Annotated in this window: 41 protein-coding genes and 2 tRNA genes (1 of these 43 running past the window's edge); 26 read left to right on the forward strand and 17 right to left on the reverse strand. The window is 69.7% G+C overall.

From position 1 onward, the window contains the following. The 3 genes in view from IPL40_04845 to IPL40_04855 are tightly spaced (at most 57 nt apart) and all read left to right on the forward strand, a layout consistent with a single transcriptional unit that may run on beyond the window. Positions 1 to 1,087, forward strand: the 3' portion of a protein-coding gene (locus IPL40_04845) for a phosphoglucosamine mutase (protein ID MBK8480484.1). The gene continues 266 nt to the left of window position 1, outside the view; 1,087 of the gene's 1,353 nt are visible here — the last part of the coding sequence; its start codon lies off the left edge, out of view; it ends in the stop codon at positions 1,085 to 1,087. Between the two features lie 24 nt (positions 1,088 to 1,111). Then, positions 1,112 to 1,492 (forward strand): holo-ACP synthase, encoded by a 381-nt coding sequence (locus tag IPL40_04850; protein ID MBK8480485.1) that lies wholly within the window; start codon positions 1,112 to 1,114, stop codon positions 1,490 to 1,492. Between the two features lie 57 nt (positions 1,493 to 1,549). Beyond that, positions 1,550 to 1,843 (forward strand): hypothetical protein, encoded by a 294-nt coding sequence (locus IPL40_04855; protein ID MBK8480486.1) that lies wholly within the window; start codon positions 1,550 to 1,552, stop codon positions 1,841 to 1,843. 14 nt (positions 1,844 to 1,857) lie between these two features. Here the strand turns inward: IPL40_04855 and IPL40_04860 are convergent, their stop codons facing one another. Next, positions 1,858 to 3,789, reverse strand: a complete 1,932-nt coding sequence (locus IPL40_04860; protein MBK8480487.1) for an AgmX/PglI C-terminal domain-containing protein — start codon at positions 3,787 to 3,789, stop codon at positions 1,858 to 1,860. Positions 3,790 to 4,421: 632 nt separating this feature from the next. Here IPL40_04860 and IPL40_04865 point away from each other — a divergent pair. From IPL40_04865 to rnc, 3 genes are all read left to right on the forward strand, one after another. Further along, positions 4,422 to 4,682 (forward strand): hypothetical protein, encoded by a 261-nt coding sequence (locus IPL40_04865; protein MBK8480488.1) that lies wholly within the window; start codon positions 4,422 to 4,424, stop codon positions 4,680 to 4,682. A 67-nt stretch (positions 4,683 to 4,749) separates the two neighbouring features. After that, positions 4,750 to 6,876, forward strand: coding sequence for an HDIG domain-containing protein (locus IPL40_04870; GenBank protein ID MBK8480489.1), 2,127 nt, complete (start codon positions 4,750 to 4,752; stop codon positions 6,874 to 6,876). Positions 6,877 to 6,945: 69 nt separating this feature from the next. Next, positions 6,946 to 7,758 (forward strand): ribonuclease III, encoded by an 813-nt coding sequence (rnc, locus tag IPL40_04875; protein MBK8480490.1) that lies wholly within the window; start codon positions 6,946 to 6,948, stop codon positions 7,756 to 7,758. A gap of 7 nt (positions 7,759 to 7,765) precedes the next feature. On the opposite strand, the gene IPL40_04880 is transcribed toward rnc, so the two are convergent. The 3 genes from IPL40_04880 to IPL40_04890 all read right to left on the reverse strand — a co-directional run bounded on the left by IPL40_04880 (position 7,766) and on the right by IPL40_04890 (position 12,871). Further along, positions 7,766 to 10,666, reverse strand: coding sequence for a tetratricopeptide repeat protein (locus IPL40_04880; GenBank protein ID MBK8480491.1), 2,901 nt, complete (start codon positions 10,664 to 10,666; stop codon positions 7,766 to 7,768). Positions 10,667 to 10,847: 181 nt separating this feature from the next. Next, a complete protein-coding gene (locus tag IPL40_04885) occupies positions 10,848 to 12,020 on the reverse strand; it encodes a glycosyltransferase family 2 protein (protein MBK8480492.1) in 1,173 nt (390 codons plus the stop codon). Positions 12,021 to 12,079: 59 nt separating this feature from the next. Further along, positions 12,080 to 12,871 (reverse strand): hypothetical protein, encoded by a 792-nt coding sequence (locus IPL40_04890; GenBank protein ID MBK8480493.1) that lies wholly within the window; start codon positions 12,869 to 12,871, stop codon positions 12,080 to 12,082. Positions 12,872 to 13,118: 247 nt separating this feature from the next. Between IPL40_04890 and IPL40_04895 the strand changes: the two genes are divergently transcribed. Then, entirely contained in the window at positions 13,119 to 14,672 is a 1,554-nt protein-coding gene (locus IPL40_04895; GenBank protein MBK8480494.1) for a hypothetical protein, read from the forward strand. Between the two features lie 512 nt (positions 14,673 to 15,184). Here the strand turns inward: IPL40_04895 and dmeF are convergent. After that, positions 15,185 to 16,174 (reverse strand): CDF family Co(II)/Ni(II) efflux transporter DmeF, encoded by a 990-nt coding sequence (gene dmeF, locus IPL40_04900; GenBank protein MBK8480495.1) that lies wholly within the window; start codon positions 16,172 to 16,174, stop codon positions 15,185 to 15,187. A gap of 33 nt (positions 16,175 to 16,207) precedes the next feature. Further along, a complete protein-coding gene (locus IPL40_04905; GenBank protein MBK8480496.1) occupies positions 16,208 to 17,503 on the reverse strand; it encodes a chloride channel protein in 1,296 nt (431 codons plus the stop codon). Positions 17,504 to 17,634: 131 nt separating this feature from the next. Between IPL40_04905 and IPL40_04910 the strand changes: the two genes are divergently transcribed. After that, the gene (locus IPL40_04910) at positions 17,635 to 18,048 is read left to right on the forward strand and encodes an OsmC family peroxiredoxin (protein MBK8480497.1); all 414 of its coding nucleotides are present in this window, start codon (positions 17,635 to 17,637) and stop codon (positions 18,046 to 18,048) included. Positions 18,049 to 18,132: 84 nt separating this feature from the next. Here IPL40_04910 and IPL40_04915 read toward each other — a convergent pair whose 3' ends face one another. Continuing rightward, complete coding sequence (locus IPL40_04915) at positions 18,133 to 19,353, reverse strand: cation:proton antiporter (GenBank protein ID MBK8480498.1); 1,221 nt, start codon at positions 19,351 to 19,353, stop codon at positions 18,133 to 18,135. A gap of 445 nt (positions 19,354 to 19,798) precedes the next feature. On the opposite strand from IPL40_04915, the gene IPL40_04920 reads away from it, so the two are divergent. Next, on the forward strand, positions 19,799 to 21,385 hold the full coding sequence (locus tag IPL40_04920) for a cation:proton antiporter (protein MBK8480499.1): 1,587 nt from the start codon (positions 19,799 to 19,801) through the stop codon (positions 21,383 to 21,385). A gap of 38 nt (positions 21,386 to 21,423) precedes the next feature. Here IPL40_04920 and otsB read toward each other — a convergent pair whose 3' ends face one another. Further along, the gene (gene otsB / locus IPL40_04925) at positions 21,424 to 22,185 is read right to left on the reverse strand and encodes a trehalose-phosphatase (protein ID MBK8480500.1); all 762 of its coding nucleotides are present in this window, start codon (positions 22,183 to 22,185) and stop codon (positions 21,424 to 21,426) included. Further along, the gene (locus tag IPL40_04930; GenBank protein ID MBK8480501.1) at positions 22,182 to 24,416 is read right to left on the reverse strand and encodes a trehalose-6-phosphate synthase; all 2,235 of its coding nucleotides are present in this window, start codon (positions 24,414 to 24,416) and stop codon (positions 22,182 to 22,184) included. Before IPL40_04930 ends, otsB begins: the two co-directional genes overlap by 4 nt. 359 nt (positions 24,417 to 24,775) lie before the next feature. On the opposite strand from IPL40_04930, the gene IPL40_04935 reads away from it, so the two are divergent. From IPL40_04935 to IPL40_04965, 7 genes are all read left to right on the forward strand, one after another. Beyond that, the gene (locus IPL40_04935) at positions 24,776 to 26,545 is read left to right on the forward strand and encodes a glycoside hydrolase family 15 protein (GenBank protein MBK8480502.1); all 1,770 of its coding nucleotides are present in this window, start codon (positions 24,776 to 24,778) and stop codon (positions 26,543 to 26,545) included. After that, a complete protein-coding gene (nhaA, locus tag IPL40_04940; protein ID MBK8480503.1) occupies positions 26,542 to 27,966 on the forward strand; it encodes a Na+/H+ antiporter NhaA in 1,425 nt (474 codons plus the stop codon). The genes IPL40_04935 and nhaA overlap by 4 nt, the downstream gene beginning before the upstream one ends. Positions 27,967 to 28,128: 162 nt before the next feature. Beyond that, the gene (locus IPL40_04945; protein MBK8480504.1) at positions 28,129 to 30,306 is read left to right on the forward strand and encodes a universal stress protein; all 2,178 of its coding nucleotides are present in this window, start codon (positions 28,129 to 28,131) and stop codon (positions 30,304 to 30,306) included. Beyond that, positions 30,303 to 31,202 carry a mechanosensitive ion channel gene (locus IPL40_04950; GenBank protein ID MBK8480505.1) on the forward strand — a complete coding sequence of 300 codons (900 nt, stop codon included), beginning with the start codon at positions 30,303 to 30,305 and terminating at the stop codon, positions 31,200 to 31,202. Before IPL40_04945 ends, IPL40_04950 begins: the two co-directional genes overlap by 4 nt. A 58-nt stretch (positions 31,203 to 31,260) precedes the next feature. Next, positions 31,261 to 33,159 carry a hypothetical protein gene (locus IPL40_04955; GenBank protein MBK8480506.1) on the forward strand — a complete coding sequence of 633 codons (1,899 nt, stop codon included), beginning with the start codon at positions 31,261 to 31,263 and terminating at the stop codon, positions 33,157 to 33,159. 76 nt (positions 33,160 to 33,235) lie between these two features. Further along, a complete protein-coding gene (locus IPL40_04960; protein ID MBK8480507.1) occupies positions 33,236 to 34,972 on the forward strand; it encodes a serine/threonine protein kinase in 1,737 nt (578 codons plus the stop codon). Positions 34,973 to 35,071: 99 nt separating this feature from the next. Then, positions 35,072 to 36,625: a protein kinase gene (locus tag IPL40_04965; GenBank protein ID MBK8480508.1), complete on the forward strand. Its 1,554-nt coding sequence runs from the start codon at positions 35,072 to 35,074 to the stop codon at positions 36,623 to 36,625. Between the two features lie 54 nt (positions 36,626 to 36,679). On the opposite strand, the gene IPL40_04970 is transcribed toward IPL40_04965, so the two are convergent. The 7 genes from IPL40_04970 to IPL40_05000 all read right to left on the reverse strand — a co-directional run bounded on the left by IPL40_04970 (position 36,680) and on the right by IPL40_05000 (position 46,875). Then, entirely contained in the window at positions 36,680 to 38,767 is a 2,088-nt protein-coding gene (locus tag IPL40_04970) for a DEAD/DEAH box helicase (protein MBK8480509.1), read from the reverse strand. A gap of 19 nt (positions 38,768 to 38,786) precedes the next feature. Continuing rightward, the gene (locus tag IPL40_04975) at positions 38,787 to 39,428 is read right to left on the reverse strand and encodes a hypothetical protein (GenBank protein ID MBK8480510.1); all 642 of its coding nucleotides are present in this window, start codon (positions 39,426 to 39,428) and stop codon (positions 38,787 to 38,789) included. A gap of 219 nt (positions 39,429 to 39,647) precedes the next feature. Beyond that, positions 39,648 to 41,561 (reverse strand): carboxypeptidase regulatory-like domain-containing protein, encoded by a 1,914-nt coding sequence (locus IPL40_04980; protein MBK8480511.1) that lies wholly within the window; start codon positions 41,559 to 41,561, stop codon positions 39,648 to 39,650. A gap of 32 nt (positions 41,562 to 41,593) precedes the next feature. After that, a complete protein-coding gene (locus IPL40_04985) occupies positions 41,594 to 42,250 on the reverse strand; it encodes a hypothetical protein (protein MBK8480512.1) in 657 nt (218 codons plus the stop codon). 44 nt (positions 42,251 to 42,294) lie between these two features. Beyond that, the gene (locus IPL40_04990) at positions 42,295 to 44,079 is read right to left on the reverse strand and encodes a sigma 54-interacting transcriptional regulator (protein ID MBK8480513.1); all 1,785 of its coding nucleotides are present in this window, start codon (positions 44,077 to 44,079) and stop codon (positions 42,295 to 42,297) included. A gap of 13 nt (positions 44,080 to 44,092) precedes the next feature. Beyond that, positions 44,093 to 45,022 carry a hypothetical protein gene (locus IPL40_04995; protein MBK8480514.1) on the reverse strand — a complete coding sequence of 310 codons (930 nt, stop codon included), beginning with the start codon at positions 45,020 to 45,022 and terminating at the stop codon, positions 44,093 to 44,095. Beyond that, entirely contained in the window at positions 45,019 to 46,875 is a 1,857-nt protein-coding gene (locus IPL40_05000) for a protein kinase (GenBank protein ID MBK8480515.1), read from the reverse strand. Before IPL40_05000 ends, IPL40_04995 begins: the two co-directional genes overlap by 4 nt. 108 nt (positions 46,876 to 46,983) lie before the next feature. On the opposite strand from IPL40_05000, the gene IPL40_05005 reads away from it, so the two are divergent. From IPL40_05005 to IPL40_05050, 10 genes are all read left to right on the forward strand, one after another. After that, positions 46,984 to 47,058: transfer RNA gene (locus IPL40_05005), tRNA-Val, on the forward strand. Between the two features lie 149 nt (positions 47,059 to 47,207). Beyond that, positions 47,208 to 49,061: a threonine--tRNA ligase gene (gene thrS, locus IPL40_05010; protein ID MBK8480516.1), complete on the forward strand. Its 1,854-nt coding sequence runs from the start codon at positions 47,208 to 47,210 to the stop codon at positions 49,059 to 49,061. Positions 49,062 to 49,081: 20 nt separating this feature from the next. Further along, positions 49,082 to 49,288, forward strand: coding sequence for a 50S ribosomal protein L35 (gene rpmI / locus IPL40_05015; protein MBK8480517.1), 207 nt, complete (start codon positions 49,082 to 49,084; stop codon positions 49,286 to 49,288). Between the two features lie 14 nt (positions 49,289 to 49,302). Next, positions 49,303 to 49,656 carry a 50S ribosomal protein L20 gene (gene rplT / locus IPL40_05020; GenBank protein MBK8480518.1) on the forward strand — a complete coding sequence of 118 codons (354 nt, stop codon included), beginning with the start codon at positions 49,303 to 49,305 and terminating at the stop codon, positions 49,654 to 49,656. Positions 49,657 to 49,995: 339 nt separating this feature from the next. Continuing rightward, positions 49,996 to 50,274, forward strand: a complete 279-nt coding sequence (locus tag IPL40_05025; GenBank protein ID MBK8480519.1) for an integration host factor subunit alpha — start codon at positions 49,996 to 49,998, stop codon at positions 50,272 to 50,274. Positions 50,275 to 50,425: 151 nt separating this feature from the next. Beyond that, positions 50,426 to 50,746 carry a MerR family transcriptional regulator gene (locus IPL40_05030; protein ID MBK8480520.1) on the forward strand — a complete coding sequence of 107 codons (321 nt, stop codon included), beginning with the start codon at positions 50,426 to 50,428 and terminating at the stop codon, positions 50,744 to 50,746. 55 nt (positions 50,747 to 50,801) lie between these two features. Beyond that, positions 50,802 to 50,876 (forward strand) — tRNA-Pro (locus tag IPL40_05035). 68 nt (positions 50,877 to 50,944) lie between these two features. Then, positions 50,945 to 51,829: a 5'/3'-nucleotidase SurE gene (gene surE / locus IPL40_05040; protein MBK8480521.1), complete on the forward strand. Its 885-nt coding sequence runs from the start codon at positions 50,945 to 50,947 to the stop codon at positions 51,827 to 51,829. Positions 51,830 to 51,833: 4 nt separating this feature from the next. Continuing rightward, positions 51,834 to 52,520, forward strand: coding sequence for a protein-L-isoaspartate(D-aspartate) O-methyltransferase (locus IPL40_05045; protein MBK8480522.1), 687 nt, complete (start codon positions 51,834 to 51,836; stop codon positions 52,518 to 52,520). Positions 52,521 to 52,660: 140 nt separating this feature from the next. Next, the gene (locus tag IPL40_05050; protein MBK8480523.1) at positions 52,661 to 53,230 is read left to right on the forward strand and encodes a peptidoglycan DD-metalloendopeptidase family protein; all 570 of its coding nucleotides are present in this window, start codon (positions 52,661 to 52,663) and stop codon (positions 53,228 to 53,230) included. A gap of 50 nt (positions 53,231 to 53,280) precedes the next feature. On the opposite strand, the gene IPL40_05055 is transcribed toward IPL40_05050, so the two are convergent. After that, positions 53,281 to 57,285: a hypothetical protein gene (locus IPL40_05055; GenBank protein MBK8480524.1), complete on the reverse strand. Its 4,005-nt coding sequence runs from the start codon at positions 57,283 to 57,285 to the stop codon at positions 53,281 to 53,283. Positions 57,286 to 57,671 lie beyond the last annotated feature (386 nt).

Genomic DNA, 57,671 nt, shown 5'->3' on the forward strand with positions numbered 1-57,671 from the left:
CATGCGCGCCGAGGCCGGGGTGGTGATCAGCGCCAGCCACAATCCCTACCAGGACAACGGCATCAAGATCTTCGCGGCCGACGGCTTCAAGCTGCCGGATGCCCGCGAGTTGGAGATCGAGCAGCTGCTCGCCTCCGGGGCGCTCGACCAGCATCGCGTCCCCGCCCACAAGGTGGGCCGCGTGACGCGCATCCCGGGCGTCGACGGGCGCTACATCGCCTTCCTCAAGCACACCTTCCCCCCGGATCTGACCCTCGACGGAATCAAGATCGTCGTCGATTGCGCCAACGGCGCCGCCTACAACTTGGCCCCGATTGTCTTCGAGGAGCTGGGCGCCGAGGTGGTGGCGCTCGGCGTGCGACCCAACGGCCGCAACATCAACGATGGCTGCGGCGCGCTCCATCCGGGCCAGGTCCAGCGCGCGGTGATCGAGCAGGGTGCGCAGCTCGGCGTCGCGCTCGACGGTGACGCCGACCGAGTCATCGTCGTCGACGAACACGGGGAGATCGTCGACGGGGATGCGATCATGGCCCTGATCGCCCGGCGCATGCTGGCCGCGGACACGCTGGCGCAGCGAACGCTCGTGGTCACGGTGATGAGCAACCTTGGCCTCGAGCGCTGTATCCGCGGCCTGGGCGGAGAGGTGCGACGGACGGCGGTCGGCGACCGCTACGTCGTCGACGAAATGCGCCGCGGTGGCTTCAACCTTGGCGGCGAGCAGTCGGGTCACCTGGTCTTTCTCGATCACGCGACCACGGGCGACGGGACGCTGGCGGCGTTGCAGGTGCTCGCGTCGATGCTGCGCGAGGGCAAGCCCGTCTCAGAGCTGGCACGCGTCATGACGCGCTATCCCCAGGTGCTGGTCAACGTCGAGGTCGCGCAACGGCGGGCGCTCGAGGAGCTCGACGCGCTCAACCGCGCGATTGCCGCGGCGGAGGCGCGCCTGGCGGGCGAAGGGCGGGTCTTGGTGCGCTACTCGGGCACCGAGCACAAGGCGCGGGTGATGGTCGAGGGCCCCGATGAAGCCGTCATCCGGGCGCTGGCCGAAGAGCTGGCCGCGCTGTTGCAAGAGGCCTGCGCCAGCTAGTAGCCGCGGTAGGAGCGATCGGCGATGGTGATCGGCATCGGGCTCGATCTGGTGACGGTCTCGCGCTTTGCGCGAATGATCGAGCGCTATGGCGAACGACTGCTCGGGCGCCTGTTCACCGCGGGCGAGCGTGCGTACTGCGCCAAGTACGCGCAGCCGGCGCAGCACTACGCCGCGCGCTTCGCGGCGAAAGAGGCGCTGCTCAAGGCCCTCGGCGTCCCCCACGGGCTGAGCTGGCACGAGCTGGAGGTCGTCTCTGCCGCCTCGCGCGCGCCGCAGATCCACCTGAGCGGCAGGGCGGCCGAGGCTGCACGGCAGCTCGGTATCACTCGCCTGCTGGTCACCTTGACTCACGAACGCGACCTCGCGGCTGCCATGATCGTGGCCGAGGGCGGCGCCGATTGAAGTGCGCGGCAGACCAGCTGGTCGCTCGGCGACTGCCGACGCAAGGGGGTTGATGCGATGGATAAGGACACCTTCACGGAGCTGTTGCGCGAGGCCGGCGCCGCGCGATCAAAGGACAACAGCTTCCGCCTCGAGGGACGCCAAGGCGCGACCCTGATGCTCGGCGGCGATGGCACCTTGCTGACCATCGACCGGGTCAGCCGGCTGCTGCTCAAGGCTGGCTTCATCGTCGCTGAATGCGAGCGGGGCGAGCGCTACTTCCTCGACTTGGCCCGTGTCTTCGCCCTGCGCCTCGAGCCCCCGAGCGAGGCCACCGGCTTCCGCGGCGAGACGGCGGAGGCCGCAGGCTAGCGGCTCCGACGGGCCTAGTACTCCAAGGACATCTTGAAGCTGGCGTGGGTGACGCCGCCGTCATAGGGCGGGAAGCGCACGCGCCCGAGCTGCTGCGCGATGCAGTCGTGGAAGACACCGCTGCTCTGCTCGTTGACCTTGACGTAGCTCACCTCGCCGGACCCTCGCACGCCGAAGGCGATCGCCACCTGCCGCAGCCGCGGATCGCTGCGCGCCTGCGCGATGATGCAGGGCACCAGTTGCTGCTGGTGCTGACGGATGGCGCTCTGAATCTGCTGCTGCGAGAGGAGCTGATCGCCACCGCTCTTCGAAGCATCGCCGAGGTAGGTAACCTCGTGCTCCGGGTCCTTGGCTGCCGACGGGGCGTCGGCAGCGCGACGCGGTCGGACGCGCAGCAGGCGCCGCCGGGCGGCCTGGTTCGCCGGCTCCGCGCTCCAGGAGAACTTGATGCTGTCGATGTTCGGCCCGGAGCGCTGCTCGCGATCGCGGTAGACCTTGACGATCCGCTCCTTCGTCACGGGGTGGCGCAAGCGCAGGTAGATCACGCCGCCGATCACGGCCGTCAGGACCAGGCTCAGCGCGACCACCACGATGACCGTGGCGTGCCGGCGCTTATCGCGTTGATGCGTCTCTGCCAGCGTCCGCTGCGCGGTCTCCTCGTGCTGGTGGCGATCGAGCACGCGGATAAATTGCTCGAAGGCTGGCTGTCGCCGGAGCGGGCCACGCGTACCGGTCTCCTGGTCGATCGCCAGATCGTCGGCCGAGAACTCCCCGCGATAGAGGCGCTGGCGCAGATCGGCAGCGGTGAAAGGACCGAAGTCAAGCCGGTTGCGGTGGACGACCCAGCGTTCGACCGGATCAGCCCCCGCGGCGTCCGCCAGCAGCTCCTCGAGCGGCCGTTCCTCCACCACTGGCGCGCGCGCTTGCGGCGCCGAGTGGCGGCGCACGATCGCTCGTGCGGCCGCGGGAGCGGCAGGCCCAGCGGCAGGCGAACGGGACGGGGACGGGGCATGGGCCGTGAACGGGCCGGCCGTCGCCGTGTTGCTGCGTGCCGCGCTCGGGGTGGTGAAGGTTACGCCAGCGGCGGCGCTGATCGTCGCCGGTGCGGGCGTGAGCGCGTGCTGACCGCTGAGCTCCGCCCGCTGCAGCGCCGCGTAGAGGTCGCTCTTGACGGCCTCGAGCGTCGCGTAACGCGCGCGTGGGTCGGCAGCCGTGCAGCGCGCGACGATCGCCCCGATGCCCTCCGGCAGACCTGCGCTGCGCTCGGCGGCCGGGACATCGGAGAGCGGGTCGATCGCCAGGAGCTCGCGCAGCAGCAACCCAATCACGTGGATATCGGCGGCCGCGCCAGCGTGTCGGGGGTCGCGCAACAGCTCCGGTGCAGCAAAGAGGCAATCGCCGAGGCGGTCGAAGGCGCGTGCGCCGGCGGCGGCCCAGATCGGCACCATCCCGAGGTCGGCGAGCTTGACGCGGCCGGTGGGCGCGACGAGCAGCGCGCCAGGACCCGGCAGCCCATGGATCAGGGACGCCCCGCCGAGGTCGTGCGCCGCCTGAAGCGCACTGCAGGCGTGCGCGACAATGTTGTAGGTGGTCTTGAGCCCGAGTGTGCGGCCGCTGAGGCGCTGACGCGCGACCAACTCGCGCACGCTGATGCCCTCGACGTGCTCGCCGACCACGAAATGAAGCCCACCCTCCTTGCCGATCCCGATCACGCGGGCGACGTTCTTATGGACCAGGGTGCAGGCGAGATTGATCTGCGAGCGAAGCTGCTCGATCAGCCTGTTGCTCTTCGCCACCTCGGCGGCGATCAGACGCAGCGCGACCGGCTGCTGCGTCTGCTGATCGAGGGCCCGGTAGAGCGCACCAAGGCCGCCCTCGCCCAGCAGTTGTTCAACCCTGAAACGCGCGCCGACGACGGTCTCTGGCACGAGCAGATCAGTAGACATGGTCTTGGTTCACGACCCTCGCTGCTTTTCCGGCGCGGGCGTCGTCGGCAGAGACGCAGGCGCCCGCACGCGAGCGCTTGCGCTCTGCTGCGAGAGAATGCCCTTCTGCGACCCGCAAACGCGCGCTAGGCCGCGTTTGCATGAATAAATGCCCAAGCTGAACCTCGCGTTGCCCCGTCCCCCAGCGCCGCGGCATGCTACCGAAACGGCTCCGAGCGCGCAATGTACTGCCGGCCGCAAATTCGCTTGGCATCGGCGCGCGCGTCGCCGTAGCATCCGCCGCATGCGTCGATACCGAGCCGGGCTGAGGAGCCTGATCGTGCTGGTTGTTCTCGGCCTTGCCGCGTGTCGCTCGAAACAGAGCGCCGAGGCCGATCGGCCCACCGCGCGGATGAGTCCAGAGGCTAATCCGGCGACCGCTGCCGCCTCCGTGCCGCGTCCGGCGGCGGAGGAGGGCTCCCCACCGGCAGCGGGTGATATCGAGGACCGGTCAGCGGCCAGCGACGACCCAATCGCAGCCGCGCGCGGGCGAGACGGCGCCGTTGGCGACGCCGCACCAGCGCGGCCGGACGGCGGCACAGGTTCCGACGGCGGCCTGCCGGCGCAGGTGCTCGCGCGCCGCGCGCTGAACGATGAGCTCGATCGCCTGCTCCAACGGGGTTACCGAGCGCCTGACGGCCTGTTTTGGCCCGGGGCGATCGGTCAAGGCCGAGGCCAAGTTGCGACTTCGCGTGCATCGCAGCGGCTACGTGATGGAACCCGAGGTCGCCGGCGCGGACGACGCGCTGCGGGCCTGTCTCGTTGGCGTCGTTTCCGGTTTGCGCGTGACGCAGCCGCTCAGCGATTCCGTCACGCTCGAGCGAACCCTGCGCGTGCAACGCCGCCGCCGGTGAGCAAGCCTCGGCCACAGCGATTCCCTTGCCAGCGGCGCTGCGCCAAGCCACGCCGCGAGCCCCTCTGATGCCGCTCGGCGCGCTGCGCCGCCTGATGCGCGGCGGTCTGCGCTGGTGGCTCCTGCCGCTGGTCACGACGGGCGCGCTGCTCGCGGTCGAGCGCGTCGCCGAGCGCGTCTTCGACCAGGGCCGACCAGCGAAGGGCGCCACGGCGCGCTTCACCCTCCGCGCCGAGGCCGATGCCGTCCTCGATCTGCATGAGACCCACGCGGCCGAGGCGATCGAGGCCCAGCAAAGCTACCTGCCGATCTATGAGCAGGACGACGAGGTGCTCGGCGCCGCCAAGGAGCAGATCCTCAATGCCGTGCTGGAGCGGCCCGTAGCCGCCTGGAGTTGGCCGAACGCTACGGGCACCGAGCCCGAGTCGTGGTATTTGCCCGCCGCGGACGGCGGGACCTCCGCAGGGCAGGGCGATGCGCGGGTGGATGGCGGTGCGCTGGAGCGCGCACCGCAGTCAGTCGCGTTGGAGCACCGAGCAGAACTCGAAGCGCTCGTCGGCGGCTGCTTCGAGCTGCTGGCGCCCCTCTACGCCGCGGGCGTCGTCGCCGATACCGAGTTCCCCCGTGAGAAGACGGAGGTGCGGCGCTTCCTGAGCGGCAGCTACACCTTGCGCCCGGTGGCGCAGCTCCATCGCTTCTCGGCCCTGCGCGAGAAACTCGAGCGCGGGGCGAAGCAGTTTTTCTTCAAGACCGATCCGCGCGTGCGCTCGGAGGTCATCGACTACCTCTTGCAGCGCCTGCCGGCCAACCTGTCGTACTCGCGCGAGAATGACAGGTTCATCGCCGATATTTCCCAGGTGACCGGTCTCAAGATGGTGTTGATTCGACGCGGCTCCGTGCTCGCGGCGCGCGGTGAGGTCGTGGACACCCGCGCGTTTTATGCGCTGCGCGCGACGACGGCGGCCCTCGCTGGGCTGCCCTGGATGCAGCGACACCTCGGGCGCTTTGGTCTGGTGGCGGCGCTGCTGCTGGTCTTCAGCGCCGCGGCCCGAACGCTCTGTCCGACGGTCTTCGTCAGCTCGAAGCCGCTAGCCTTGATCTACGGCGCGATAGTTCTGCTCGTGGCGGGCGGGAAGGTCGTCCTGGCGCTCTGGCCCGTCGGCGTCGGGGTGCTACCGCTGGCGAGCAGCGCCCTGGTCATCGCCGTCGTCTATGGCCGCGCGCCGGCCGTACTGGCGGCGATTGCCACGGCGACCTGCATGGCCTTCGTCTTCTACTTCGATCTCGGGGCCATCGTCATCGGCGCCAGCGGTGGGGTCGTCGCCGCCCTGGTGGTCCGCCAGCGCCGCGGCGCCGCCGTGGCCGCGGCGGGGGTCCTCGTCGGTCTGGCACAGGCCTTCGCCAGCGAGGCCGCACGTGCCGCCGAGGGCCGGCCCCAGACCTACGCAGAACTCTGGTCGTCGGCGCAATGCCTCGCCGGTGGTCTGCTCGCCGGAGGCGTCGCGCTGCTCGCGCTGCCCTTCATCCAGCGTTGGGTCGGGCAGGCGTCGCGTGGCGCGCTCGCAGTGCTCGGCGATTTCGATCATGCGCTGATGCGCTTGCTGCGCGAGCGCCTGCCCCAGGTGTTCTCGCATAGCGTGCGTGTCGTCAACCTCGCGGATCGCGCGGCAGAGGCGCTCGGCGCCGACCGCGCGCTGACACGTGTTGGGGCCCTGATGCACGACTTGGGGAAGCTCGAAGACGGAGCCCAGGAGCTCGGGAGCGAGTCAGCGCTGGCGACACAGGCCGCGCGGCGGCAGGCGCACGTTGACGCTGGCCTGACGCTCGCGGCGGCACACGGCCTGCCTACCGAGGTCAGGGAGGTGATCGCCGAACACCACGGCACCCTGCCGATGACCGAGCTGACCGGCCGCCCGCCGGGACTGGCCCCAGCGCCGGGCCCACGCGGCGAGCTGCCGCGCTATCGTGGTCCACTGCCGCGCTCGCTCGAGTCCGCGATCGTCATGATCGCCAATCGCGTCGAGCACGCAACGCAAGGGGTCGCGTCGGCCGCGGCGTCCGCTGCGCTCGTCGATCAGGTGATCCTCGAGCTGCAAGCCGAGCTGCAGTTCGTCGACTGCGCGGTGACGCAGCGGCAACTGATCACGCTCAAGCGCGCGATCATCCGCTACCTCGAGACGACCCGCGAACGATGACCGCTGCCGATCAGACGTTTACCGTCGAGCGCTGCGGCGGCGCCCCCGACGACGACGCAGCGCTCGACGGTGCCGAGCAGCGCGCCAGCTCCGGCAGCAGACGAGGCGCCCGCACGCGCTGCGGCGGACGTGCCGACGGCCGAGTACGAAGCGCTGATCGCGGCGATCGGCTATGACTTCGTCTGTCTCGAGCGCCTGCGGCGAGCGCTGACGCATCGCTCGCGGACCAACGAAGAAGACGCCCCGGGGGGGGGCGCGGCTCCGCTGCCCAACAACGAGCGCCTCGAGTTTCTCGGCGACGCCGTCGTCGACCTCGTGGTCAGCCACGCCTTGATGGGCCTGCTGCCCGAGGCTCGCGAGGGCGAGCTCTCGCGCCTACGCGCGACGGTCGTCAATGAGGGCGGCTTGGCCGAGGCGGCGCAGCAGGCGCAGCTCGGCGCGTTCCTGCGCCTTGGGCGGGGGGAGGAGCAGACGGGCGGGCGGCAGAAGGCGTCGATTTTGGCCGATGCGATGGAAGCGGTGATTGGTGCCGTCTTCCTTGACGGCGGCCTTCCCGCGGCGGAGCAGGTGATCGCTCGCCTCTTGGGGGAGCAGATCCTCGCGGCGGCGGCGGGGAACACCAGCGCGGACTACAAGACGCGGCTGCAGGAATGGACGCAGGCGCGGCAGCGCGAGGTTCCTCGCTATGACGTTATCAACGCGTGGGGACCTGACCACGACAAGGTCTTCGAGGTCGCCGTCAGCGTCGCCGGCCGCGAGCTGGCGCAGGCCGCCGGGACGAGCAAGAAGGAAGCGCAGCAGCGAGCCGCTGAACTGGCCCTCAGCCGATTGGCCGCCGAGGAGGTCACCGACGGCCCTCGGGCGTCGGCGCCGAAGCTCTAGCCCGCCGCTAGACCGGAAGCTCGCGCAGCGTTCGCTCGAGTCCCTCGGCATCGGCGAGGCCAAGCTGCTGCGCGAGCTGAAGCGCCTCCTGCAGGTCCTGGCGACCGCGCGCCCACGCTTCGCGCTCGATGCGGTAGGCGCCCAGCCGCTGCAGCGTTCGCGCTAGCTCGGCCTGGCAGCCAAGCCTGCGCTGGAGATCGACGGCGAGCTGCAGGTGGCCTTCGGCCCCCGATCCGGCCTCTGCCGTCGCCGAGGCATCAAAGAGCGTCGCCCCGTGAATCGTGCCGAGCACACCATGGATGCGTCCGACGAGCGGTTCGAGACGCGCCTCGCGCGCGCGTGCGAGCGCCTGCTCGGCGGTCCGCTGAGCCCGCTCGCGCTCTCCATCCTCCAGCTCGACGAGCGCCTGGCAGCGCAGCAGCTCGACCAAAGCCATGCGCTCGCCGATGCGCTCGGCCAGGGGTCGCGCGGCGTCGAGGCGTTGACGTACCTCGGCCAACCGGCCATCCCGCAACGAGAGGTCGGCCAGCCGCAGGAAGAGGTGGAGCTGCAGTGAGAGCGCCCCGATGCGCTCGGCGTCCGCCAGCGCCTCCTCCCAATGCTCTCGTGCCTGGCGTTGGCGACCAGCCTCGAGGGCCAGCTCGCCGAGGCTGATCAACGAGACAACCAAACCCTCCTGGTCGCCCACCGCGCGGCGCAACGCCAGCGCCTCATCGCAGCAGGCCGCGGCCTCGGCAAAGAGCCCGCGCTCGCGCTCGATCGTGCCGATCGTGGTCAGCGACCCGGCGATCGCCACGCGGTCACCGAGCTGCCGGCGCAGCTCCAGCGCCTTGGCAGCGTGGTCGAGGGCCTGATCGTATTGCCCCAAGAGCGTGCAGGTCTGCGCGAGCTCATCGAGTCCCGAGGCGACGCCGTGACGATTGCCTGCGGCGCGGGACATCTCCAATCCGCGCGCGAGGTACTCCAGCGCCAGCTCGAGGTCGCCACGCTGTCGCCAGAGGCGCCCGATCTGGTTGAAGGCGATCGCCGCCTGCGGGCGACTGGCGACGGTCCAGGCCAATCGCACCATACGCTCGAAGGCGTCTTGCGCGGCGCGTAGCTCGCCGCGTGCCTGACAGATCGTCCCCAACGCATACCAGAGGGCTAGCCGCTGCCCGAGGTCAGCCGAGCCGAGGCAGCCCAACGCCCGCTGGTAGAGGCGAATGGCCTTCTCATTGTCGAAGCGGGCACGCGCTGCTTCGGCCGCCTTCCCGTAGCGCGCGGCCGCACCGCGCGGGTCCCCGGCGCGTTCGAGCTGCTGCCCGATTTGCTCCTGTCGCTGCTCCTGCTGGCCCTCAGGACGGAGCTCGATCCAGCGCGCGGCCAAGGCATGGTAGCCCTGCAGCGTAGCGGCAACAGGGGTGCTGTCGCGCAACAGGTCATAGGCCAGCTCGCCGATCGGCGCATAGGCGAAGCGATATTCGCGCTCACCTCCGATCGAGCTCAAGGCCGCCTCGACGATCAAGCCGCGATCGCTGAGCGTATTGAGCGCGCGCGCGACCTCAACCACCTGACGCTCGCCCTCGCCAGCGATCCGCGTCAGCGGTGGCCCATCGGCATCATCGCTCGCGATCACGGCGGCCCGCCGCAGGGCGACCAACGCGTCGGCCCAGAAGGCCTCGCCGAGCGCTGAGGCCTGGCAGAGGAGCTCGCGTTCGCCGCGCGGCAAGGCGCGCAGCCGCGCGCGCAGGAGGTCGTCATGCGTCTCGGGCAGCCGTCCGCGCTCGATGGCCGCAGGATCCAACTCCCAGCGACCCTCGTCGCCGCGGAGCACGCCGGTCTCCAGCAGCAGGCGCGCAAAATCATTGAGCGCGCGCGGGCTCCCGCGCAGCCGCTGCCGGGCGATCGCCAGCACCGGCTCTGGAAGGCGATCGCTGCGGACCAGCGCAGAGAACATCGCGACCGCCTCATCGGGTAAGAGCGGCGCGACGTCGATCCGTTGGTGCTCGAGCTCGCCGCGCCCCCAGTGCGGATGGCGCTCGAAGAGCGTCGGGCGCGCCGTCGTCAGGATCAGCACCGGTTGGTCGTGCAGCCCGTGCACGAGGTAGTGGATCAGATTGACGGTGTCGACACGGACGTTCTCCATGCCGTCGAAGCAGAGCAGCAAGGGGCCTTCCTGCGCGTGCCGTTCGAGGAAGCGGCGCACGGCGATGTAGCAACGCACGTCGAGTTGGCCTGGGACATGGCGCAGGGCCTCGACGACGGGACTGTCGGGAAAGGTCACCCCCATCAGGTGCGCCAGCAGGTGCGTCACCTCGCCGGCCTGCGGCTGGTCACCGAGCAGCTCGTTGACCGTGCGACCGATCTTGCTGCGCACGTCGTAGGCCGGCTCCGCATGACCGATGCCGAAGCGCTCGGCCAACGCGCCAGCAACCGCCTCGTAGCGCGGGCCGCTGCTGTCGGCACTGGCGCCCCAGAGCACCCGCGCCTCGGGAATCGCAGCGCGCACCGAGAGGGCGAACTCCCGCGCCAGGCGCGTCTTTCCGGCCCCACTCTCACCGACGAGGGTCGCGAAGGTCAGGCGGTGTTTCTCCCAGCTATCGAGGAAGAGCTGCTTGAGGCGGTTCAGCTGGTCAGCGCGGCCGACGAGTGGGGCGCGCATCGCCGGGACGCGCGCCCCGACCGGCACGTGCGCGTGCGGTCGCAGATCGGGGTCGGTGTCACCGTCGAGATCATTGAGCTGGTCGCGACTCGCGGCCCCCGGATCACCAGCGGAGGCGAAGCCGATCGTCGCCTGCGACAGCAGATCAGGCGGACGGCTCGGCGCAACCCCGGGCATCGTGGGCACGAGATCGACGGGCTGCTGCGGCCCGCGCTCGCGCTTCGCAGACTCGATCGCGCCCGCGCGCGCCGTGAGCTCGTCAGGCATGGACCAGGCCCCGATCTCGTCGCATCACACGATCCCCCTTGGATTGGGCACTCGCTTGGGCACTGCCCCGTCAACCGGCCAAAAAAGGCCATCTTGTGGGCGGCCTCGAGACCGAGTCAAGCGGCCCTTCGCGGCGCTCGGGGTCCCGAGGGGCGCCGACGGCGGGGTCCCAGGGCTGCGCTCAGCCGCGGAGCGCGCGAAGCAGTCGCGAACGCACGACCTCCCGCGCGACGATGGCGATCCGCCCGGCGCGCGCCTCGTGACTGCTGCCCGCCTCTCGCGCAAAGGCCAGCATCGGGATCTCGGTCATGGCGCAGCCCTGGCGCGCCAGCGCATCGAGCAGCTCGAAGCTGAAGACGAAGCTATGCGAGGGCAGGCGCGCCAGCGCAACCCGCTCGCGCCAATCGCGATGAAAGGCATAGGCCCCGGCGAAATCGACACGCAGGTCGCCGAGGTGGCGCAAGAGCACGCGCAGCCCCCAGGTCAGCACCTGGCGACCGGGGCCCGCGTGCGGGCGAAGGTATTGCCCATGGACACAGACGCCCTGGGCGAGGTGCGGCAGGAAGGCGGCCAGCGACTGGGCGCGCACCTGGCGATCGGCAGGCAGCGCGGTCAGGAAGTCGCAACGAGCCGCCGCGAAGCCGTCGCGCAGGGTATCGCCCATGCCCTGGTTCTTCGCGTGACAGATCACGCGCACGTCACCCTCGTCGGCGCGCCGCGCCAACGCGGCGGTCGCATCGCTGCTCCCGTCGTCGACGACGATGATCTCGTACTCGGCGACGAAGCGCCGACAGAAGCGCCGGACGTCGACGATCGCGGCCACGATCGAGGGCGCCTCGTTGTAGGCCATCACCACGCCCGAGAGCCTCAGCTCGCGCCGCCTGGCGACCACGATCGTCAGCGCCTCGTCGAGCGTGCGGCCGACGAACCAGGCCAGCCGCGCGCTGACCGGATCGGCCGCAGACCCGGCATTGCGCCACAGCAGCACGGGTATCACCTGCTGCAGCGTTCCCGTCAGACTGGCCGCCCAGGCAAGATCGGCGGGCTCCGCGCTGACCACGAAGAGCGCACCATCGGCGCCCGGCGCGGCGACGCGGGGCAGGGGTCCACCCACCGCGGGCGCGTGCCAGTTTGGCTGCACGGCGAGCGTCGCCGAGGCGACCGGCGCCACCTGCGCCAGCGTCTGCCGCAGCTCCGCAGCGTCGTGGCGGGTCAGCAGCACGGCGTCTGCCGCAGCGCCGAGGCGCTCCAAATCGGCCCCCAGCGCCGCAGCGGCCAGCGCATCGACCGGCGGATCGCCGCTCGGGCCGAGTAGATGATCGACGTTGATTAGGCAGCGCGGTTGGCTGTGCATGCGAGGACCCGAGGACGAAGGCGATGCGCAGGTTAGCACGAAGGGCTGCGCGGGGCCGATCAGCGCTGTTTGGCCTGCCAGATCCGGAAGGGGCCAGTGACGGCCCCCGCAACGGCCTGCCGGCCAAAGGCCAGGCCCGTGGTGGTGAAGAGCGCGGTCATCCCGACGTGCCTGAGGGCGTGCTCGCCCCAGCCGGCGACGAAGTCCTGCGCGTGCGCCAGTGCCCGATCATACCAAGGCGCCTCGCGCAGCGTTCCCACCACCACCGCGGCCGCGTGACGTCCAGCCTCGGCGACCCCGGCCGCCGCCTGGGCTGCCTGTTCTGTGGCGAGCTGGATCGAGGTCGGCTCCAGCGCCCCCGCAGCCACCAGGCCCGCAGCGACGAGACCGACGCCGACCCCCAGCTTGATCGTGCGCCCAGCCAGACGCGCGGCGAAGGCCCCGGCCGTACCGGCCCCCACATCCGCCGCGGCGTAGCCCGGAAACTCGCGCACATAGCTGAAGCCATGAGCAAAGAGCGCCATTGCCCCGTCCCCCGCCGACACCGCCAGCGGACGAAGGGACTGATAGGCCGCCTGCGCGCTATCGCCGATCGTGCGGAGGGATTCGCCGTGATCCGCCGCGAGCACGCCCACCAGCTCGGATCCGAGCGCTGTCGCGCCCTGCGCCGTCTCGGGCACGAGGGTGGCGGCGGCGCTCAGCTCAGGCGCCAGCCCAGCCAGCAGTCCAGTCGCGGCCGCCAGCGCGGCCAAACGCCGTGGCGGCGGCGCCGCGGCGGCGAGCGCGCTGCCGCCCAAGAGCTGCGGCGCCTGAAGACCAAGCAAGACCAGAATCGCGGGGCCGCGGGACATCGACACACTCCAGCGAGGCCTTGCAAGAAAGCGCAGCCCCAGCGGGATAACGCCCAAGGTCGCCACCAGAGTCAACAGCGTTCTTCCCTCACGCGCGCTTTCCTCGCCCTGGGGTAACGCTCGCGCTTGCGAGCGCGGGCGGATTGGCCGACATTACGCAACCGGGTTCTTGTGCAACTGGGTTGCAGTGTCGGGCGCGTGCGCGTTGGCCGACGCGCAGGCCCCCATGTCCCAGGAGGTCGAGCCAATGCCGCGGATTACCTGTTTTTTCGTGCTATGCGCTGCCCTCGTCGATCCGCGCCCAGCAGGCGCGCAGGCGCCCGGGATGGTGGTCGCACCTTCGCGGCGCCTCAGCCCAGATCCCCGCGCGATCGTCGAGGCCTTCGGCAAACAGGGCATCCGTATCAACCTGGCCGAGGCGCGCGGCATCGCCGCCAGCGTCGCCCACGCCCTCGGCGAGGCGCGCCAGCACGGGATCGGGAACTCCAAGGTAGACTTCGAGGCGATCGAGATTGCCCAGGATCTCGGGCTCGATACGGCCCAGGGCTCGAGCACGGTCCGCAACGTCGTCGGCGCGCTGCGCTACCTTTTGGTGCGTCAGGGTGCTGCGCCGAGCCCCCAGCCGCCGCCGAGGCCACCACTGGCCTGGGGCCGCTATTTCGACAAGACCGTGTCGCTCTGGACGCAGCCGAGCTTCATGACCCTGCTCGGCAGCAAGGGCTTCCACCCGGTAAAGATCAGCTGGGAGGACATCGGACGGCAGGCCGGCAGCTCCTGGGGCGACCGCATCAGTGACGTCGGCATCTGGGTGCGCCGCGACGAAGCGCAGCCGGGGTCGGCGCGGCTGGCGCTCTCGGTACGGCGCGACAGCAACTATCGCGACAAGGTGCTGGTCGTGCCGGCGGAACGGATCAAGGTGCACCTGCGCTCCGGGCAGCAAAGCGTGGAGCGCAGCCTGCCGCAGCGCTTGCGGGAGCTCGGGCTTGCCTCGCGCAACAAGGACCGCAACGTGATCGTCTCGAATCAGTTTGCGATCGTCCCCGTGCCGTCAGCCGACATGCGAGGCGCGTGGCGCCCCGGTCATCCGCCGCGGGCGGCCTTCACCTTCAGCATCTTCCCCTATGGCAGCACGAACTTCGTGATCACTGACGTGATCGAGGGCAGCCACGAGGCGATCGTCGGGCCGGGCACGCACCAGCTCCTCTTCGCCAACGTCGGCGGTCGTCGGGCGCCCTTCACGGCCAGCCGTGCGGCCGACCGGCCGGATCTCCTCGCCCTCGAGCGCGAGCTCAGGGCCCAGGGCATGGATGTCGACGTCCAGCGCTACTATCTGATCCAGATCCCGCTGAGGAAGGGCGCCGCGGGGCTCGAGCTCTCGAATATGGGTGCGCCGCCGCTGCGCCGTCGTGGTGCCCCGGTCGCGCCGCCGTCCTCAGTCGTCCTGGGCGCGAAGTCCAGCGGCGGAGGGGTCGCGCAGCAGGGATCGATGCCCGCTTCGGCGGCGAACGCCGATCAGGCCGCGCCGGCTGCAGCGGAGATGCAGGCCGAGAAGCGGGCGGTCGCGTCTGAGGGGCTGGCCAAGGTGGCGATCGGCACCGGGCAGTCGGAGGGGCGCTATCGGCCCGGCGCCGGTTGGCGAGGCAAGCGCGCGGAAGAACCGATTCGCGTCACCGTGGTGTACTTCGTTACGCCGGTCGGTGAGCTGACCAGCGGCGACATGGCGCGCTTTGCTCAGGCCTTCGGGCAGTGGGATTCACAGGCCATCTGGGGCGGAAGCTTCGTCACGAAGGAGAGCTGGTAGCGCAAGGCCACCAGCGGGGGGGAGATCGAAATGTGCCGACGGGTCGACTGTAAGCAGTGCGGGCGCCCGACCTATGCTGGTTGCGGCGATCATATCGAACAGGTGCTCGCCAACGTATCCCCCGCGGACCGCTGCCAATGCCGCGGCGCGCAGGCGTCGGCGGCTGGGGCGGCAAAGCCCGGCGCGGGCCGCTCGTGGCTGCGCCGCGCCTTGGGCCGGTGAGGCGAGCGCGGCGACCCAGCCGCTGGAGGGGCGCTGGTCGTGGCTCGCGACCCTCGTCGCGGCTCCCTTGTTGCAGCTCGAGGGCGCCGCTCTCGAGATCGCGGTCGCGAACTGGTTTGTATCTATGACCCCCCGCACGAGCCCCCTCTACACGCGCGGCGCGCGGCTTGCGCCACCGCCTGCGCGCAGGCCGCGCGGCTGACAGTGGTCTCCTGCCAGGCCGTACGCACGGCGACGGGGCAGCAGGCCTTCGGCTGCCGCTATCGCGCACCCTTCACCTGAGTGCCTTTCTACTGAGTGCCTTTCTGCTGAGTGGCTGGTGCTGCGCGGCCGCCCGCCGCCAGGTCGCGCTCCGGATCCGAACAGACCTCGATGGTGACGTGACAGAGATCCGGCTGGTCGGCCAAGAGCGCCTTGTAGTGCGCGGGCGGTCGTGGCTGCGCGGTGACGACCGAGGCGATGAGGGCAAGGTGGCGCGGCCCGACCCGCCAGACGTGGAGGTCTGCCACGCGGTTGTCGGCCTCCGCCTCGATCAGCGCACGGAGCGCGTCGCGGCGGGCCTGCGGCAACTCCGCATCGAGCAAGACCGCGGCGGTATCCCGCAGCAGCCCGTAGGACCAGCGGGCGATCACCAGGCCGCTCAGCGCGCCGATCGCCGGATCCAGCCAGCCCCAGCCCAGCGTCTTGCCCGCCAGCAACGCGACGATCGCCAGCGCCGAGGTCAAGGCATCCGCCACCACGTGCAGGTAGGCCCCGCGCAGGTTGTGATCGTGGTGCTCGACAGCGCCGCCCCTCGACGCGCTTTCCGACGGGCTCGGGTGCCCGTTGTCGCCGAGCAGCAGGGCGCTGAGCACGTTGACCATCAGCCCGACCGCGGCCACGACGAGCGCCTCATTGAAATGGATGCCGACGGGCGCGGCGAGGCGCCAGAGGCTCTCGACGACGACCAGCAGCGCCACCACAGCCAGACCGACGGCGCTGCCAAAGCCCCCGAGGGCACCCACCTTGCCGGTGCCGAAGCTGTAGCGCGTGTCCTCGGCGTGGCGTCGCGCGTAGACGTAGGCGAAGAGCGCGACACCAAGGGCGGCGGCGTGCGTGCCCATGTGCCAACCGTCGGCGAGCAGCGCCATCGATCCGAAGCGCAGGCCCGCGACGATCTCCAGCACCATCATCGCGACGGTCAAGACCACCACCCAGCGGGTTCGGCGCTCGCCGGCGACCGGCTGGTCGGTGCCGAAGGTGTGCGAGTGACTGAAGGGATCGAGCTCTGTACCGCGCATGCTTTGCTCCGCTAGCGTGGCAGCGCCACGCGCTCAGGGCGCGCCAGAGCGCCGACCCAGCGGCGGCGCGGGCGGTGCCCCGACCTCGTCGATTGTGGTCGGACGGGGCAAGCGGCTGCCACCGCCCTTGCCGCGCAGGAGCCGCTGGGCCGGGTAGATGCTGCGGTGCCCCGTCAGCAGATAGGCGAGCACGCAGACGATCACCGCATGAGGGAAGACGGCGGCACCGAGCAGTTCGAGGGCCATGATCGACAGTGCCAGCGGCGTATTGGCCGCGGCCGCGAAGACCGTCGTCAGCCCGAGACCCGCCGCGAGCCGCAGCGGGAGACGCAACCAGCGGCCGAGCAGGTTGCCAAGGGTCGAACCGATCACGAAGAGGGGCGTCACCTCACCGCCGAGGAAGCCCATGCCCAGCGTCAGCGCCGTGAAGGCGAGCTTCAAGGCGAAGGCCTGGGCGGGGAGGGCGGGGTCCTGGAAGGCGCGAACGATCAGCGGAACGCTGAGCCCGAGGTAGTCGCTGGTGCCGACCAGCCGCCACAGCCCGACGACGAGCAAGCCGCCCAGACACATCCGAACCGGGAGACGCGGGAGGTACCTCTGACTGGAGCGCTTGACCAGGTGCGCCAGCTCGATGAACGTGACCGTGACCAGCGCGACCACGAGCGCGAAGACGAGCCACTTGAGCAGGAGCAGGGGCGTCAGCGCGACCTGCGGCGCAGCCGGATAGTACGTGTGCTGAATGCCGAGCGCGCGGGTCGTCAGGTCCCCCACGAGCGAGGCGACCAAGGCCGGCAGCAAGGCATCGTATTCGATCCGTCCAAGCACGACGAACTCGAGCCCGAAGACCGCCCCCGCGATCGGCGTACCAAAGACGGATCCGAAGCCGCCGGCGACCCCGGCAGCGACGAGCTGTCGACGCCGGTGCCGATTGACCCCCAAACGGTGCGCGACCCAGTCGCTGACGCTGGCGCCGATCTGCACGGCGGTGCCCTCACGCCCGGCGCTGCCGCCGAAGAGGTGGGTCAGCACGGTGCCCGCGAGCACCAGCGGCGCCATCCGCAGGGGAATCTCCGGTCCCTCGTCGTGAATCGTCTCGATCACGAGGTTGTTACCGGCCTTGATCGACTCACCGAAGCGCTCGTAGATCCAGCCGATCACCAGCCCCGCCAGCGGCAACGCATAAATAACGAGTTCATTGCGCAGGCGAAAGGCCGTCGCGCGCTCGAGCAAGGCGAGAAAGATCGCCGAGGCCGCACCGCAAAGCAGGCCCACGACCGAGCCGAGCACGAGCCACTGCCCGAGCGCCGAAAGCTGATCCCGCCGTGTCATGCTGCGACTCCACGACGTCTGCTGGCCGACACGTCGCCGCAACCAGCCCCGCCGCTGCGATCCCTGGTTTGACGGCGACCCCGAGCGATCGCATGCTCCGCGGGCCAAGGGACTTTGGCAGAGGAGCCACGATGAAACGCAGCGCAAACGCCACCTGGATGGGTGGTCTGAAGGACGGAGCGGGGAGCGTCACGGTCGCCAGCGGCGCGATCAAGGAGCTGAAGTTCGGCTTTCGCACGCGCTTCGAGGATGCGCCGGGCACGAACCCGGAAGAGCTGATCGCCGCCGCTCATGCCGGCTGCTTCAGCATGGCGTTCAGCGCCCAGCTCGGCGAGCGCGGCATCATTCCGGAGGCCGTGGAGACGACGAGCACGATTACCTTCGAGGAGCTGACGCTGCGCCGGAGCGTGCTGACCAGCAAGGTCACGGCTCGCGGCGCGGACCGCGCCAAGATTGAAGAGGCAGCCGCGGCGGCCAAGCTCGGCTGCCCGATCTCGAAGGTCCTCAAGCTCGAGATCGATCTCGACCTCACCATCGTGGTCTGAGCGCCGGAGCGCCGAGGACTCGCGGCGCGAGCCATCGGTGGACCGGTTGCGAGGGTGCGTGCCCGCCAAAGACCCGCCCAGCGCTCAGCGGCCTGACCCGTCGGTCTGGGTGGTCGGCCCTGTCATGAAGCCAGCAGGGCTGTGACCCTGAGGGGCCTCCGGCGTCTCGTACTCCTCCGGCGGCGTGCGCAAGATGAACGAGGGAATCGCGGTGTTGACCAGGGCGTAGAGCACTAAGCCACCGATCAGGTCCGGATGGGCCGAGAAGCGGTCACGGAGGATCTCGGCGATGACGAGCGTGAAGACCAAGGTCGGCAGCAGCGAGACCCCCAGCCGCAGACCGCGTCGCAGCGGCTCGCGCCTGGAGAGGCGCCGGTACATTGCCACCAAGGCGATCCTAAAGGGCAGCAGCACCACGAGAAAGCCGCCCGCCAAGAGCAGCGCGCGGGGCGCGAAGTTCTCCGGCCGCAGGCCTAATCCGGCGCGCAGGAAGTAAAAGGGAATGAAGAAGGACGCGAAGAGCTCGATCGCGTGCAGCGTTGGCGCGGTCTTCAGCGACGGGATCTTCTTGCGCAGGCGCTGCTCAGTAATGCCGACGACGAAGGCGCCCACGAGATAGTAGACGCCGAGCATCTTCGTGGCGGTGGCGCAGATCAAGGCGACGACGACCAAGAACGCGAACTCCGTGTTCGGTGCGTGCGGCAGCACAGCCGTCGCGAAGAGGCGGAAGATCTTCGGCAGCAGCACGACCATGCCGGTGATCGCGGCGAGCGAGAGGCTCAGCGTGGCCCCCGAGGTCGACTGCAGGGCGAAGAGGAGGATCACCAGGGCAACCAGCTCCGTGCCGATCGCCCGCGATTTGATCCAAACGCGCTCGGAGTGATTGACGCCGAGTTCGGCGAGGGAATCCAAGATGAACCCAGTCGAGGGCGTGAGCAGCGCGAGCGCGACGAGCAGGGCGGGCCTGAGTTCCAGACCATGAAAGCGTCTCACGACCACGGTGACGAGCGCGATGCCCGCGGTCTGCAGGGCCACATGGCCGATTAGCGACCGGGCGCCGCGCCGCAGGTCCTCGACGTCCAGCTCCATCCCGGCAAAGAGGAAGAGAATCGTGATCCCGAGCACGGCGAAGACGTTGATGACGGGATCGCTGCGGAAGAGATCGAGCCCTAGACCGAAGGCGACGCCGATGCCGAGGCAGGTGATGGCGCCTGGGATCCAGAGGCGCTGCAGGGCCTTCGCGACGAAGAAGAGCCCGAGGATGAGAATCACGTACTCCCACTCCGGGGATATTCCGACGCCCATTTGACTTCCCTATCACTGCGAGAGTCCCCCGCCGCGTCGCTTGGCGGGCCAGGAGGCCAGGCTCGAAGTTCCCTAGTTACAAGAGCTTATCTCGCTAGCACGAAGCCACCAATCGAGCAAGTGGGCTTGCCGTGCTGGCCTTGCCGCGGCCGGCGGCTCACAGCCTGGCTGACGCTCGTGCGCCTGGCGACCCCGGTGCGCCGCCAGCAGCGTCGGGCACCGTGACAGAAAAGCGGTTGACGGGCCCCGGTGACCGGACCAGATTGTGCTCCGCCCGCGGCCACCCTGGCCCCTGCGAAGGCCCGCTTGCTGGGCCATGCGGTTCATTCCGTCAGCCGCGTCCCCTCGCACGCGCAGACCGTGGAGCTTCGATGAGCAGCAGTCTTCGCCGCCAGACAGAGGAGTCGAGCCTTCGGCGACCGCGCACTCCGGGCGGCGGCCTAGCGTGACGTCCTTGGAGCGGCGGATCTTGGCGTTGCTCGTGCTACTCGCGCTTCCGGGCGGGTTCGCAGCGGCAATTCCCTTCGGCGACGCCGGCGCAGCACGAAGCACCGCAAGCGCGAGCGCCGCCCCGCGGGGCGGCGCCGATGCAGGGCCGCGCGAGGTGCTTCGGCCCTCCTCCGCGGCAGAGGCGCCCCCCGTGGGGCGCGAGGCCAAGGCACTTTCCAGCGCCGCGGCGCCCTCCAGCGCGAAGGGCGGCGGGCCCCAACCCTGGAACTCGGTGGCGCTCTTCCTGGCCACCATCGCGGGGATCTTTCTCCTCGGCGCCTTCGGCGAGGTCGTCTTCGCGCGGACCAACGTCCCGGACGTCATCTGGCTGATCATCGCTGGTATCCTCATCGGCCCGGTGGCCGGCATCGTCACCCGCGTGCAGTTGCTGGCGATCGCGCCCTATTTCGCCGCGCTGACCTTGGTCGTTGTCCTCTTCGAGGGCGGCAGTCGTCTCAACCTCTCAGCGCTCTCGACCGCAGCGCCGCGCTCGGCGCTCTTGGCCTTGCTCACCTTCGTCTCGGCGGTCGCCGTCGTCGCGGTGATCAGCATGGGGCTCTCGGCCATTGGCTGGTTGCCGGCCGTCTGGACCTGGAAACATGGGCTCCTTCTCGGCAGCATCCTTGGCGGATCGAGTTCGATCATCATCATGCCGGCGATGTCCCAGGCGAAGGTTGAGTCGCGGGTCGCAAACCTGATCAACCTTGAATCCGCCTTGACCGATGCCTTCTGCGTCGTCTCGGCCACGGCGCTGATCAATCTGATGGTGGGAGGCGCCGAGGGCGGCTCGGCGGCGACGGCCTTGGCCAATTCCTTCGGCATTGGCCTGGCGATGGGCGGCGCCTCCGGGCTGCTCTGGCTGCTGCTGCTCGGTCCCCTGAGCAAGAGCGAGCACGCCTACCCGATCACGCTTTCGGCCCTGTTTCTGCTCTACGTGCTGATCGAGCGCGCGGGCGGCTCGGCGGCGCTCGGTGTGCTCGCCTTCGCGATTATCGTCGGCAATGCGATCGGGATCACCACGAAGATCGGCCTTGCCAGAGCCGTCGAGCTGCGCCCGGATACCCGCGGCTTTCATAGCCAGATGGCCTTCATCATCAAGTCGTTCTTCTTCACCTTCATCGGCGCGATGCTTTCTCCCCCGTGGTCCTTGATCGCGATGGGCGGCCTGCTCGGGGGGGTCCTGCTCGTCGCGCGAATACCGGGTGCCTGGCTGGCGACGCTCGGCAGCGGGCTGAGCCGAGCGCAGCGCAAGCTGGTGATCGTCTCGATGCCGCGAGGGATGGCGGCGGGGGTGCTGGCGACGCTGCCCGCGGCCGCGGGCGTACCTGGCACGGACCAGCTCCCGGTGGTGGTCTTCGCGGGCGTGCTGACGACGATCCTGGTCTTCGCGATCGGCTTTCCCCTGGCTCGCCAGAGCGCGGCAGCGCCGGTGCCGGCGGCCGAGAACGCGCCTGCGTCGCCAGCACCGCCGCTGGCCTCGGCAAAGGCTGGGCTGCCAGTGTCGTCGCCTGACGACGAGGCCGCTGCCGATCGCGTGGAGTGAGCCGGCGTCCGCCGCGCAGCGCTGGCCGCGGCGGCGCCTCAGGCCACCGAGGGTGTTTCCCGCAGCGCGGCGACCTCACCAAGCAAGCGATCGATTTCGTGCTGATCACGCAGGTAGTATGAGGCGGCGGACGCGCGTGACGCGCCGACGCGCAGGGTGAGCAGGCGCGCACGCGGCTGATCGAGCTTGAAGACGTCCTCATCCGTCACGTCATCGCCGACGTAGAGGGCAGCGTCGGCCCCCTCGGCGCGGCGCAAGGCCAGCAGGGCGTCGCCCTTATGTGGAGCGCGCTGCGGGACGAGGTTGGCGACCAGCCTGCCGGGCACGAGGCGCATCGGCACCGGCAGGCGCTCGATCCCGCGCTGAATCGCTCGGCGTGCCTGACGCTTGTTATCCGACCGCCGATAGTGAATCGCGAGCGAGTAGCGTTTGTCCTCGATCTCGACGCCGGGAAGGCCGGCCAGCGCCGCTTCGAGCAGCGCCCGCGCGCGCGCGACCTCGGCCGCGAAGTCCTCGAGCCCGAGGCCTGGCTCGAGACCGTGGTTGCCCACGACGTACTTGACCGAGGCGCCACCCAGCCGCGCGGCCACGTCGGCCTGACTGCGGCCCGAGATGACGGCGCAGGGAAAGCGCTGGCTCACCGCGGCGAAGAGCTCGCGCGTGCGCGGCCGCATCTGCGCGTCGTCAGGCTGACTCACGATCGGCGCCAGGGTGCCATCGAAGTCGAAGGCGACGAGCAAGCGGCCCGAGGCGAGCGCGGCCAACACGCCGGCGCACCCCTCAGAGAACAGATAGATCATGCTACCTCAGTGTAACTGACCATCCCGGAGGCTCCCAGGCGCCCCGACATGCGCTCTTTGCGCCGCAGCTCGGCCGCGTCAACGAGCATGCGGCCGGCCCAGCGGTAGACGTTGAACTCCGAGACCAGTCGCCGCATCGAGCGCATCCGCTCGCGTTGGTCCTCCGCCGGCATGCGCAGCGCGACGTCCAGCGCCTCGCTCGCCTGCCGCAGGTCGTAGGGGTTGACGATCAGCGCCTCGGTCAGGTCGCGCGCCGCGCCGGTGAACTGGCTCAGCACGAGCACGCCCTGCTCATCCTCGCGGGCGGCGACGAATTCCTTCGCGACGAGATTCATTCCGTCATGCAGGCTGCTGACGTAGCAGAGCTCCGCGGCCCGATAGAAGCGGAAGACCGCGGCCGGCTCGAAGTGCGAGCGCAGCAGCACGATCGGGCGGTAGCTACCCTCGGCCCACCTGGCGTTGATCTCCGCGGCGAGCGCCTCCACCCGCTCATTCAGCTCTCGGTAGCGCGGGATCTTCGTGCGACTCGGCGCCGCGAGCTGGACGAAGGTGAAGCGCCCTCGGTACTGCGGATGGCGTTTCAGCAGCTCATCGACGGCGGCGAGTCGTTCCTCCACGCCCTTGGTGTAGTCGAGGCGGTCGACGCCAATACCGATCAAGGCGTCGGCCGCGAGGCCAAGCTCTTGGCGCACGGTGGCCCGCGCCTCGGCCAGCGGGGGCACCTTGTCGAGCCAGTGCACGGGCCATTCGATGGAGATCGGATAGGGCCGCACGAGGGTCCGTCGCGAGCCCTGCACAATGGCGCTCCGTTCGCGGTCGATGCGGCTCTCCATGAAGGCGTCGACGGAGTCCGTGAAATTGTTGCAGTGCTGCTGGGTATGGAAGCCGACGACGCTCGAACCAAGCAATCCGGCGATCAGCTCCTCGCGCCAGGGGCAGATGCCGATGCGCTCGGCGTTCGGCCAGGGGATGTGCCAGAAGGTGATGATCGTCGCGCGCGGCAGCCGCTCACGGATCATCTTCGGGGCCAGGGCGAAGTGATAATCCTGGACCAGCACGACCGGATACTTGGAGTCGACCTCGTCACAGACGGCGTCGGCGAACTTGCGGTTGACCTCGCGGTAGTGTTCGAAGTCCTCGGCACGAAAGACGGGCCGGGTATGGGCGACGTGGCAGAGCGGCCAGAGCCCCTCGTTGGAGAAGCCGTAGTAGTAGCCGTTCTCCTGCGCCTCGCTCAGCCACACCCGCCGCAGCTGGTAGGACTCCTCGCCGGGTGGCACGAGCACGCGATCGTTCTTGTCGACGGTGGCGCGGTCGGCGCTGCCGCTGCCGTGCGCGACCCAGACCCCGGAGCAAGCCCGCATCACTGGCTCGAGGGCAGTCACGAGGCCGCTCGCGGGATGCAAGACCTCCACGCCCTCAGCCGTCTGCTGGTGCGCGTAGGGCTCGCGGTTGGCGAGGATGACGATGCGCTCACCTTGAAGATACTGGGTCAAGGTCGCTCGCAGGCGTTGGGGGCTCCAGACCCCCCCCTGGGCCTCGCGATCGCCCTCGCTCGCCAGGCGTTCGGCCAGCGCGCGAAGGTCTCGGACCAGTGGCTTGAACTGCGTGGTGGCCTCACCCGTCAGCGCGCGCCGCAGGGCGATCGTCCAGCCCTTCCAGGCCAGGCGCGCCGCCACGAAGGTCACGAGCGAGATGGCCAGCGCGAGCACCAGGAAGGCCGCGAGCAAGATCGCGCGCATCTTCGCCTGGCGCCGCCCGAGGTAGCTCAGCTCGTGCGCGACGACGACAGCGCCTCGCGCCGTCGCGCTCCCGCGGAGCCGGATCACGCTCAGATAGACCACGCCAGAGGGCAGCTCTGCGCGCGTCGACCACGATCCAGCTCCGGGCGCGGCCTGCGCTCGCATCCGCCCGAGCAGCAGAGAGCAGGAGAAGTCCTCGGGATACTTGTCGGTGGCGGCCAGCAAGCGGCCAGCGGGGGAGCATGCCGCGGCGCCGACGATGCGCTCGTCCCGCGTGATATCGGCGAGCGTCGCGCCGAGGCGCGCGGGCTCCGCCCCCCAGTGGCGCTCGAGGCTTTGGTGCGCGGCCGAGACGGCGAGGCGCGAGCGCAGCGCGAGATCCGCCTCGAACCAACCCCGCGTCGTATGCGCCAGCGCGAAGTAACCGACGACGCCCAGCAGCGCGAGCGCGGCGAGCAGCACGGCGAGAAAGGGGAGGGAACGACGCATCAGACTCCTTGGTGACCTCGGTGGGTGACCTCGGCTGGTGACCTCGAGAAATGCGGTTGGCGACCTCGGTTCGGGGGTCGGTCGGCGAAGGTCGCCCGCGGGCCCACCCCGAGGCGATGGGCGACTCGCCAGGGGTCGGACCCACGCCGAGTCGTTTGAACACGCCGAGTCGTTGGAACGTGATGCCGGGAGGGGCTCGCGGGCCGCGCAGGCCAGTACGGGGATCCGTCCGTCACGACGGCGACCTCAACACTGCAACGCAGCCCGAGCCCGGCGATCAGCCGGCGCAGCGCCTCTGGCGCAGACTACTAGCATATCGAGCTTGGATGTCCAAGGTCTGCATGCTAGGAGGGGGGCCGATGATGCTCGCCAACCTTGGACTAATCGGCAATTGCCAGCTCTCCGCGCTCGTACGGCGCGACGGCGCGATCGTTTGGTCCTGCATGCCGCGCTTCGACTCACCACCTGTCTTCGCGTCGCTATTGGACGAGGAGCAGGGCGGTGCCTTTACGATCGCGGCCGCCGATCGCCGGACCGGCGTGCAGCGCTACCTGCCGAATACGAACGTACTGGAGACCCGCTTTGAGGACGCCGACGGCGCGTTCCGCGTGCTCGATTTCGCGCCGCGTTTCGTGCTGTACGATCGCAGCTTTCGGCCGCGCAAGCTGCTGCGCATCGTCGAGCCGCTCGCGGGCAACCCACGTATCCGGGTGTCCTGCGATCCCGTGCTCGGCTGGTCCCGCGCGCGCCCTCGCCGCGAGTTCGGTTCCCACCACATCACCTTTCACGGCTATGACGCAGAGCTGCGGCTCACGACAAACGCCGCGATCTCGTACCTCGACGGTGAAGCCTTCGCCCTGACGGAGCGGCTGCACTTCGTGCTCTCCTGGGGTGCACCCGTCGAGGAGGCGCTCGAGCCGCTCTGCGAGCGCTTCCTGCGCGAGACCGTCCGTTACTGGCAGCAGTGGGTCAAGCACTGCGAGGTGCCGCCGATTTACCAGGAGGAAGTGATCCGCTCGGCGCTCGCCCTCAAGCTCCACTGCTTCGAGGACACCGGGGCGATCGTCGCGGCGTTGACCACGTCGATACCGGAGGCGCCTGGTTCGGGGCGCACCTGGGACTATCGCTACTGCTGGCTGCGTGATGCGTTCTATGCCCTCGGCGCCTTCCGCTTGCTCGGCCATTTCGAGGAGCGCGAGCAGTTCCTGCACTTCCTGCTCAATATCGCGGCCTCGGCGCCCGAGCTCGATCTCGCGCCGCTCTATCGCATCGATGGCAAGAGCGACCTCGGCGAGCAGGTGCTCGCGGCGTGGCCGGGCTTCGGCGGCGAGGGGCCGGTGCGCGTCGGGAACGGCGCTGCGAAGCATCAACAGTACGACGTCTTCGGCGAGATGGTGCTCGCGCTGACACCCTTCTTCATGGACGCACGCTTTCGCGAGAAGGTCACGCCGGGGTTGCTCGACCTGGTCACGCGCCTGGCGCAGAAGGCGATCGCGGTGGCTGGCCAGCCCGACGCCGGGATCTGGGAGTTCCGCTCGGAGTGGCGTCCGCAGACCTTCAGCTCGCTGATGTGCTGGGCCGCGGCGGATCGTATGAGCCGCATCGCCAAGCGGCACCGGCCCGCGGACGCCGAGACCTTCGCCAGGGCCGCCGAAAAGATACGCGACGAGTTGCTGCAGCGCGCCGTCGACCCGGTGCGCGGCTGCCTGGTCGCCGACTACGGCGGCAAGGAGGTGGACGCCGCGCTGCTGCAAGCTGTCACGCTGCGGCTCCTGCCGCCCGACGACAAGCGCCTGCATGCCACCGTCGACGCCGTGCGCGATGATCTCGAGCATGAGGGGTGGCTGCGACGCTATCGCACGGACGATGGGTTTGGCGTCCCCGCGGTGGCCTTCATGCTCTGCACCTTCTGGCAGGTCGAGGCGCTAGCCAGGCTTGGGCGCGAGGCCGAGGCACGCACGCTGCTCGATCGCGTCCGCGCCGTGGACTCACCTCTGGGCCTGCTGGCGGAGGATCTCGATCCGGTCTCGAAGATCATGTGGGGTAACTTCCCCCAAGCCTACTCGCACGTCGGGCTGATTCACGCGGCGTTTGCCGCCTCGCCGCGCTGGTTGGAGCACGGCTCATGAGCAGACCTACCTCGCGCGGTCGACCGGTTCAGCGGTCGTCGCCGCCCGAGGCTTGGGGACCGCTGCTGCGCCTGGCGCGCCGCGCGGCCCGTCCGCTCGAGCGCTTCCTGCGAATTGAAGCGGCCAGCGGAATCCTGCTGCTCGTCGCCGCCCTGGTGGCGCTCGCCTGGGCCAACTCGCCCTGGGCAGAGAGCTACGTTCACCTCTGGCACACCCCAGTCGGGATACGCCTTGGCTCGTTCACGCTCGAGCGGAGTCTCGAGTGGTTCGTCAATGACGTGCTGATGGTGATCTTCTTCTTCGTGGTCGGGATGGAGATCCGCCGCGAGATCAATCAGGGCGAGCTGTCGGACTGGCGTCGCGCCGGGCTTCCAGCGGCCGCCGCGCTCGGGGGGATGCTGGCCCCGGCAGGCCTCTACCTGTTGACGGCGGCGGGGAGGCCTGCTCTGCACCCCGGCTGGGGCGTACCGATGGCGACCGACATCGCCTTCGCCGTCGGAATTCTCACGCTCTTGGGCAGGCGCGTTCCCGCGGCCCTGCGCGTCTTGCTGCTCGCGCTCGCGGTCATCGACGACCTCGGGGCGATCATCGTGATCGCGCTCTTCTATTCGCCGGGGATCGAGGCCTCGGGGATTCGGCTCGCCGCGCTCGGGTTTGCCGGCATCCTCGTGATGCAGCGCGTTGGCGTGCGGGCGAAGCTGGCCTACGTCGTCCCCTCCGTGGTCGCCTGGGCCGGGATCTACGCCGCGGGCATCCATCCGACGATCACCGGGGTCATTATTGGCCTGCTGACCCCCGTCCGGGCGTGGCTCGGACCCGAGGGCTTCATCACGGGCGTTCGCGAGGAGCTGCAGCGCGTCGAGCGGGCGACGAGCGGCCCGCTCTCCTCGCGCGAATTCGCCGAGAGCCTGCGCCAGGTCAACGCCGCACGCCGCGAGGCCATGTCTCCAGCGGAGAGCCTGATCGAGGCGCTCCACCCGTGGGTCGCGTACGGGATCATGCCCTTCTTCGCCTTGTCCAACGCAGGTGTAGCCGTCGACGGCGCGGCGCTCCAAGGTGCCTCGAGCGTGGCGGCGGCGGGGGTCGCCCTCGGTCTCGTGATCGGTAAGCCGATCGGTGTGCTCGCAGCCTGTTGGCTGGCCCTGCGCCTGCGGGTCGGCGTGCTTCCAGCCGGTATCAAGGCCCGGCACCTCGTGGTCCTGGGCGTGGTGGCCGGCGTCGGTTTCACGATGTCGATCTTCATCGCCCAGCTCGCCTTCGCCGACCCGCAATTGCTCGCAGGCGCGAAGCTCGGGGTGCTCGGCGCGAGCGCCGTAGCGGCGGTGGCCGGGGTCGTCATCGGGCGGCTGCTGCTCGCGCCCGTGACCAGCGCGGAGGCCGCGCAGACCGCCGACGAAGCGGAGGATTCCACTGAAATCTGATCCAGCCAAGACGCGGGCGATAGCGACCTCGACCGAGGAGCGCTGCGCCGCGGTGCGGGCCGCCGCGCGCCGCGCGCCGACAGCAACCAGCGCACGGCTGCGCGCACGGCTGCGCGCTCGGCTGGCCGAAGGTGCGGCCTCGCACTCAGGAGGGGGATGCTAATGGCTCATGTCTCCCAGCGGCTGAAGGGGGCCTTCGAGGGCGCGCTGGCCGGTGGCGGCGATCCGGCCAGTTCGCCGCTCTACGTCTTCGGCCCCTTCCTCCGCCTGCTCGCGGCGAGCGGCGCCGGCGCTGCCTGCTTTGGCGCGCCGATCTGGATGGTCGTGGCGACGGTGGTGGTGGTCAGCCTGATGTACCGCCACGTGATGCACTGGATTCCAGACGGCAGCGGCGGCAGCGGCCTCTGTGAGGAGGAGTTTGGTGGCTGGGCCGTCAAGGTCAACGCGAGCATCACGGCGATCGAGTATACGCTGACCTTCCTCGTCAGCCTCGCCGCGCTCGTGACCTTCGTCGCGGATCGAGCGGGGGGCCTCGGTCGCTGGGAGCGTGCCATCCTCGCCGTGGTGCTCACCCTCAGCGTCGGGTTCGTCGTCAACCGCGGGCCGCGTCTGGCCGCGCGTGTCTTCGGTCCAGCCACGGCGGCCGTGCTCGCGTTGCTCTGGTTGCTCGTCTTCGCCGTCGTCTGGCAACGTGGCCTTCACCTGCCCGCGCTGACGCTGGAGGCCTTCTCCTCGAGCAAGCTGCACACCACGCTCGGGGGCTACGTGCGCCTCTTGGCGTTGATGACCGGCATCGAGGTCTTCGCCAACCTCGTCGCCGCCTACGACGGCTCGCCCGCGAATCGCGCGCGCAAGGCCTTCGGCAGCTTGCTGATCGTCATGGTCACCACGCTGGTGACGATGGTCGTCGTTGGCCCGGCGATTCTGGCGTTGGCCGACCCGACACGGCAGGACGTCTCGGTCTTCACGCAGACGATGGATCAGCTGCTGCCCTCGCCGCTGGCCCATCTGGGCACACTGGTCGGTATTGTCGTCCTGCTCTCCGCCGCGGCGGCGAGCGCGCAGGGCCTGCAGAACCTCTCGCTTGGCCTGCGCCACCGGCACTACGTTCCGGCCTCCTTTGGCCAACGCAACCGCTTCGACGTCGCCGACCGCCCGGTTTGGATCCAGGTCATTCTCGTCTCTGGCTGCTTCCTCGCCTTCGGCACGCATGAGGAGACCTACCTCGCGCTCTACGCCGCGGGGGTCTTCGTGCTGCTCGGGCTCACCGGCTGGGCTGCCGTCAACCGCCTCTTTCGCCAGTGGCGGGCCAAGCGGAAGGGGGCCGGTGGCGTGATCGGCACCGCGATGGCCGCCCTCGTCACCTCCGGCGCCGCGCTGCTGATCGTCGTCGAGCGCTTTCTCGACGGCGCCTGGGCCTACTTCATCATGGTGCCCGCGCTCTGCTTCGTCTTCGGGTTCTACCGGCGGCGGCTCGGCGCGCCGACCCAGATCGAGGAACGAATCGGGCGCGCCCTGGCCGAGAAGAAGTCCTTCGTGCCCGTCCAGAGCACCCCTTGGCCCCAGGGCGCCCTCGCGATCACCGACGGCTCTCAGCGCGGCGAGGCCGCGCTCCTCGCCGGCGCCCACCTCGCGCAGACCCTTGCGGTGCCGTGGGCGATCGTGCTGACCGCGGACACCGAGGGTAGGACGACCTCGCCTTACGCCAGGCTGATCGAGTCGGTCTTCAAGCCGGAGAAGGGCGTCCTCGGCGCGCGCTCGGTAGCCGAGGCCCTCGAGGTTGGCGGGCGCGAGCACCTCGATCTGATCGTGGTCACCCGCAGCTTTCCAGACTCGCGCGCGCTCGCCAATGCCACCGATCGTCCGCTGCTGGTGGTCCACGAGTCGGCCGATCCGACGCTGCGCTATCCGACCTTCACCCGGGTCCTCGTCGGGCTGGACGGCTCGTCGGACGCCGAAGCGGTGCTCCCGGGCGCGGCCCGCTTTCTCGCGGCCGGCGCCAAGGTCGTGCTCGTCGCGGTACCGGACGGCGATACGACGCCCGCGACCCTGCAGAGCTACCTCGAGCGCATCGCCGAGGGGCTGCGCGCCCACGGCGCAGTCGAGCTGCACGTTGGGGGTTCAGGTCCGGCTCGGACGCTGCTCGAGGAGGCCACGCAGGTCGAGGCCGACCTCGTCATCGTGGCTCGTCATGGCGGCGGTGGAGCCGAACGCGCGACGGCGGTCCCCCTCGGCAGCGTCCCGACCAAGCTCTTGAGTGACCTCGCTTGCTCGCTCCTGATCGTCCCTGTGTTTTCCGCGGACGCGGCTGTCGCGCCCGAGGCCGAGGTCGACGGGTGAAGCTGCTCAACGGGCATGGCCTCGAGTTCGGTGGTGCGAGCCTCAGCTTCGCGGCCCTGCTGACCGCCCTTGGCATCATCCTGGTCGGATTTCTGGCCGCGGCCAAGGTCGCGTCGAGGATCCGCGGGGACGGCCGGCGCGTCGCTGGCGTGCAACCAACGCCGGCCCTTCGTTGGCGCACCACCATGGCGCGGATCGTCGGCTACACCCTTCGAGGTCTGGCGGTCGTGGTCGCGCTGCAGGTCGCCGGTGTTGACCTCGCGAGCGTCCTCGCGGCGAGCGCAGTGGTCGCGGTCGGCGTCGGGATCGCGATGCAGAAGGTCGCCGAGAACTTCGTCTCGGGGATAGTGCTGCACGCGGAGCGCTCGATTCGCCAAGGTGACATCATCGAGTTCGAGGGACACATCGCCAAGGTCGAGCAGGTAGGGATCCGCGCCACGATCGCTCGCACCATCGACGATGAGGAGATCATCGTCCCGAACAGCATTCTCACCCAGTCGCCGGTGAAGAACCTCACCCTGACGGAAGTCGTGCATCGGCTGCGCGTGCGAATCGGCGTCGCCTATGGGACGGACCTCGATCGTGCAGCGGAGGTCTTGCGCCAGGCGGCCGAGAGCCTGACGTGGCGCGAACGGACCCGCGATCCGGTGGTCCTGTTGGTCGACTTCGGATCCTCGTCGGTGGACTTCGAGGCCAGCGTCTGGACGCGCGACGTCTGGGGCCTGCGACGGGGGCAGTCAGACCTGCGACGAGCGCTCTGGCGCGCGCTGCGCGCGGCCTCGATCACCATCCCTTTCCCTCAGGTCGATGTCCACTTCGATGCGCCAACGAGCGCCGCCCTCGAGCAGGCGCTGCGCTCCGACCAGCACCGCCCAGCCCGAGCGCCTCAATCCTGACGTGCGTTCACTCACCTCTGCGATCGACCCTCGGCCGCGCACTGCGCCCATAACCAGCATGACCAGCCTGACCCAGAGCAATCCTCGCCGCCTCGCGCTCCGGCGGGGCTGCCTGGCGCTGCTCGTGCCCGTCTTTGCCGCTGCCCTCTATCTCGCCGTCTGGGCCCGCTATCGCCTGGAGCCGACGACTTGGGCGACGAAGCGCCTGGATCGCTGCGCCGCCCTCATCCTGCCCTGGCTCCGCGCGACGCTGCGTGATGGCGAGGCGCCGCCGCCCGACGGATGCTCGGCGCCAACCCTGCGCCTACCGGTCTGGGTCAGCCTCTATCGTGCGGGGCGATTGGTGGCCCGCGCGCGATCGGAGCAAGCGCAGTGGTCGGCGGCAGCGGGGGAGCTTGCTCGATCGCTCGCGGTCACGCAGGCCGTGCGCGCGCTGACGCGCGCCGACTGGGCCGACCTGCGGATCAAGCTCGATCTGGGCGTGAGCGCAGGTCGGGTCGTCGCGCTGCCCGCGCTGGTGCTCGCCCACTCCTTCGTTCCTGGACTCGACGCCGTGGTGCTTCAGGTCGGCTCCCGACGCGCGTATCTCCTACCCGATGACCAGCAGCGCTTCGCGCTGCTCGCCGGCTATCAGCCAGTGTCCTTCATGGTCGAGCTGCGCAGCGGGCTCGAGGTGCACGGCGCCCTCAACCTGCTCGCGGCGGAACTTCAGCTTACCCGCGAGGACTGGCGCACGCTGCCCCATCGCTGGTCGCGCCTGCGCCTGCGGTCCTATCTCGACGACCCGACGCGCGCGCGGATTGACCTGGTCGCCCGCGGGCGCGTGCCGATCGATCGGATCAGTCGGCAGCGCGTCCTGAGCGCCGCGCGATCGGCCTCCGACTATATTGTGCGGCAGCTGCGCCCCGATGGGCGCTTTCAGTACGTCTACGACCCGCTCAGCGATCGCTTCGCCGACGACAGCGGCTACAACCTGACGCGGCATGCCGGCACGACCTGGTTCCTCGTGCTGGCGGCGCAGCGTTTCGGCGACCAGCGCCTGGCGGAGGCCGCTTCGCGGGCGTTGGGCTACCTCGCCGCCAAGGGCGTGCCGGCGCCCTGCCGCCAGGGTCTCGCCTGCGTCGGGGATGCGGACGAGGTAGGCCTCGGGGCGAGCAGCCTATCGCTGGTGGCGCTGGCCGAGCATGAACACGCCACGGGCGATCGGCAGCACGCGAGGCTCCTTGATCGGCTGATCGAGGCCGTCTTGCGCGCGCAGCGGCCCAATGGCGACTTCTGCCACGTCTACCGGCCTCGGCTGCGGCGCTACGATTGCGGTCCAGTGCGGCTCTACTACAGCGGCGAGGCGGCCCTGGCCTTGGCCAAAGCCGCCGCCGTGCGCCCCGCGCGTCGGCCCGTGATCGTCGCCGCGCTGCGGCGCGCACTCGACTACCTCGTCGACGAGCAATATGACTACTTCCTCGGGCAGTTTCTCCTCGGTGAAGATCACTGGACGTGCATCGCGGCCGAGGCCGCCTGGCCCTTTGTCCGCGAGGCGCGGCATCTGACCTTCTGCCGCGAGCTAGCCGCCTTCGGCCGCCGCGCACAGCTCAGCGCGGCTGATCCCTCGCTCGCCGACCTGCGCGGTAGCTTTGGCGTCACACCCTTCGTCCTGCCGCATAACACGCCGGTCGGCAGTCGCACCGAGGCCAACGTGGCGACCGCCCGGCTGGCGCGGCGTTGGGGCCAGGAGGATGCCTTGCTCCGTCGGACCGTGCTCGAGGCGCTACGCTACCTCGTCGATCAGCAGCAGCGCAGCTCGGGCGGCTACCTCTGGCCACGTCCGGAGCTCGCCTTGGGCGGCATCACGCAGACGCCCGTGCGCAGCGAGATTCGCATCGACTACGTCCAGCACGCCGGGATGGCGCTGCTGCGCGCCCTGCCGCTCGTACCGAGCGCCGCGGTCACCCTACGCTGAGCGCCAGGCGCCGCTGGCGCCCTCGTGAGCCGCTCGCTACGATGCGCGGAAGCCAGGGGCAGACCCGAGGAGCTGGATGGGCGTCGAAGCATCGGAGCACGCGCCGCGCGGCGCCGCAGCCAGCGGCCTGCTCAAGGCTTGTCCGCAGTGCGATGCACGCTACCCGTCCTACGCGAACTTCTGTCCCGCCGATGGCCAGCGGCTACGGGCGCTCGACGATGGGCTCGACGATGGGCTCGACGATGGGCTCAACGATGCGCCGGATCCGTGGCTTGGGCGGCTGCTCGACACGCGCTACCGCGTCGAGTCCTGGCTCGGACATGGGGGCATGGGCGTGGTCTACGCGGCGCGCCACGTGATCCTCGATAAGCCGGTGGCGATCAAGCTGCTGCGTGCCGATCTCTGCCGCGATCAGACCCTCGTCGAGCGCTTCTTCCGCGAGGCGCGCGCGGCCTCGCGTATCGGACATCCAAACATCGTCGATGTCACCGACTCGGGCGTGCTGCCCAATGGCCAGCACTTCCTCGTGATGGAGCGGCTGATCGGCTGCACGATGGCCGCCGAGCTGGAGCGCGCCGGGCTCGGCGCAGCGCTGCTCCCGCTCGAGCGCGTGCTCGATCTCGCCCGGCAAATGGCCCACGGACTCGCCGCCGCGCATTCCAAGGGCATCGTGCACCGCGATCTCAAGCCGGCCAATATCTTCATCGTCAACTCGCAGAGCCTTCGCAGCAGCGCGTCCTCGCCGGGCTACCGCAGTGATTTCGTCAAGCTGCTCGATTTTGGCATCGCCAGGTTCGTCAGCCGGCGGACGCGCTTGACGCAGCAGGGGAGCATCTTCGGCACCCCGCAGTACATGTCGCCCGAGCAGGCGACCGGGGACGACGCCGACCATCGGGGGGATATCTACGCCCTCGGTTGCATGCTCTACGAGCTGCTGAGCGGTGCACCTCCCTTCGTCGCCGAAACCTTCGCTGGAACGCTCCACCAGCAGATCAGCGCAACCCCACGGCCGCTGTCGGTTGTAGCGCCAGCCCGAGCGCTGCCGACCGCGCTCGAGCAGGGCGTGCTGCGCATGCTGGCCAAGCGGCCCGAGGAGCGCTTCGCCAACGCGAACGAGGTCGCCGCGCTGATCGACGGCTGCGTGGGGGCAGGGCTCAATCGCCCGCCGCGGGGCGCGTCGGCGAGGCTGGCGCTACCCACCGCCGAGCGCGGGCCGCCGGTCGATCAGCCCCCGCTCGCGCGTGCGGGTTGGCGCGCTGCGCGCCGCGCCAGCCTCGCCCTCGCACTCGGCGCGCTGGTCCTCGCCGCAGCGGCCGCTGGCTGGTGGCGCCAGCGCGAAGGGGGGGCCCGCGACGCCACCTTCACGACGACGCCGCTCCGCGCTGCGCCGGCGCCCCGCGTGTATCGGGCGCGCGCCGGCGATCGCCAGGAGGAGGGTCGTGGCACTCTCCTCCTGGAGACACGACCACCGGGAGCGAGCGTCAGTGTCGCGGGCAGAGCGCTCGGGCGCACCCCTCTGAGCCTCTCGGTGCCCATGACGGCGGTGACGCCTTTCGCCTTCCAGAAGGGCGGCTATCGGGTCGAACGCCGGGCCATCACCGCCACGGTGGGCACCAGCGCCTGGGTCATCACCCTGCGCCGACTTCCACAAGAGGCGGGGGCCTCGGCCCCGCGCGGCGGGCCCTCGGTCGTCCCTGAGGCGCGTATGGCACCGCGCGCGCGCGCGCGACCGAAGCGGGCCGACCTGCGCGACCCTTTCGGCGTGCAGGGTCCCCAGGGCCAGCAACCTGCGGCGATCCGAACGTCGCGCTGAGGCCGGCCAACTCGACAGCCGGGCGATCGTGCATGCTAGGATGCGCGATCTCGATGTGCCGCGCGCCTGCCGCGTGCGCCGCTAGGGCGGGGGGTGCCCGTGGAAGATGACCTGATCGGACAAGTCGTGGCGTCGCGCTACCGCGTGACCGAGAAGCTCGGCGAAGGTGGCATGGGCACCGTCTATCGCGCCGAGCATGTGGCGATCGGCAAGCAGCTCGCGATCAAGGTCTTGTTGCCCGAATACGCGCGCAAGGCCGACCTGAAAGAGCGCTTCCTGCGCGAAGCCCGTGCCGCCGCCGCCATCGGCCACGAGAACATCGTCGACATCACGGACTTCGGCGAGACGCCGAGCGGCAGCGTGTTCTTCGCGATGGAGTTCCTCGACGGTCAGGATCTCGCCCACCACGTCAAGAAGGATGGGGCGCTGAGCTGGCCGCGCGCGAAGGCGATCTTGCTGCAAATCTGCCGGGCGCTCGGCGCGGCGCACGCCAAGCAAATCGTCCATCGCGATATGAAGCCCGAGAACGTGATCCTGATCAGTCGCGAAGGCCGGCCGGATTTCGTCAAGGTGCTCGACTTCGGGATCGCCAAGGTCAGCGGGGCCAGCGACGGGGAGCAGCGCTTGACCCGTACCGGCATGATCTTCGGCACGCCCGAGTACATGTCGCCCGAGCAGGCCCAGGGCCACCATCCCGACCATCGAGTCGATGTCTACGCGGTCGGCGTGATCATGTACGAGCTCTTGAGCGGACAGGTGCCCTTCAAGGCCGACACCTTCATGGGCATCCTGACCAAGCACATCTTCGAGGAACCCGTACCGCCCTCGCGGGTCAACCCGGAGGCGCACATCTCGCCAGAGGTCGAGGCCGTGGTCCTCAAGGCGATGGTCAAGGACCGCAACCACCGCTACCAGTCGATGGCCGAGATGGCGGCGGCGATCGCGCAGACGCCGACCCGCATGACGCGCACGAGCGGCGAGCTTCAGCCGCCGGCAGCGTCGATCGTGTTGGCGCCAACGCCGATCCCGTCGCTCGCCTCGCGGACCGGATCGGACGACGCCCCGGCGAGCGGCACCGCACGAACGCAGATGGGAGGGGTGGGGGCGAGGGACCAGGCGGTTGAAGAGCTCCCGCTCGAGCTACCGCGGCGTCCGCGTGGCGCGATTTACGCCGGCCTCGGCCTCGCGCTGGCGCTGCTCGGGCTCGTTCTGGTCTGGTCGCGGGGCGCAGCGCCACCGCCCCAGCCGGCGAAGGTGGCGCTGCCAGCGGCGATCCCCGAGGTAACGGTCTCGGTCGAGTCGGAGCCAAGCGGCGCGCGCGTGCTCAAGGGGACCATTCCGGTCGGCCAGACGCCGCTCGAGCTCCGCTTGCCCCAGAGTCAACGCGGCGTGATGCTGACGCTGGTGCTCGCGGGCTACGAGACCGCCCACGAGCCAGTGACCCCAGACGCCACTGGAAAACGCCTGCGCGTCACGCTGCACCGCCAGCCCGCGGCAGCGAGCGCGACGCCAGATCCGGAGCCGACCGCGCGATCGACAGCGCGGGCGCTACGGCAGCGGACTGCGCCGCTGCGCCGCGCGGCTCGCAGGGCCCCACGCGCAGCCCGTTCGCGGCCGGCCAAGGTCGACGACCTGATCAATCCTTTCGAGTAACTGAAGAGGCCTTTCGAGTGGCCCGCCGGGCCTGATCCCTTGCTCCGTGCTCGCTCAGCGTCGTGGACGACGCCCGCGCCCACGGCTCGCGCCCTCGGAGGCGCGCGCGCGCTCGACGCGCAGCGTCTGCTCCCCGTAAGGCTTGCCGTTCAGCGCCTCGACCGCCTGATCAACGATCCGCTCGTGGAGCAGAATATGGCAATGCCGGTCCTGCTGGTTGACGGGCCCGATCTCGTCCGCCCGCAGCCCGGCCTCGAGCTGAATGAAGCTCGTCAGATCCTCGACCCGCACACCATGCTGACGTCCGACATTGACGAAGACGCGCGTCAGCTCGGCCGTCGGAGGGGTCAGGGCGGCCGGCGCCGCGCTGGCCGTGGCATCGCTGAGGTCGAAGGTCTCGAAATACTCGACGTCTCCGGCACCGGTGGTCACGCTCTCGCGCGCACCAACGTCCTCCTGGCTGGCAGTCGGGAGCCGCTCACCCTCGCTATTCGCAGGAGCGCGACGCCGTCGCCGGGGCGCCTCGCCCGCGGCGCCTTCGCGGCGGAGAGCGACAGCCCCAGCCGTCGAAGCCGGCCCTGAAAGCGGCGCCGCCCGCGCTGCCGGGGCTGCCTCCTCGCCACCAGCTGGGGCGGCGGCCACCGCGGCGCGCGCTGGCTCCTCCGCGGGCGTAGCCTCCCGGGCGGAGTGGTCGCTCTCGCTCCGTGCTCCCCCACGACGCCCGCCTCGCCGCGGGCGCCGATCCGCGTCGCCGCGGGCGACCTCCTCGCGCGCCTCCGTCGCCGCTGCCCGTGGCGGGTCTGCCGCTGCCAAGGCCGAGCCGAGCAGCTGCGCCAGCAGCTGCTCGCCGTCCTCGCTCGACTGGATGCGACGCAGCAGCCTCAGCAAGGTCGGTGCCGCGGCCTGCTCCCGGTAGCGCGCGCGCAAACGCTCGAGCTGTTCGCCCTCACGCCGACTCGAGAGCTCCTCGGCCGACGGCAGATGACGATGCTCCGGGGTTATCTTGTGGATCAGCTTGACGTAGTAGAGGCTGCCGACCTCGCGCGGCGAGACCAGCGAGACCGCAATGCCGCTCCGTCCGGCGCGCCCCGTGCGCCCAGTGCGGTGCACGTAGACGTCCGCAGATTCGGGGAAGTCGTAGTTGATGACATGGCTCAGCTCGGGCAGGTCGATACCGCGCGCCGCCACGTCGGTGGCGACGAGATATTGCACCTGGCCGGCACGCATGCGCGTCATCACCTGTTCGCGCTCCCCCTGGCCGAGGTCGCTGCTGATCCCCTCGGCGCGAAAGCCGCGCTGCGAGAGGAAATTCGCCAGGCGGGCGGTTTCGTCGCGGGTATTGCAGAAGATCAGCGCGCGATGAGGCTGCTCGTAGTCGAGCACGCGCAGCAGGTCCTCGCTGCGTCCGCCGCCGCTGATCTGATAACAGACGTGGTCGATCTCGCGCACGCCGACGAAGTCCTGCGAGAGGTAGAGGCGCTCGGGATCCCGCAGGTAGCGGTCGATCAGCCGCTGAATCTCGCCGGGAATGGTCGCCGAGAAGAGCAGCGTCTGACGCTCGCGCGGCAGGCGCTCGAGGATCGCGTTGAGCTCCTCCTGAAAGCCCATCGAGAGCATTTCGTCGCACTCATCGAGCACCAACGTCCGCAGCGCGCGCGGCGAGAGGGTACCGCGCCGCAGGTGGTCGAGCACACGACCGGGCGTGCCGATAATCACCTGCGCGCCCTCGGCGAGCAGGCGGGCCTGGGGCGGAAGCGCGGCGCCGCCATAGATCGCGACGCAGACCGTCCCCTTGACGGCAGCGACCCGCGCACATTCGCGATGCACCTGCATCGCCAGCTCGCGGGTGGGGGCGAGGATCAAGGCCTGTGCTTCGCGCCGGTCGACATCGACCAAGCGCTCGACGAGCGGGATCGCGAAGGCGGCGGTCTTGCCGCTGCCCGTGCGGCTTTGCACCAGGAGATCGCGGCCAGCGAGCGCGAGGGGCACGGTCTGCGCCTGGACCGCGGTCGGCGCGCTGAAGCCCATCTCGGTCAAGGCCGCGACGAGCGTCTCGCTGAGGCCGAGCTCCTCGAAGCTGATCGAGGGCGCTGGGTCGTTCGTCGTGGCGAGCTCCGCGGTCGTCGGCTCGGGGTTCGTCATCGGAGAAGGAATCATCGGCTCAGTTGGGGTCACGGGGCGGCTCCGCGGGTTGGGGGGACGGTCGGGTGAGCTGCGGGCTCACCAGCCGGCCCGCGGTGATGAGCGAGCGAGCGCGCGTTAGCTGTTGATTGAGGTGGCGCAAACGCTCCAAGTAACGGTCAATAAAGCGGTAGACAACATCACTATACGAAAGCTGAAGCTCGTCCAGCGCGCGATGGACCTCGGCTAGCAGGTCGATGGCGGGGCTGACGCCGCGATTGGCCAGCTCCTCGAGTCGGCAGCGATGTGCGACCAGTTGCCAGCGCCAGCGCCAGCCCTCGGTCCAGTTCGCCCATTCGCCGCCAGGGTCGAAGCCGAAGCGCACGGCGCGCGCTTGCAGCGCGAAGGCCTCCTGGTGCAGCTCGGTCAGCAGCCCTTGGAGTCGGCGCTGACAGTCGATCAGCTCCTCGGGATTGTCGGCCCTGCTGCTGATGCGCGGAGCGGAGACGGCGGGCTTGTTCTCGTAAGCGCCCGCATGCGTCGCGACGACCGAAGCGGCGACCCACAGGCACAGCGCCACCGTCGCGACGAGGTGGACCACCTGCGTACCGACGCGCCAGCGCCGCACACAGCGGGGCTCAGCGCCCGCGCCGGCAGCCTGCTCGTCCAGCGCCTCGCCCACGGACTCGCGTGCCGCTTCTCCTGCTGATTCGCTCGCTGGTTCCACTGATACCGCCGACACACTCCCCCCGCGAGCGCCCGCGCGCGGCCCCACCATCTACAGCCGGCATCCCCCATCCGTCAAGCGAGGCTGCGCGACCAGCGCCCGCGCTCCGATCCCTCCCGGCAGCCTGTCGATCGCTGGCGCACCTGGCGACGGGAGCCATCGATCCACGGGGTGCTAGGACTCGGGTCGTGCCAGCCTCAGGCTGAAGCGCCCGTCGGAATCGGTGACGGCGGTGGCTCGCGGCAGGGCCAAGGGAGGCCTGGCGTCCTCCCCTTGCCGGGCCACGCTCTCGAAGGCCTGGACGGTGCATCCGCTCGCGCCGACGCCGGTCGCGTCGACGACCCGCCCGTGGAGCAGCGCGGCCTCGGGCAGCCGCAGGTCCAGGGCGTCGCGGGGCTCGCTGAGGTCGAGATCGAGTTGTGTCGTGGCGGCCAGGCTGACGGTCGCGGGCGGCCGCACCGTGAGGTCGTAGCTCCCCGGATCGACCCAAAGCGCGAAGGTCCCATCTGCCCCGCTGAGCGCGCTCGCAGATCCCTGGACGGCCGCTGTCACGGCGGCCTTGCTCGGCGTGACCGGAGCGGCCTCGATCAGCGCGCCCGCGACGATCTCGCCGCCCGGCCCACGCACCCGCCCCACGATCCGCAAGCGCTCCAGCAGCCGCAGCGGCTCCAGTGGCCGCCCGCCCGGCGCGACCGCGATGCCGCCACGGCGGAGGCTGGCCCAGCGACTGCGCGCGGGCGCGATCACCGTGATCTCGTAGCTCCGCGCCGCGTTATCCCCGGGGAGCAGCAGGAGCGTCGCGCGACCCTCGGCGTCGGTCACAGCCGCCTGCCGATGATGCGCGCGACAGCGCCCCAGCTCCGGCGGGGCCTCCAGCGCAGTGAAGTCGTCGCTGGCAAGGCTAACCTCCGCGCTGGCGACCGGGCCGCCGTCATCGCCCACGACCTGCAGGGTATAGCCGTCGGCGGCGGGGAAGGGAGGGAGGATCAGTGGGCTCGGGAGCACGACCGGCTGCAACCCGCCCGCGCCGTCGAGCGCAGCCAAGCCCAGCAGTGCGCCACTGCATTCGACCGTCGGCAGCTGCTGCGCCGCGGCCTCGCCGCTGGTGCTCGCGTCAGCGGCGAGGCGCAGGGCATAGCGCTCGATTCCGCGTGGCAACGCCAGCGCGAAGGCGCCGAGACAGCGCTCGATCGGCGCACAGCGGCAGCGGCTCGGCTGCGCCTTGCTGCACGTGCGCCCGATCGTCGAGCGCAGGCGCGCGGCCTGACCTTCACCGACGGCGCGCAGATCGACGCTGAAGGCCAGCGGCGTGCCCGAAGCATCGAGGACCCGACCGATCATGACGATCGAGCGGTCGCGCCCGTCGAGATAGAGGTCGCGTTGCAGGTGGTCCGTCAGGCTGACGGCGGGCTCAAAAACCGGCGGGAAGCTCGGCGGACAGTCACGATCTGCGCTGCCGACACAGGCGTCGCTGTGGTCGACAGGCGAGCGCGGCACCGCGACGCCAGCGTAGCTCTGACCGCGATTGAGCAGGAACAAGAACGACCCCGCCGCCGTCGCGCCGCCGCCCGAGTGCTCGCCAAGATCCCCCTCGCCTCCCTCGACGATCGTACTGGCCTCGAGCTGCACGACGGGCCGACCGGCGATGCGTGACTTGCGCCAAACCGTGACGTCCGCCGGCAAGGGCGTCTCTGGATCGTCGGAGGCGACCACCCTGCCGCGCCAAAGGACCGCCGCGTCGAGCACGAGCTCGAGCTCCTGCGCCGCCCCGGGCAGCGCACCGAGGAACTCCTGCGCGACCCAACCGCGATCGTTTGTTGGCGGGCGAAGCTCGAGATCGACCGTTCCGGCCGCGCGGCGCACACAGCGCTGCAAACTCAAGTCGCAGATCAGGTCACCGGGACAGCCATCGAGGGTGCGGCAGACCCGGGGTGCATCGATCGCCGCGCCATCATCGACAGCGGCACAGCCGAAGAGGCAAAGCGCGAAGGTCGGCGCTAGGAGCGCGAGACGGACGGCGGCGCTATCGCGACAGCAGGGGCGCTCCGCCGCCCAGGCCCGCAGCTGCCGCGCACGCGCCGGCCGCATCCTCGCGCCTGACCGCGCCGCGCTGGCTGACCTCATGGGGTCACCCCATCCTCGAGGGCAGGCGGCAGCGGCTCGATGCAGTTGAAGACCCAGAGCAGGCTGTCGCGCAGGCCGCCGGCGTTCGGTTGCCGCAAATCACTGCCGCGCCCGACAAAGCCGCTGTCGCTGACATAGAGCTCGAGGACGTGGCGGCCGAGTTCGCGATTGACCTTGTCGTCGCAGAGGCCCTCGACATCGAAGAAGTAACCGCGACGCCCGTCGAGGATGCCGCGCGGCGGCGAGTCGACGCGATCATTGTTGAGCGCCAGCGCCCGATCATAGCGCCCGTCGACGAAGGCGCGCGTGCGCAACTCCTGCTCGTCGGGATCGATGACGATCGTGCTGAAGGTCTGCGTCGGTCTCGGGCCGCTCGTCGCGCTCTGGGGAAAGGAGAACACCTGGTCGGGCGGCGGCTGCGTATGCTCCGGGACGATCCGGGGCGCGTGCTCCTGCGGTGAGTGCAGGTCCTCGGGCAGGATGCAGCCAACCCCGCCGAAGCTCCCCGTCGCCAGCGCGCTGAGCATCGCCATGCCCTGCAGGCGATGCAGGCGCGGTGCCAAGGCAGTCCACCACGACCGACCCGCGTTCTTCCGGGGCTTCGCGGCGCGGCGCTGCGCGAGAGGCGTCTTGCTGCCGGACATGAATGTCATGTTCCGCGCTCACGTTTCCAAAAAACGACCACCCTACGCACCGCTCAGGACGCCGATTCCTGGGGCTCGTCGCCCCGCTCCAGGTAGCGAAAGATCGTCCGCGGGTCGACGTCCAGCTGCCGTGCCGTCTGGGTCCGATTGCCACCATTACGGATCAGCACCTCGGCCACGTAGCGCCGGGCGTAGTCCTCCTTGGCCTGGGCCAGCGGAACGACCGGCGGCAGGTCCTCGGACTTGAGGTCCAGATCGACCGCCGAGAGCAGGGGCTTCTCACTGAGGACCACGGCCCGCTTGAGGTGGTTCTCGAGCTGGCGAATGTTGCCCGGCCAGCCGTGGCGACGGACAGCCACTGCCGCATCGGCCGTCAGCCCGCGCACCTTGCTCCCCAGCTCGTCGACATAGCGATCGAGCAGGTACTTGGCGATCAACATGACGTCCTCACCACGCTCGCGCAAGGGCGGCAGATGCAGGTTCACCACGTTGATCCGGTAGTAGAGGTCCTCGCGGAAGGCCCCTGCCGCGACCTGCTGCTGCAGGTTGCGATTGGTAGCCGCGACGACGCGGATGTCGACCGGCTCCGGGCGCGTCTCGCCGACGCGCACCACAGCTTTTTCCTGCAGCACCCGTAGCAGCTTGACCTGGAGACCCAAGGGCAGCTCGCCAATCTCGTCGAGAAAGAGCGTGCCGCCGTCGGCCGCGTGGAACTTGCCGCGCCGATGGCTGACCGCGCCAGTGAAGGCGCCTTTCGCGTGGCCGAAGAGCTCGCTCTCGATCAGGGACTCCGGAATCGCCCCGCAGTTGATCGAGATGAAGGGCCCGCGACAGCGCGGGGAGCGTTCATGCAATTCGAGCGCGATCAGCTCCTTCCCCGTCCCGGTCTCGCCGGTGATCAGCACCGAGATATCCGTCGGTGCCACCTTCTCCACCCGTCGAAACATCTCGCGCATCGGCTCGCAGGCGCCGATCACGCGGCCAAAGCGTAGGGCGTCCAACCGCTGCTTGAGCTGCCGTCGATCGAGCTCCAGCGAGTTGATCAGCAGCGCGTTCTTGACGATCAGCGAGGCATGCGCCGAAAATCCATTGAGCAGCTCGAGCGTCGAGCGATCAAAGCTCTGCAACACGCTGTCATTGCCGAGATAGATCAGGCCGAGCAAGGTGTCCTGGTCGAGCAGCGGCACGCATAAGACCGAGGCGAGGCGCAGGCGCAGCACTGAGCGCGCGGCGCCGAGTTCGGCATCCTGCGCCACGTCGCTCACCAGCAGCGGCTGCCGCGTGCGCACGACGCGGGCGATGATCGAGTCGCTGAGCTGATCGATCGCGTCCTCGAGCGACTCCTGCTCGACATTGCGCGCCACACTGATGCGCGGCACGTCACCATCGAGCAGCACGAGGAAGGCGCGCTGCGCGTGCGTCACGGCAATCACGGCGTCGAGGAGCTGCTCCAGGAGCTCCGGTAGTTCGTACTGCCGGAGCAGCCGGCTCGAGAACTCGAAGAACCTCCGGTAGGTCGCATCGCTCTCCGCCTTGGCCAGCGGCGCTGGCTCATCGTGCAGGCCAAAGACAAGCTCGCTGCCGCCGATGCGCAGCCGATCGCCGTGCCGCAGCTCATGACGCGGACGGCGCTTACCGCCGACCCAAAGCTCCGCCTTGCCGATCGCGGCGATCTCGTACGCGCGGCCGTCGCACCGCAGGTGGCAGTGGGTCTCCGCCACGCTCGGATCCCCGACCGTGATGTCGCAATCCGCCCCGCGACCGACGGAGGTCAGGTTGCGGCATAAGGGGTGCGCGGTGCTGACACCGTCCGGGAGGATCACGCGCAGTGTCGCCATCCTCGGGCCTCCTTCAGTAGGTCCACTGCAGGCCCAGGCCGCCCGGGCTGCCGGTCAGCAGCGGCAGCCGCCGCATCGGTGCCTCGCCTCGGCGACTGAGCGCGCCGGCCGGCGAGGGGGGATGCGCCTCGCCGACCACGACCTCGCGGCGGTGATGCACCAGCGCGTCGATCACCCCGGCGATCGCTGCGGCCCAGAACAAGCCGCCGGCGGCGACCTGCAGCACGTTGAGCGTGCGCGCGCGGTTCAGCTCGGCGGGCGGCGGACGGCTGTCTGGATAGCGCAAGCGCAAGGCCAGCGCCGCGCCGAGCGAGGTGCCCCCCAGTGCAACCTGGGTCGCCAGCAGCGCCAGACCCTTGCCGCGTTGACCGCTTTGGAACTGGCCCGCACCAAAGGGGAGGAAGTTGATCCACAGCGCGTGACGCTCGACGCGCAGATAGCGCCCCGCCGGATCGAGCGCCCGCGCTGACCCCTCGGGCGCCGCTCGCTCTCGGCGCGCGCGCGTGCGCGCCTGGGCTCGCTCTCGCTCGGCGACCTCGCGCAGCAGCAACGCATTGCGGCGCTTGACCTCCTCGAAGAGTTCCACCGCCACTGGCGGATCGACCAGCGGATCGAGCTGGTAGCTCGGCTGCGCGACGAGGATGGCGAGGAAGGACTGCTCGGCGCGGGCGCGGTCACGCGCAAAGACGTAGCTGACGCCCAGCATCCTATGCGCGCTGAGGTAGTCCTCGCCGGTGGCGAGCCGGTTGCTCGGATAGAGCAGCGGCTGGAGCAGCGCCACGGTCTGCTCGTAGCGCCCCTGCGCGTAGGCCTCCTGCGCCACGGCGAGCGGCTCGCGCGGCGCCGCGGCCTGCGCCTGTGCCACCGCGGGAGCGCTGGCGAGCAAGAGCAGTACAGCGCCGAGGGCACCGAAGCGCCGCGACAGCGCTCCACGCTCCGTCACAGGGGTCTCGGTGTCATTGTCACCTCGGAGGTCGTATTCGCCCGCACGGTCACCGTGCGCTCTTCCGTCAGGTACCCCTCGGCGCTCGCGGTCACCTGAACCTGCGTGCGACCGTCATCAGCATACGACGGAATCGGCACCTCGATCGCCTGACCCGGTCGCGCGGCCACCGTGCCGACGACCACGGTGGTCGCCGGGGGCGCCGGATCGAGCGTGACGATCAGCCGTGCTGGCTTCCAGGGCAAGCGCACCCGCAGGGAAGGCGCGTTCCACCTCGCGTCGAGTTGCACCCGCTGCTCAAAACAGCAGGCCTCGTTGCGAAAAATCAGCGTCACGGGAGCCAGCGGAAGATCGAGATAGCGCAGGTCCGGACCGTAGGCTCCGATCTCCCGACCGTCGACCCAAATCGTCACCGCTTTCGGCGTCGGCACGATCTCGACGCGGCGTCGGACGGCGCCGGTCGCGGAGGAACCCTCGGGCAGCGAAGGCCCGGCTGCGCCACGACGCGGGGAGGCCGTCCGCAGGGCGTCCACGGCGGCGGGGCGGTCGGTCACCTGAGCGCTGGGCGCGAGCGCAGGCCGGGGCCCCGTCGCGCGTCCGCTGCTCTGCTTCGCGCGCTGCACAGCCACGATCCTCGCCGGCCGGCGCCGCAGGTCGGGCGCCGACGGCAGCGACCGGGCTGGCTGGGCGAGGGGAGGGTGGGGCCGCCGCGCACGCTGCGCGACGATGAGGTAGGCCAAGCCGCCGAGCGCGAGGATCGCCAAGAGCACGACCCCCGTGCGCATCCAGCGCCGGCGCGCCGAGAGGCGACCGAGCAGCGCCAGCGCCTCCCCGTGCGCGGGATCCGCGCTGAGCAGGCGATCGAGCTGTTGCAGGGCGCGAGCGTGCTGTCCCTGCTGCAGGTAGCGGCGTGCCTGGGTCAGGAGCGCGGGGACGATCCGCTCGGGTAAGGAGCTCGAGAAGAGCTCCGGATCGGCGAAGTAGCGCTGCAGCTCGCCCTGCACCTCGGTCAGCCCCACCGCGCTCAGAAACTCCCGCAGATCGTCGGCGAGGGCCACGACGCTCGGGTAGCGCGCCTCCGGATCGCGCGCCAGCGCGCGGCGAATGATCGCGCCGAGCTGGGCGTCCACGCGCGGGCTGGCGGCCTCGGGCGGCGGGAAGCGACCCTCCGCGATGCGGCGGAGCACCTCGTGCGCGTTGCTGCCGGTGAAGGGCAGCTGCGCGGTGGCGAGCTGATAGAGCAGCGTGCCGACGCTGAAGACGTCCGAGCGGTAATCCACGCGCGCGCCGGTGACGAGCTCGGGCGACATATAGGCCGGCGAGCCGATCAGCTGACCCGTCACCGTCAGCTTGGCCAACTCGACCATCTGGGCGATACCGAAGTCGGTCAGCTTCACCCGCCCATCACGCCGAATCATGATGTTCTCGGGCTTGATATCGCGATGGATAATCGAGAGCCCGTGGGCATGCGCGAGCGCCGCGCAGACCTCGATCACGATCATCGCCGCCAGCTCCGGATGCGCGACCGGATGCGCGGCGACGAACTGCTTCAGCGTCTCCCCGTGGATGAACTCGGTGACGATGAAGCTCTCATCCGAGTCCGCGCCCGAGTAGTCGTAGATCTCGATGATGTTCTCGTGGCGCAGCCGAGCCACCGCCTGGGCCTCGCGCTGGAAGCGCTCCTTCGCCTCCCGCTCCTTGGCCAGGTGCGGGTGCAGGACCTTGACCGCCACCTCGCGATCAAGGTGCGTGTCCCGTCCGCGGAAGACGACGGCCATGCCGCCGTGCCCGACCTCTTCGAGCAACTCGTACTTCTGCAGGCGCCGGCGCGCGCTGAGCGGCGAAGTGCTCATCATGGCGACTTGACCCGCAACGGGTCGGCGCCTGCCGCCCATGGATTCGTTCGCTCTGACATTACCCTTGACGGCGTTGGTCGCGACGTCTAATTAACCGAACAGGACAGGCACGTAGCTCAGTGGGAGAGCACTACCTTGACACGGTAGGGGTCGGCGGTTCAATCCCGCCCGTGCCTACCACGACTGTCCTGGCGCGCCGCCGCGCGCAACCCCCGGCGCAGAGTCAGGTACCCAAGTCTGCCGGGCCTGCCGGCGGGAGGCGGGGGGAGCCGAGGGCTGCGCTGCATCCCGATGCAGCGTCTCGCGCCGCGTCGGCAGCGCTTCTGGGGATGGTAACAATGCAAGACAAACGACAGCCGACAGATCCATGCGGCGATCCATGCGACGCCTCGACCACCGCGTCCGCTACGCCGCCGGTCGCAGTTGCGCCGCCGCCGGTGACTGCGCCGAATACGCTGAGCGACCTCGATCGGCTCCGACACAGCGCCGCCCACGTGATGGCCGATGCGGTCAAGCGCCTCTTTCCCGCCGCCAAGATCACCATCGGTCCGCCGATCGAGCAGGGCTTCTACTACGACTTCGACGTACCCGAGCCCTTCGCCGACGCCGATCTCGCGCGGATCGAGCAGGAGATGGCGACGATCATTGCCGCCGATCACCCCTTCGAGCTGCGCGAGCTCGCGCGGGACGAGGCACGGATCCTCTTCGCCTCCTTGGGCGAGGACTACAAGCTGGAGCTGCTGGATGCGATTCCTGCAGGCGAGCCGGTGACGGTCTGCCAGCATGGCGCCTTCGTCGACCTCTGCCGCGGCGGGCACGTGGCAAGCACCGGGCTGCTCAAGGCGGTGAAGCTGACCGGGGTGGCGGGCGCCTACTGGCGCGGCGATGAGCGCAACAAGATGCTGCAGCGCATCTACGGCACGGCGTTCTTCGCGCCTGCCGAGCTCGAGCAGCACCTCGCGCTGCTGGAGGAGGCCAAGCTGCGCGATCACCGGCGGCTCGGTACCGAGCTCGACCTCTTCAGCATCAACGAGCTGACGGGCCCTGGCCTCGTGCTCTGGCATCCGCGCGGTGCGCTGGTGCGCCACCAGCTCGAGACCTTCTGGCGCCAGGAGCACCTGGCCGCCGGCTATCAGCTCGTCTACACGCCGCACCTCGCCCGCGAGGCGCTCTGGCGCCAGAGCGGGCACCTCGACTTCTATGCCGAGAACATGTACGCGGGCATGGACATCGACGGCCAGCAGTATCTGGCGAAGCCGATGAACTGCCCCTTCCACGCGATGATCTACAAGCACGCGCTGCGTTCGTATCGCGAGCTGCCGCTGCGCTGGGCCGAGCTGGGGACGGTCTATCGCTACGAGCGGACGGGCGTGCTGCACGGTCTGTTTCGCGTGCGCGGCTTCACGCAGGACGACGCACACCTCTACGTGCGGCGCGATCAGCTCGCGGGCGAGATCGATCGTGTGATCGATTTCTGCCTGAGGATGCTGCGCGCCCTCGGCTTCCAGGACTTCGAGCTCTACCTGAGCACGCGACCGGAACACTTCGTCGGGACAACGGAACAATGGGACGAGGCCGAGGCGATCTTGCGTCGCTCGCTCGAGGCCAGCGGCGTGCCCTTCCAGGTCGACAGCGGGGGCGGCGTGTTCTACGGGCCCAAGATCGATCTGAAAATCAAGGACAGTCTCGGTCGCCGTTGGCAGTGCTCGACCGTCCAGGTCGATTTCCAGCTACCCGAGCGCTTCGACATGACCTATGTCGGCGAGGACGGTGGTCGGCAGCATCGTCCGATCATGATCCACCGTGCGCTCCTCGGGTCGATCGAGCGCTTCTTCGGCATTCTCGTCGAGCACTATGCGGGGGCCTTTCCGGTCTGGATGGCGCCGGTCCAAGCGACCGTACTCAACGTGACGGATGCCCAGGCTGCCTACGCGACCCAGGTACGCGACACCTTGCGAGCGGCGGGCCTGCGCGCCGAGGCTGATTTACGCAACGAGAAGCTCGGTGCCAAGATACGCGAGGCGCAGCTGCAGAAGGTGCCCTACATGCTCGTGGTCGGCGACCGCGAGGCGAGCGCCGGGCTGGTAGCCCCGCGGCCGCGGCAAGGTGCGGCCTTGCCTGCGCTGCCTCTCGCAGAATTCGTTGACAAGTTAAGCCTGGAGGGGCAGATTCCCCGCGCCTAAGTGCGGGCGGAGTGAGCGCGATGCCGAAGATCAAGATGAAGTCCAACAGCGGAGCGAAGAAGCGCTTCCGCTTCACGGCCTCGGGCAAGGTCAAGCACAAGCGGGCCTTCCGAAGCCATATCCTCACGAAGAAATCCACCAAGCGGAAGCGCCACCTGCGTGGCTGTGGAATCGTCTCTGATTCCGACACCGCGAAGGTCGTTCGCATGCTGCCCTACGGCAGCTAGTCAGGAGCGTTCCGATGCCGAGAGCCAAACGAGGGGTCAAGGCCCGTCGCCGCCGCAATCGCATCCTCAAGGCAGCCAAGGGCTTCGTCGGCGCACGCCGGCGCGTCTACCGCCAGGCCGTGATGACGGTCAAACGGGCGTGGCGCTACGAGTACCGCGATCGTCGGGTCAAGAAGCGTGAGTTCCGCCGCCTCTGGATCATCCGCATCAACGCCGCCGCGCGGACGTTGGGCATGAGCTACAGCCGGTTGATGGGAATGCTGGGCGCCGCCGGGGTCGAGCTCGACCGCCGCGTGCTCTCCGAGCTCGCCGTCGCCGATCCCTCGACCTTCGCCCAGATCATTGATTCGGTGCGCGCGCGCGCCTGACGCGCGCGTCGCGGGTACGCCCTCAGAACCCGGATCAGGGCGAGCCGGCGACTCGCCCGCTCGGCGAGCGCGACGCGACCGTGCGTCGACGCGCCCGAAGCCGGCCCTTAGATTGACAGCGCGAGCCCATCTGGAACATGCTGTCGCTGTTCAGCCAACTCGGTGAGTCAGGATGACGGCGTGGCCTCGGCTGCCGGGCGTTGGGCCCTCGGGCGCCGGCCCCTCTGGGCGATCTCGGCGACCCGAATGCCTGGTCAGAGTCTTGCGTGCTTGCGGCGCCGCCATCGGCGCAGGCGGGCGCAGCACAGCGTCGGAGCCGAAAGGCAGGGAGAGGCAGAGATGACGAAAGCGGACATCATCGAATCCGTCTACGAAAAGGTCGGTGGCTTCTCTAAGAAGGAAGCGGCAGACATCGTCGAGACGGTCTTCGACACGATCAAGGACCGGCTCGAGGTCGGCGAGAAGATCAAGATCTCTGGCTTTGGAAATTTCGTCGTGCGCGAGAAGAAGTCGCGGGTCGGGCGCAACCCGCAGACCGGGCAAGAGATCACGATCAGCGCCCGTCGTGTACTGACCTTCAAGCCGAGTCAGGTACTCAAGACCGCGCTGAACGGTTGATCGACTAATCGCCGGCACCGCAGGCGATCGCCGCCGATCGAGCCGCTTGCGCCACCGCGGGGAGCCGCTACCGAGTGGGACGTGATCTTTCACGCAAGGCACGCAGTGCCGCGCGTGCGCCGACGCCACGGCGCACGATCTTCCGGATAAGCTGCACTTCAAGATCGGCGAAGTAGCGCGCCTCGTCGGCGTCAAGCCGCATGTGCTCCGCTTCTGGGAGAGCGAGTTTGGCGCACTGCGCCCGCAGAAGACGCAGACCAACCAGCGCGTCTATCGCCGCCGCGAGGTCGAGCTCCTGCTGCTGATCAAGCGCCTACTTTATCAGGACGGCTTCACCATCTCGGGCGCAAAACGGCGCATCGCTGAGCTGTCACGCGAGAGCGCCCCGATCCCGGCCGAGGTGAGCACGCTGCTGCGCCACCTCTGCACCGAGCTGCGCGAGTTGGTCGCCCTCACCCGCAAAGAACGCTGACGGCCACGCGCAGCGGTTGACACGTCGCTGGGGCCGGACTAGAAAAGCGGCGCATCGGGGCGTAGCGCAGTCTGGTTAGCGCACTTGACTGGGGGTCAAGGGGTCGCTGGTTCGAATCCAGTCGCCCCGACAGCGGGGGCGCCGCGTCCTGGACGACGGCGCCCCATTTCGTATCGCATCGCGTCAAGCACTGCGCCAATGACCCAACAGACCCGACCCCTGATCCTGGTAACCAACGACGACGGGGTCCTCTCCGACGGACTGAGTCGCCTGGCGGAGGCGCTGCGTGCGGTCGGCGAGGTCGTGATCTGCGCACCCTCGCGGCAGCAAAGTGCCGTCAGCCACGGGATCAGCCTGCACGAGCCCTTGCGGGTGCGGACGCTCGGTCCGCAGCGCTACGCCGTCACCGGTACGCCGGCCGACGCCGTATTCCTCGCGCTTTGCGAAATCTGCCCGCGGCGGCCTGACCTCGTGGTCTCGGGGATCAACCACGGCACCAACCTCGGCACCGACGTCTTCTACTCCGGCACCGTCGCGGCCGCGGTCGAGGCCGCACTGCGCGGAATCCCGGCGCTCGCGATCTCGCTCCAGCTCCCTTCGATCCCGGACGTCTCACCGCAGGACAGCGAGGAGTGGCAGAAGGCCAATCCCTGGGACCCGCTCGAACACCTCAGCCCGGCCCTCGACGGGTTGCTGAGGGAGACCGCCGAATTCGCCGCCGGGCTGGCCCGCGCAGTGCTCGCGCGGCCGCTGCCCCCGCGGGTCGTGCTCAACGTCAATGCGCCGAATCGCCCGAGCCGTGCGTTCTATCTCACGCACCTCGGCCAGCGCATGTACCGCGGCTGCGTCGAGCGCCGCGTCGACCCGCGCGGGGCGCCCTATTACTGGCTCGGCAACACCTTGGAGGACGCGCCTGATCCGGTCGGTAGCGACAGCTGGGCGCTCGCCGCCGGCTGCTACTCGGTCACGCCGGTGCGGCTCGATTGGAACATGACGCCCGCCTTCGGCTGGGGCGCCGAGGTGCCGGGCTTCACTCGCCTGCTCAGCTCCGCGGCGGGCGGAGCGGGGGGGCAGGGGTCCTGAGCGAATGACTGCTCGGGGAGCGCCGGCAGACGACACCGAGCGCTTTGCCGACCGCCGCGCCGCGATGGTCGAGGACCAGGTCGAAGCGCGCGGCGTGCGCGACCTCGCCGTCTTGGACGCCCTGCGTCGCGTGCCGCGCCACCTCTTCGTCGACGCCGCCGACGTCGACCAAGCCTATGACGACCACCCGCTCTCGATCGGCCTCGGGCAGACCATTTCGCAACCCTACATGGTGGCGCGCATGGTCGAGCTCTGCGCGCTCCGCGCCGACGACCGCGTGCTCGACGTCGGCGCGGGCAGCGGCTATCAGGCCGCGGTGCTCGCGCGTTGCTGCGCCTGGGTCTATTCGCTCGAGTTGCTTGGCCCGCTGGCGCGCCGCGCCCAGCTCGCCCTCCAACGCGCGGCGGTGGCGAACGTCACCGTCATCGAGGCCGACGGATCGCTCGGGTTTCCGCCAGCAGCGCCCTACGATGCGATCATCGTCGGCGCTGGCGCGCCGGCCGTCCCGCCGCCGCTGCTCGCGCAGCTGCGCTGCGGCGGCCGCTTGGTGATTCCAGTGGGCGCCGGTCGAGGTCTGCAGTCACTGCAGATCCACCAGCGCAGGACCGAGGGCGTCAGTTGGCGCGAGGACACCGCTTGCCGCTTCGTCGATCTGCGCGGACTTCACGGTTGGCACGACCGCGAGGACTAGCGTCGCCCGCCGCCGCCACGGTGCTGCTGGCAGGGCTCAGCGCGCTGGGCGCCTGTCGGCTGCAGCCTCGGCCTGCGCCTCGGCCTCTCCCTCGGACCTCGCCGAGCAGCCCAGGGCCTCTGCGCGGCACCTGGTATACCGTGCAAGGCGGCGAACGCCTGCGGGCGATCGCGGCGCGCCTGCGTGTGCCCCTCGACGATCTCGAGGAGCTCAACGGTGTTTCCGCCGCCGACCCGCTCACGCCCGGACAACGCCTCTTCGTTCCGGCGCCCGCGCACGCCTCCTCCAGCCCGCGCGCGCGAGCGACCCCGCCAGCACCAACCACGCTGCCCATCACGCTCGCCTGGCCGCTCCAGGGCGGCCGTCTCACCTCGGGTTTTGGCCTGCGCGAGGGGCGCGTCCACGAGGGGATCGACCTGGCCGCCCCCGCAGGCACCCCTGTGCTGGCTGCGGCGCCCGGCCTGGTGATCTACGTCGGCTCCGGCCTGCGCGGCTACGGCAACCTGATCCTGTTGCGCCATCGGGGCGGCATGGTCACCGTCTACGCCCACAATCGCCGCAATCACGTGCGCCAGGGCCAGCAGGTGCGCAGTGGCGAGGTGATCGCCGAGGTCGGTCGCAGCGGCCGCGCCAGCGCCAACCACCTGCACTTCGAGCTACGGCGCGGCGAGGAGCCGATCGATCCCGCGCCCCATCTGCCGCAGCGCTGACCCCAGCGACGCCCGGAAGGGCTAGGGTGGGGAAGGGCTGCGGAGCGGGGCTAGGGGCAGGCGGGGCCGCAATCGTTGCTGTTCCTGCAGCTCTCGCCGGCGGCGATCCAGCACTTGCCATCGCCGACGGTGAAGGTGGGTGAGCAGGTGCGGTTGGGGTCGCAGTCCGCGGGGCTGTTGGTGGTGTCCTCGAGCAGCGGGTCGCAGACGCAGTCGCCGATCACCGGCGTGCAGTCGGCGGCGCAGCTATTGTTGAGCTTCTCGCCGAACTCGCAGATGCCGTTGCCGCAGATCAGCACCTCGGTGCCTGGCCGAACGATCTGGCCGGCGAATAGGCCGTTTCCGAGCTTGCCCTGGTCCGCCCATCCCCAGCAGCGAAGGCGTCCATCGGTCAACCGCGCGCAGGCTAAGTAGCCGGTCGAAGGCACGATTTGCGCGACCGGGGGCAGGTCCACGACCTGCGTGAAGACGCGCGGCGCGGAATTGCTCGTGCACCAGAGGGTGCCGTCCGTCTTGAGCGCACAGGTTTGGTCTGAACCGACCGCAATGTCCGCTACCTGTGTGAGCCCACTCGGCTGTACGGGCGCCTCACGATCGGCAGTTGTGCCATCACCAAGCGTGCCGAATTGGTTTTCCCCCCAGCACCACGCGGTGCCGTCCGTCTTGATTGCGCAGGTGTGGCTCGCCGAAAGGCTCGCGGCAAGCTTCACGACGCTGCTCAGTCCGGTGACCTGGACAGGCGCCAGGCGCGTCGTTACGGTGCGAACCCCGTCGCCGACCGAATAACCCCAATTGCCCCCAAGGCACCAGACGGTGCCGTCGGTTCGTCGGGCGCAGGTATGCCCGTAGCCGATCACCACCTCGGCGACCTGGGTCAAACCGCTGACCGCCACCGGCGTGAGACTGGGGCTGAGGGTGGTGCTTCCGCTGCAACTCGGGCAGCGAGGGTCAAAGCCCCAGCATTTCACCGCTCCCGTGTTGAGCACGGCGCAAGTGGAGGTGCCCCCGGCCACGATCCCGGTGACCCCGGTCAGGCCACTGACGACCACCGGCGCGCGTCGGTCCGTCGTCGTGCCGTCGCCGAGCTGGCCGGAGCTGTTCTGGCCCCAACAGCGCACTGTGGCATCCGCGTAGCGGGCACAGGTGTGGCTCCCCCCGAGTGCGAGCTCAATGGGGGTGCCTACTGCCGACACGAGCACCGGCGTGGAGCGGCTGACGGTGGTGCCGTCGCCGAGCTGGCCGAAGCTGTTGGCGCCCCAACAGCGCCATCGGCCGTCGCTCGCTTGTCGATAACACGCGTGGGAGGAGACCGTTCTCGGCAAGGAAAGGGCGGGACAGTCCGCAGGACAGCTCGCAGGCGTTTCCGCTTCGGAGCACTTGCCGTCGCCGCAGCTTGTCGAGCGGCAGTCGCCGGGGCTGAGTTGCTGGGTCTCGTTGGCCGAACATACGCCGTCGTCCTTGTCGCACCGGATCACCTTGGCCACGACGGGGACCTTGCGGTTCGTGCTGGCTGCGTCGCCGACGAAGCCATTGTAGTTCCAGCCCCAGCAACGCAGCAGGCCGTCGGCGGAGCGCGCGCAGCTCGTCCCGGCATCGCCCACCGCGAGATCGGTGGCGTTGGTCAGACCGCTGACCGTGACGGGCACGAGCCGATTGGTGGTGCTGTTGTCACCGAGCTGGCCAACGACGTTGTAGCCCCAACAGCGCACGGTCCCATCCGCGAGCCGCGCGCAGGTGTGGCCGTCCGCCGCAGCAACCTGCTTGGCGTTGGTGATGCCGCTGACCACCACCGGCAGGGTCCCGCCCACCGTCGTGCCGTCGCCGAGCTGACCGTACCAAGGGCTGCCCCAGGTGCGCACGGTGCCATCCGCCAGCACTGCAGCGCCTGCACCGCCACCGACCGCGAGCCCCGTGGCATTGGTGATCCCGTTGACGGCCACCGGCGTGAGGCGGCGAAGGGTCGTGCCGTCGCCGAGCGCGCCGCCAGTGCCCCAACAGCGCACGCTCCCATCGGCGAGCCGCGCACAGCCATGGCCCGAGTACTGCCCGCCTGCCCCAACCTCGACCACGCCGTTCAGGCCGGCGACCGCGACGGGACTGAGGCTGTAGTCGCTCGCCGATCCGTCGCCGAGCGCCCCACGCGTACTGACGTAGCCCCAGCAGCGGACCGTGCCGTCGTTGAGCCGCGCGCAGGCGTGGTCTTCCCCCACCGCGACCTGGGCAACATTTTCCAGGCCGCTGACCGGCGCGGCGGGAAGCCTTTCGAAGCTTCCGCTGTTGATGGTGCCCCGACCGAGCTGCCCAGCCCAGTTCACGCCCCAGCACCACACGGTGGCATCTGACCGACGGGCACAGGTGTGGTTATCCCCGACGGCCACCTCCAGCACCTTGTCCAGGACGCCGTTCGCGGTGGTCACCGGCCCGGTCGGTATGGGCACCCCATACTGCCCGCCAAAACACCACACGGTACCGTCGGTCTTGACCACGCAGGTTCCGTTGGTGCCGGTGTCGAAACGGCCGACGCAGCAGGCCTGGCCGGGCTGGCAGGTGACGAAGCTCGGGCAGCGGCGGGCGGTGCCCGTGTCGTAGAGATTGAGGCCCAGCCGCGCCTGGTTGGCGCCGGTGCCGACGGGGAAGCTGCTGCAGCTCGTGCCGCTGACGGCGACTGGGGCGAGCTCGGGCACGCCCCAGTCGGTCGCCCACGTGCAGTTTTGCCGGTACCACGGCGCCGCTGACAGGTCGAGCAGCAGCCCATTGCTGACGGTGCCCTTGGAGGCCAGGTCGGGCGTGTTGTAGCCGGGCTCGCACTGGTTGAGCTTGGCGTAATCAAAGGCCCTGCCGCCGGTCTTGTCGGCGTTGTTGTAGGGGCTGACCTGTACGCCGGAGCGGCTGGTGGCGGTCTTGAGCGCCAGCGCGGCGAGAAAGTCGGCTGCCTTGCTGGTGCCGTCGCTGTGATTGTCCACGGGGTTGAGGTTCCAGGCGTTGTCGAGCGCGTAGCCGTTGGCCGGCGTGCCGGGCTGGGTCCGCTCGATGATCGCGCCCAGGTGGGCCTGGATCAGCTCGAAGTGGGCGTTCCAGGTGTTGGCGCCCCAGGTGATCGCCTTGACCATCATCGGGTAGGGCGAGAGCGTGTTGGGCTTGACGGCATAGCCGGCGATGCCGTTGGCCAGCCGGCCGCGGCCGCAGAAGTAGCGGCTCTGGCGGGCAGTCTCGTCGAAGGCCTTGACGCAGAAGTAGCGGAAGAAGGTGCCGAAGGTCGGAATCGTGCCGTCGCCGTTGAGCGCCTGGACCTCGGGGCCGGTCACCGGATGCAGTAGGACGGGGCGGTAGGCCTTGTCGGCACAGGCCAGCGCCTGGGCGGAGAAGACCTCGTGGCTGACGGTGGTCTCGGGAGTGCCGTTGCCGTCGAAGTCCTCGGCGATGTTGACCTTGAGCGGCAGACAGGGGCTGCTGCAGGGCGGGCTGGGGCAGCAGGCCTCGTAGACGCGCTCGACCTGGGTCTTGAGCGTATTCCAGCGCGGCAGCACCAGCTCGACGTCGCGCGTGCCATCCGGCAGGGCCGTCGGCAGCGTGTAGGGTAGCTTCGTCGGTGGGCAGACCACCTCGGTCTGAGCGAAGGTGTACTCGGAGAAGTCCGTCAGCGTCGTCGAGGGAATCAGCAGGTTGCCGACATTGATCGCGTTCATCGCGTTCATCGCGTTCATCGCGTTCATCGCGTTCATCGCGTTCATCGCGTTCATCGCGTTCATCGCGTTCATCGCGTTCATCGCGTTCATCGCGTTCATCGCGTTCATCGCGTTCATCGCGTTCATCGCGTTCATCGCGTTCATCGCGTTCATCGCGTTCATCGCGTTCATCGCGTTCATCGCGTTCATCGCGTTCATCGCGTTGCTGCTGTTGCTCGCGGCCTGCGCCCGCACCGCCGGCGGCGTGCTCAGCGCGCTGTCATCCGCCAGGCCCTCGCAGCCGACCAGGGCGCCAAGAGCCACCAAAGCCCCGAGACGAGCTACCTGCAGCGCCCGACCAAGCCCCGCTCCACTGACAGTTCGACGCATTGACATGAGGCACCTCCGCTTATTGGCATTGCTTCTTTAGTACGCCCGCATACTGGTTTTCTGTCAAGCCATAAATCGACAGGCCCACTCACGCCTCAGGTCCGCGAATCGAGCTGCTGCTTTCCGACTGCTCGCCGCACCAGCTCGGAGTGTCTCGTGCGACGATCGGAGCTCCGCGTAGCAGGAGCCAGACGCGGGACGCGACTGACGAGGAGAGGCTGGGGCTGTGCCTCTGCTTTGTGCCGCGCCACGGGGCGCGTCTGCGCCCACGAACGCTGCTAGGCGCCGATCGGCGCTGCCGGCTCGGCCCTCGTCACCGCGCTTAGCAGCCCGTTGATCGATTGCTCCCGTCGCGAGGCACAGCACTGCGACCCGAGGTCGGCGTC

This window comes from Pseudomonadota bacterium (assembly GCA_016711215.1).
Taxonomy (GTDB): domain Bacteria; phylum Myxococcota_A; class Polyangia.

Excerpts from the sequence above, each read along its gene's own strand:
- IPL40_04905 (MBK8480496.1), bottom strand. The coding sequence starts at position 17,503 with ATGACACGGCGGGATCAGCTTTCGGCGCTCGGGCAGTGGCTCGTGCTC.
- IPL40_04915 (MBK8480498.1), bottom strand. The coding sequence starts at position 19,353 with ATGGGCGTCGGAATATCCCCGGAGTGGGAGTACGTGATTCTCATCCTC.
- IPL40_04880 (MBK8480491.1), bottom strand. The coding sequence starts at position 10,666 with ATGCCTGACGAGCTCACGGCGCGCGCGGGCGCGATCGAGTCTGCGAAG.
- IPL40_04865 (MBK8480488.1), top strand. The coding sequence starts at position 4,422 with ATGAGCTCGATCGCCTGCTCCAACGGGGTTACCGAGCGCCTGACGGCC.
- rpmI (MBK8480517.1), top strand. The coding sequence starts at position 49,082 with ATGCCGAAGATCAAGATGAAGTCCAACAGCGGAGCGAAGAAGCGCTTC.
- IPL40_04885 (MBK8480492.1), bottom strand. The coding sequence starts at position 12,020 with ATGCACAGCCAACCGCGCTGCCTAATCAACGTCGATCATCTACTCGGC.
- IPL40_04945 (MBK8480504.1), top strand. The coding sequence starts at position 28,129 with ATGGCTCATGTCTCCCAGCGGCTGAAGGGGGCCTTCGAGGGCGCGCTG.
- IPL40_04985 (MBK8480512.1), bottom strand. The coding sequence starts at position 42,250 with ATGACATTCATGTCCGGCAGCAAGACGCCTCTCGCGCAGCGCCGCGCC.
- IPL40_04935 (MBK8480502.1), top strand. The coding sequence starts at position 24,776 with ATGATGCTCGCCAACCTTGGACTAATCGGCAATTGCCAGCTCTCCGCG.
- IPL40_04970 (MBK8480509.1), bottom strand. The coding sequence starts at position 38,767 with ATGACGAACCCCGAGCCGACGACCGCGGAGCTCGCCACGACGAACGAC.
- otsB (MBK8480500.1), bottom strand. The coding sequence starts at position 22,185 with ATGATCTATCTGTTCTCTGAGGGGTGCGCCGGCGTGTTGGCCGCGCTC.
- IPL40_04890 (MBK8480493.1), bottom strand. The coding sequence starts at position 12,871 with ATGTCCCGCGGCCCCGCGATTCTGGTCTTGCTTGGTCTTCAGGCGCCG.
- rplT (MBK8480518.1), top strand. The coding sequence starts at position 49,303 with ATGCCGAGAGCCAAACGAGGGGTCAAGGCCCGTCGCCGCCGCAATCGC.
- dmeF (MBK8480495.1), bottom strand. The coding sequence starts at position 16,174 with ATGCGCGGTACAGAGCTCGATCCCTTCAGTCACTCGCACACCTTCGGC.
- nhaA (MBK8480503.1), top strand. The coding sequence starts at position 26,542 with ATGAGCAGACCTACCTCGCGCGGTCGACCGGTTCAGCGGTCGTCGCCG.
- IPL40_05025 (MBK8480519.1), top strand. The coding sequence starts at position 49,996 with ATGACGAAAGCGGACATCATCGAATCCGTCTACGAAAAGGTCGGTGGC.
- surE (MBK8480521.1), top strand. The coding sequence starts at position 50,945 with ATGACCCAACAGACCCGACCCCTGATCCTGGTAACCAACGACGACGGG.
- IPL40_04910 (MBK8480497.1), top strand. The coding sequence starts at position 17,635 with ATGAAACGCAGCGCAAACGCCACCTGGATGGGTGGTCTGAAGGACGGA.
- IPL40_04860 (MBK8480487.1), bottom strand. The coding sequence starts at position 3,789 with ATGTCTACTGATCTGCTCGTGCCAGAGACCGTCGTCGGCGCGCGTTTC.
- IPL40_04895 (MBK8480494.1), top strand. The coding sequence starts at position 13,119 with ATGCCGCGGATTACCTGTTTTTTCGTGCTATGCGCTGCCCTCGTCGAT.
- IPL40_04930 (MBK8480501.1), bottom strand. The coding sequence starts at position 24,416 with ATGCGTCGTTCCCTCCCCTTTCTCGCCGTGCTGCTCGCCGCGCTCGCG.
- thrS (MBK8480516.1), top strand. The coding sequence starts at position 47,208 with ATGGTAACAATGCAAGACAAACGACAGCCGACAGATCCATGCGGCGAT.
- IPL40_04850 (MBK8480485.1), top strand. The coding sequence starts at position 1,112 with ATGGTGATCGGCATCGGGCTCGATCTGGTGACGGTCTCGCGCTTTGCG.
- IPL40_04855 (MBK8480486.1), top strand. The coding sequence starts at position 1,550 with ATGGATAAGGACACCTTCACGGAGCTGTTGCGCGAGGCCGGCGCCGCG.
- IPL40_05000 (MBK8480515.1), bottom strand. The coding sequence starts at position 46,875 with ATGAGCACTTCGCCGCTCAGCGCGCGCCGGCGCCTGCAGAAGTACGAG.
- IPL40_04870 (MBK8480489.1), top strand. The coding sequence starts at position 4,750 with ATGCCGCTCGGCGCGCTGCGCCGCCTGATGCGCGGCGGTCTGCGCTGG.
- IPL40_04990 (MBK8480513.1), bottom strand. The coding sequence starts at position 44,079 with ATGGCGACACTGCGCGTGATCCTCCCGGACGGTGTCAGCACCGCGCAC.
- IPL40_04955 (MBK8480506.1), top strand. The coding sequence starts at position 31,261 with ATGACCAGCCTGACCCAGAGCAATCCTCGCCGCCTCGCGCTCCGGCGG.
- IPL40_04980 (MBK8480511.1), bottom strand. The coding sequence starts at position 41,561 with ATGCGGCCGGCGCGTGCGCGGCAGCTGCGGGCCTGGGCGGCGGAGCGC.
- IPL40_05055 (MBK8480524.1), bottom strand. The coding sequence starts at position 57,285 with ATGCGTCGAACTGTCAGTGGAGCGGGGCTTGGTCGGGCGCTGCAGGTA.
- IPL40_05045 (MBK8480522.1), top strand. The coding sequence starts at position 51,834 with ATGACTGCTCGGGGAGCGCCGGCAGACGACACCGAGCGCTTTGCCGAC.
- IPL40_04960 (MBK8480507.1), top strand. The coding sequence starts at position 33,236 with ATGGGCGTCGAAGCATCGGAGCACGCGCCGCGCGGCGCCGCAGCCAGC.